This is a genomic window from Leptolyngbya sp. AN10 (assembly GCF_050565645.1).
Taxonomy (GTDB): domain Bacteria; phylum Cyanobacteriota; class Cyanobacteriia; order Leptolyngbyales; family Leptolyngbyaceae; genus Leptolyngbya.
The window spans coordinates 1-57,671 of sequence record NZ_JBNXVP010000033.1; the positions used below are offsets into that span (position 1 = coordinate 1).

Below are 57,671 nucleotides of genomic sequence, written 5' to 3' on the forward strand. Positions count from 1 at the left end.
CAACTGCATAAGATTGCTTTGGTGTAGGAACTTGAGCATCTCACAATTTGCCCCGCCCAAGCTATTCTTGTCTCACATAAGACTCTCGATAAACTAATCGTTTCAGGACTTTTCTACATCACTAAGGTGATCTTTCACAAGATAATCCTGCGCCCCTTCTGCAACTGCTTGCATTGCTAAGTTTTCATCGTTTGTTCCAGATAGCACCACGATGGGAACATTAGGTACTGCTGCGCGAAACTGCTGGATGGTTTCGAGTCCGACTGAATCTGGCAGCCTCAAATCTAGCAAAACAACATCAAATTTTTGAGGCTTGGAGAGTGCTGCTGATTCTTGATAGATCTCGATCGCGTCTTGCAAAGTTTCAGCATGGGCGACTTTCCATTGCGTTTTTCCAAGCCGAGAAAAAATATGGCGAATGACTCCTGCATCTGCAAGACTGTCTTCTACAAGAAGAACTTGAATAGGATTCATAGAGCAGAGAGATTGCTAATTTTGTACGACGAGCGTAAAAGCTCCCTCAGTGTACGGGCAGGGAAGCTGCTGCAAGCCAGAACTCAATAATCTGCTGCACAACTTGAACAAATTGATGCACTTCGACAGGTTTTGTAACATAGGTATTTGCATTGAGAGAATAGGACTGTCTGATATCTTGCGGATCAGGCGAAGTCGATAAAATGACGATCGGGATTTGTTTGAGATCAGGATGCTGTTTGACTTGCTCTAGAACTTCTTGTCCGTTCAAGCCGGGAAGATTGAGATCCAAAAGGATCAAATCAGGGCGCTTTGCATTTCGATGGTTTCCCTGCTGGTGCAAAAACTGCATAGCAGCTTCGCCAGTTTCAACCCAGTGAAGCTCTGTTTCAAAGCTACTGCGCTGAAACTCTCGCACGATCAGGTGGGCATCGCTGAGTGCATCTTCAACTAACAAAATAGTGATCGGACGGAGCGTTTGAACTATCATCTAGATGGACATGACGCGCGATCGCGAAGTCGTTCTTTTCTACCTTAGCGGAAGCGATCGTAAAATAAAATGTTGTGCCGCTACCAAATTCCGATTCTGCCCAGATTTCTCCTCCATGACACTCTACAATCTTTTTGCAGATCGCTAAACCGATCCCCGTTCCTGGAAAATCGCGACGGGTATGTAACCGTCTAAACACTTCAAAAATACGATCGAGATATTGTGCTTTGATCCCGATGCCGTGATCTGAGACTGAGAAAAGATAGAGCGAATCATGTTTTTGTTGAACACTGATATGAATCTTCGGGCGTTGCTCCTGAAACTTCAAAGCGTTGCTGATCAGGTTTTGAAAAAGTTGAATTAGTTGAGTCCGGTCTGCAATGAGAGACGGGAGAGGATCGTGAGTAATTTGAGCATTGCTCTGATCGATCGCGATTTTCAAGTTGTAGAGAACTTGCTGCAAAACTGCCTCGCAATCGACTGCTTGAAATTTACGGCTTTGTGTTGTCACTCTTGAGTAAACCAGCAAATCTTTAATGAGTTGCTGCATCTGTCGTGAACCATCTAACACAAATGACAAATAGGTTTGAGCCTCATCGTTAAGGTGTTCTCGATACTCATCCTCAAGAAGTTGACTGTAGCTAGTAATTGCTCGTAGAGGTTCTTGGAGATCATGAGAAGCAATGTAGGCAAATTGTTCGAGTTCTTGATTCGATCGCTCAAGCTCGATATTCAAAAGCTGTAGTTCAGTTGTTCGTTCTTTGACTTTGATTTCTAAATTTTCTTTGGCGCGTCGGAGTTCAATTTCGGCTTGTCGTCGTTGGGCTTCTAGCTGCTCCGCCTGAGTCATATCAATGCAGGTTCCAACCCATTCGCGCACACTGCCATCTGGCTCTAGGACTGGGACTCCTCGTGCCATCGAATGCCGATAGATTCCTTCTTTCGTCAAGATGCGATATCGACCTTCATAAATTCCTTGAGTCTGAACGGCGGTTGTCCATGCTTCGAGTGCTTTTGCTCGATCGTCTGGATGCAGTGCATTCACCCAACCATGATTCGCCATTTCTTCTGGTGTTTGACCTGTCAGAGCTTGCCATCCAAGATAAGACTCTGAAGTTAAACCCTCTTCTGTGGCAGTCCAAACGAATTGCGCCGTTGCATCAACTAGAGCACGGTAGCGCTCTTCGCTACGTTTGAGTTTGATCTCTGCTTGTTTTCGTGGGGTAATGTCTTGAAAGAAGATGGAAAGCCCATCCTCTGAGGGGTAGATGCGATTTTCAAACCAGCGATCCCACGGTGAATAGTACTCTTCAAGCTGCACCATCTTTTGTTGAGCAAGAGCTTGATGGTAGGCGTGATAAAACGGTTGTCTAATGCCTTCAGGAAACTCTGCCCAGATCTGCTTTCCAAGCAAATCCTCAGATTGACAATTAAACATTTGAGCCGCTCGCTGATTGACATAGACATACCGCCAATCGCGATCTAATGTGACAAAAGCATCGGTGATGGATTCTAAAATATTTGAAAGCTTTGTTTGGTGTTGCTGTTGCTGGAGAGATAGCGTCTCTTCTGATAGCTTCTGATCGAGGTACATTTGCCGTCTTAGCAGATGACTCGTTACGATGATTAAAACAAAACTGAGACAGTAACCGATTCCTGCTAAACTCGCGATCGCACGGATCTCCCGGTCTGAAGTATCAAGCCGTTGCCGCATCAAATTCTTCTCTTCAGCCATGATTTGACTGAGCTGTGCCTGGATCGCTGCATATCGATCGAGGTTTTCTAGCGAGTCTTCAATGGCATTCGTTTTTTGCTTTTGCTCGATTGCACGTTGAAGTGAAGCGGTTTGTGCGGAGATCAAAGGCTTGAGTTCAGATAGTCTTTTCTGCTGTGAGGCGTTGTCTTGAGTAAGCTGAACTGTTTCCGAGAATGTTTCAGAAACAGACTGAATCGCAATCTGATAGCGGTCTCGATGAATTTTATTTTTGGTGAGAAGAAAGGCTTTTTGCTCTCGGTCTGCGGTCTGTAACTGTTCTGTAAACTCGTTTAATGTTTCTAGAACATCATCGGTGTGAGCGACCCTTTTCTGACTTTCATTCAGTCGTACAACGCTAGAGTAAGAGGCGATACTAGCACCGAGAAGAAAGAAGAATGCCAGACTGAAGCCGCTTATAATCCAGATTTCTGTGAATCGCTTCATCACAATAGAACGGGATAAGAGTTGTCTCCCCTTCATTATGCGGCTTGAATTGAGATGAAAAATTTTTGATACAGAATTGTTACTTTGATCAACGAATTTAACTTTTTGCTCACGCTCTGTTTTGTTTGAGAGACATCAAAGCCGATCGATAGAGCGATCGCAGATCTTGCCCATCGTTGGGATATTGCGCGACACCTAAACTTGTTGAAATTGCTTTGATCCCCTCTCGATCGAGGGTTGTCAGAATGTGATTGAGCCGAGTAACTGCGGTTTGGCGAGTTGTTCCATAAATTCCAACCACAAACTGACCTTCACCCAAATCCGCAACCACATCTTCAATATTTAACTGATGCTGTAGCTGCTCACCTATCTGTTGAATCACTGCTCGGAGCGAATAGTCTCGCGATTTGAGATTCACTTCGAGTAGTGCGATGCAGAGCGGATGCTGAAATCGATGAGCGAGATGAATGAGTTTTTCCAGCACCAGATCTGCCTGCGATTGTGTCAGTTGTGACGAGGGAGACGCTGGAGATTGAGATGGCATTGTCGAGCAGTACTCCAAATTAAGTCGATATCCTAAACCATAAACAGTCTGAATCAAATCTTCAGCATTGACTTCTCGTAATTTGCGTCTCAGTCCTTTAATGTGAGCTTTAACTGTGTCTTCGTTTGGAACGTCGTCTTCACATGACCAGACGCGCTCAATAATTTCGCTACGCTTATAAACTCGTTGCCCATTACGCAGCATCAATTCCAAAATGGCATATTCTTTCGGTGAAACTTGAAGAATGCGATCGCCGTATTTCACCTCGCACTGATTCGGATCAAGCTGCAATTTTCCCCAGGTAAGAATCGGTGCGCTCTTTGCTCCTCCACGCCGCAGCAAGGCTCGAATCCGGGCAGTAAGTTCATGAGTCCCAATCGGCTTGATTAAATAGTCATCTGCACCTGAATCAAGACCTAGAATCTGGTCAACACTCGCCTTTAATGCTGTTAGCATTAAAATTGGGGTTTGATTGCCACTTGCCCGCATTTGACGGCAGAGCGTTACGCCATCAAGTTTGGGCAGCATCACATCCATGAGAACGAGATCATAAGTAGAGGAGCGAACGTAATCCCATCCTTGCAATCCGTCAACCGCTAAATCGATCGTATATCGATGCTGCTTAAGGGCATCGATAAGTTGCTCGGCAAGTGATGGGTTGTCTTCAATTAACAGAATTTTCATATCATTTGTTATACATTCTGGACGCTTCGCTGTAACATCTTTTTTGCTCAATCTCGATCGCGCTAGGGGTGCTTCTCCTGTGTCCTCCCAGAATCTTCCTCCGCATACTCTCACTTCTGAACAAGTCGCTGAATTACTCGCCAGAAATGCCCAGTTAGAGAAGGAATTGCACCATTGTCAAGCAAAGCTGAGTGAGTATAGAAACTTGTTTAGCCAGGTTGATCAAAACTTTCAAAGCGTGTTCTGGTTGGCAGAACAAAAAACGCGAGAAATTGTGTTTGTCAGTTCAGCCTTTGAATCAATTTGGCAAAGACCCCGAACGCAACACATGAAAGATATGTCAATTCTCTGGCGAAGTACAATTGTGCCAGAAGACTGGGAACACATAGAAACATTGCTGGCTACTGCGCCCACTTGTGCTTTTGAGATGACTTATCGAATTCAGCGACCAGATGGATCAATTCGATGGATTCGAGATCATGGATTCCCCATCTACGATGAACAGGGAGAGGCTTATCGAATTGCTGGAATTGGGGAAGATATTACCGATCGCAAACAGGCAGAGTTAGAGCTACGATCGCTCAATCAGGAGTTAGAACGACGAGTCTTGGAGCGGACTCAAGAATTAGAGCAGACTCACTTTGCTCTAGAGCAAAGTGAGTCTGAGTTTCGGACATTGGTTGAACATTCGCCAGATATTATTACGCGACGAGACCGATTACTGCGCTTTACCTACGTAAGTCCTGCGGTCGGGCAGCGAGGTTTTTCAGCTTCCAACTTTATCGGTAAAACACTAGATGAAATTGATTCAAGTTTCAAAGTATTAGAGGAAGATGAAGGTGCTGCCCATCGAGTGATTGAAATGGGTGAGCCTGAAACTTTGACATCGAAAGTGCTTTTCGGCTCTACAGCAATGCACTTTCAAACTCTTCTTGTACCTGAGTTTGACCAAACAGGAGCAGTAAATTCAGTTTTGTCAGTTACACGAGATATTTCAAGTCTTAAGCAAGCAGAAGCGGTAGTTCAGCAAAGTGAAGAACGATTTCGGCGAATATTTGAAGATAGCCCTTTAGGAATGGGAATCGCAACCGAGTCAGGGCATTTTCTTATGATGAATAAGCGATTGTGCCAAATTGTTGGATATTCTGAATCTGAACTATTAACAAAAACGTTCTGGGACATCACACATCCAGAAGATCACTACAAAGAATTTGAAGTTCTGCAACAAGCAATCCAAGCAGGTGAAAAAATTCTGAGCCTGGAAAAGCGATTTATTCAGAAAGATAACAACATCATTTGGGTGCGAATCACTATTTCTCTAGTTCAAGATAAAGCAGGTAAAACGCTGCATCAAATTGGAATGGTTGAAGATATTAGCGATCGTAAAAAAGCTGAAGCAGAATTACGAGCATCTCTACAAGACAAGGAAGTTTTGCTAAAAGAGATTCATCATCGTGTTAAGAACAATATGCAAATGGTATCAAGTCTATTGAGCCTGCAAGCAAGTTATATTGAAGATCCAGCTATTTTGTTGCCGTTTACTGAAAGCCAAAATCGGGTCAATGCAATGGCTCTAATTCATGAACGACTTTATCGATCGAATAGTTTAGCAAAAGTCAGCTTTTCAGAATATATTCATAAGCTCACATCGGACCTCTTTCGCTCTTATGATTCTAGCGATCGCTCGATTTCAATAGAGTTTAACCTTGCTGAAATCGAATTAGATATTGATGTTGCAATTCCGTGTGGGTTGATCGTAAATGAACTGGTTTCAAATGCTTTAAAGCACGCCTTTCCGAATAATATGACAGGTATAATTTGGGTTGATTTTGTTTGTGATGATTCAATGATTTGCGCTTTAACTATCGCTGATAATGGAGTTGGAATTCCTGAAGAGATATCAATCTATGACTCTGATTCGCTGGGCTTACAACTCGTTTCTGCTTTCACAAAGAAGCTGCATGGTAAACTGCAATTTGAGCGCTCTAAGGGCAGTCGAATTAAGGTGAGTTTTTCACTTCCTTTATCCAGATAAAGCGAAGCCTCAAAGCGGATTTCAGTATTGATACAGAGAAATTTCTATAAAAGTGACAAAACTCTACGTATAGAAATGGGTCAAAATCTCGGAGGATGGGCGCTTAATACATTTTGTATGTTAATAGATATAGACAAGTAGGAAGTTGAACCTTCGATGTATCTATCCGATTCTGAAAAGGAGTTCATTGAGCTTAAGTCTCGCTTTATTTCAATGACTTCACATCAGTTGAGAACGCCTCTTGCTGTGATTGCTTCTTCGGCTGGCATTCTGAGCAATTTTGGAGCGCAGTTAGACGAGCAAAAACGGCAAAAACATTTGCAATGTATTCAAACTTATGTGAAACACGCAACACAGCTTTTAGATGACATTCTCTTTCTCAATAAAGCAGAAATAGGACATCTAGCATTTGAGCCTGTTCCACTGCCGCTAGTTGAATTTTGCCAAGAATTAATTGATGAAGTGCAACTTAGTGCTTCAGAGCATACAATTCGTAGCTCTATTCCAACTCAAGATACGATCGAGTTTCTCACTTGTGGCAATCAGCCTCATCTCGACAAGAAACTGCTTCGACAAATCATTGTCAATTTGCTTTCTAATGCAGTCAAGTACTCACCTGAATGCAATCTAATCAATTTCAATCTAACAATTTGGCGAAGCATGATTGTATTTACAATTGAAGATCAAGGGATCGGAATTTCACTCAGCGATCAGGCGCACCTGTTTCAGCCATTTCATCGAGGCGAGAACGTTGGAGCGATCGCTGGAACAGGTCTAGGACTCTCGATCGTCAAAAAATGTGTAGAACTCCACCAGGGCGAAATCTCTGTTAAAAGTGCGCTCGATGTAGGAACACTGTTTACTGTGATGATCCCACTGATACTATCTGCACCATGAACACTATCTTAGTGATCGAAGATGAAGCTCAAATTCGAGAAAATATTGCTGAAATCTTAGCATTTACAGGATTTGAGGTAATTACTGCTGAGAACGGGGCAACCGGGCTAGAACTTGCAAAATCTAGACACCCAGACCTAATTATCTGCGATATTATGATGCCAACTTTGGATGGGTATCAAGTTTTAGATGCACTGCGTCAAAACGCTCGGACTGCAACCATTCCCTTGATCTTTCTAACTGCTAAGGTTGATCGAGGCGACCAGCGACACGGAATGAATTTAGGTGCAGATGATTACTTAACTAAGCCATTTGAGCCTGAAGAGTTGTTGTTAGCGATCGAAAGCCGTTTGAATCGTCGAACAGCCCTAAATCAGTACATTGCTAGAGAACAGCAGAAAGTCCGAAAATTAAGATACAGCCTGCAACACAATCAGCAGAAATTACAAGTCAGCCAGAAGCAAGAAGAAATCAAAGCAGATTTACTCCAAAGGCTTATTCAAGATTTGCGTGAGCCTGTTTCAAATCTCAATTTAGCAACTCAGATGCTGGAGAATGCAACCTCTCAAGAAGCACGCGATCGCTATCTCAAGATTTTGAAAACAGAATGCGATCGCCAAACTCAACTCCTACACGAATTTGAACAGCTACAAGCCTTGCTCACACCTGAAACGACCAAGTTACTACAACATTATCGAATTATTGACCCGTGAAAAAGATCCTAATCATTGAAGATGAACCCCAGGTGCGCGAGAACATTCAAGAGATTTTAATGCTGTCGAACTTTGATGCGATCACAGCTTGTAATGGAATGCTCGGTGTAGAACTTGCTCAATGTCACGCACCAGATCTGATTCTTTGCGATATCATGATGCCTGAGCTAGATGGATATGGAGTCTTGAAAGAGCTTCGTCATCATCATCCGACGGCTACAATCCCGCTGATTTTCTTAACTGCAAAAAGCGATCGCTCAAGTCTTCGCCAAGGAATGGAATTCGGAGCAAATGATTACCTCACAAAGCCATTTGAACCCGATGAACTGCTTAGAGCAATCATGGCTCAACTTGATAAGCAAAGCCTGATTGCTCAAAATACTCAGGCAAAACTTGAAGAACTCTCTCAAAGCATCACTCTATCTCTTCCTCATGAACTGCACACTCCTCTAAACGGCATTCTAGGAATGGCTGAGATTCTGATTCATGATCCTGGAGTTTCGGCAGAAGAAACACTCGAAATTGCTCAAACAATTCGAGGTTCAGCCCTTCGTCTTTACCGCCTGACTCAAAATTTTCTGCTCCATGCTGAATTAGAGATTCTGAAGCGCGATACAGCCCGAATCCAGCATTTGCGCTGCCGTTCAAATCTTGCAGCTAAGTCAGTCATCTTGTCTGTCATTCGGAAAAAAGCTCAAGAAGTCGATCGAGTTCGAGATTTAGGCATTGAACTACGAGAGGTGAATCTAGCGATCTCAGAAGTCCACCTAAAGAAGATAGTGGATGAACTGATTGATAATGCCTTCAAATTCTCCTCGACTGGGACACCTGTTTGGGTATTAGGCAGCGCTGATCACAGGTTTTTTCATCTTCAGGTCATCGATATTGGTCGAGGGATGACCTCTGAACAAATTGAAAACCTCACTGCTTATATCCAGTTTGAACGTAGAACCTATGAGCAGCAAGGAGCAGGACTTGGGCTGACGATCGCAAAGCAATTGACCGAACTCTATGGCGGACAACTAACGATCGAAAGTACATCTGGACAGCGTACTTGCGTTCATTTGACTTTGCCAAAAGCAAATCAAATGAATATTCTCGCTGAACAATCTTCCCTGAATTTTCACAGTTCTTAAATATAACAGAAGCAAATGCTTGCCCAACACTTCGCTATTTTCTGTTACCCAATTGCTCTAATATGCTAGCCCAAAAAGAGTACAGGTCTAACTATACCATTTTGATTGTTGATGATAGTAGCAGCGATCGCGCTCTATGTCGAAATTTGCTCAAACAGGATTATCGATATAGCTACGAAGTTATTGAAGCAGGTGCGAATACACAGCCGCTAACGCTTCTGCAACAAGCTTTACCCGATCTGATTCTGCTTAGTGCTTCTTCCTCGCATCTCGAAAACATTCTGGAAATCTTGAGTTACTTGAAACTACAAGAAAAAGGAATGCGAATTCCTGTCATCTTGCTCACAGACCAAGAGAATCATGGTTTGAGCAATGAGGCAATTCGACGGGGCGCAGATGATTGTTTAGGGAAGTCAACTCTGAATTCGGGTATTTTAACTCGGACTGTTCAAAATGTGATTGAGCGATCTCGTATAATTCAGCAGCTAGAGCAAACCCAAAACGAGCAGAAATTAGTCTGGGAGATTGCATCTCGAATTCGCTGCTCACTGAACTTAGAAGAAGTGCTTCAAGCGGTTGTTAGTGAGGTTCGTCAGCTCCTCAAAGCCGATCGAGTTGTCGTTTTTCGGTTCTCCCCGGATATGAGCGGAAAAATTGTAGCAGAGTCTATCTTGCCGGAGTGGAGTTCGACGCTGGACGCAGAGATTGTAGATACCTGTCTTCAAGAGAATGCAGGTGAACTATATTGCCAAGGATGGAAAAGCGAGATCGCTAACATCTATGAGGCAGGTTTAACAGAATGCTATATTCAATTACTTGAGCAATTCCAAGTTCAAGCAAATCTTGTTGTTCCTATCCTTTTATTTGAAGGAATAGAGAGCAATTCAGATTCATCGGATGCTCAACTCTGGGGGCTGTTAATTACTCATCAATGTTCTGCACCTCGTCAATGGCAATCTTCTGAATTAAATTTACTAGATCAACTTGCAGGGCAAATTTCGATCGCCATTCAACAAGCGACTGCACTAGAACGCGCTCAAACTGAAATCCTGGAGCGGCGAAAAGCAGAAGAAGAAATTCAGCGATCGCGAAACTTTCTGCAAACAATGATCGATTATTTGCCTGTTGCAGTTTTAGTAAAGGCGACCGAAAACAAATTTGGAACCTTTGAGCTTTGGAATCGAGCGAGTGAGCGATTGTTTGGATTTACAGCAAAAGATGTGCTAGGAAAAACCGATTACGATCTTTTCTCAACTCAGCAAGCGGATTACTTTAGAGAAAAAGATCAGGAAGTGATCGCTCAAGGTCGCGCCTTGGAGTCTCCCAAAGAGTCAGTTTATTGCCAAAATTTAGGACAGCGACTTCTTCATACGATTACTGTTCCCGTTCAAAATGAGAGCAATGAGCCAGAATATTTGCTGTGTATTGCTGAAGATATTACCGATCGTCAAAAAGCCCAGATCGATCTCGAAAAACGAGAACAATTGTTAACCGCATTGGTTGAAATTCAGCAAAAGCTACTTGATCTAGAACGAGATGAAAGTGCCTATGTGAAAGTACTAGAGCTATTAGGAGTGGCATCTGGTGCAACTTGTATTTCAATCTATGAAAAATACCAAGAGCGCCGATTTACAACAATCCGTCAGCGAGTAAAGTGGTGTGCTGAGGACAATCAAATTGAGGTGGCATCAGCCGAAGCCTGTGAAATTTCTGATCGACCCCTTCCGTCTCGCTGGATTACTCTTTTAGAAGCTGGAGAACTTGTCTCTGGGTATCGGAATCGCTTCTTGGAATTTGAACAAGTCTTTCTCGTCGCTCAAAATATCTTTTCGATTCTTCTGATTCCCTTGATTGTTGAGGGTGAATTTTTTGGATTTGTGCGGTTTGATCAGCACCGAGAAGGTGCTGTTTGGGAAGCGTTAGAAATTGACTTTATGCGAGCGGCTGTTTTCGCAATTTCGCTCACTTTAGAACAGAGCCGAGCCGCGATCGCGCTTGCGAAAAGTCAAAGTCAATTTGCGGCATTAGCGGCAGCGGCTCCTGTGGGCATTTTTCGCACAGATGTAAAAGGTCATTGTATCTACGTCAACGATCGCTTCTGTGAAATTTCTGGAGTAACAGTTGAAGACGCACTTGGAATTGGATGGAGCCGAGCCTTACATCCTCAAGATCGACATCCTATTTTGTCGATTTGGGGGCAAGCGATCAATCAGCAAAAAGCTTTCTCTGCTGAATACCGCTTTCAAAGAGCGGATGGCTCGATTGTCTGGGTCGGTGGACAAGCTGTAACAGAACATGATAAGCAAGGAAAAGTCATTGGTTATATTGGAACGATCGGAGATATTACCAACTGCAAGGAAGCTGAAGCCTCACTTCAGCAATTGAATGTAGACCTAGAACAGCGCGTTGAAGAACGAACTCTAGAACTGACGCAGGCAAACCAGCGGCTGACGCAAGAGATCATCGAACACCAAAAAACGGAGTCTGCTCTTAGCCTCAGAGTCGAGCGATTAAATAAGCTTTATAGCTTGGTAATTGCTCTAAACAAAGCGACTACGATTGACGAGATCTATACGATCGCGCTCAACGGAATGCGCCAAGTTCTCAAGACAAATCGTATTGCGGTGCTAGTTCCAGATGAGCATGGGATACCACGATATCAAAGCTCGATTGGAATCAGTGATGCGTATCGTAGTGTGGTTGAGAATTATTTAACAGCCTCTCAACAACCAATCAACGCGAAAACAGTCATTATTTCTGATGCTGAAGGAGAGGAGGGAGATGAATTGCTCGACTCGATGCGTCAGGCAGAGGGAATTAAAGCAAGTGCTTCTTTTCCATTGCGCTACAAAGGCGAACATCTTGGCAAAATTGTGGTTTACTACGATACGCCTCATCAATTTACGGCAGAAGAAATCAAGCTTGCGAAGACAATTATTACCTATATCGCAACTGCAATCACTCGGAAACGTGGTGAAGAAGCGATACAGCAAACAAACGATCGCCTAGCGATTATGAATGCTGAACTTGCTAGAGCAACCCGCCTTAAAGATGAGTTTTTGGCAAATATGAGCCACGAGCTACGAACTCCGCTGAATGCGATTTTGGGGATGTCAGACGGGTTACTAGATGAAATGTATGGTTCGCTCAACGATCGACAAAAGCGATCGCTCTCAATCATCGAACGAAGTGGTCGGCATCTTTTGGAGTTAATCAATGATATTCTCGATTTAGCAAAGATTGAATCTGGCAAGCTTGAGCTTCAATTCTCTTCAGTCGCGCTTCATGATCTGTGTGAGTCCAGTCTGACATTTGTTCGACAGATGGCAATCACGAAAGGAATTCAACTGATTACCAAGATCTCAGAAGATGCTGGGAAGATTCAAGTTGACGATCGTAGAATCCGCCAAGCTCTAATTAATTTGTTGAGCAATGCAGTTAAATTTACAGAAGAAAACGGGAAAGTTACATTAGAAGCTCAGATTGATCTGGCAACTCAGAGTGTCTACTTCACCGTGATTGATACTGGAATCGGTATCGCACCAGAAAACATTGAGAAACTCTTTCAGGCATTTGTACAGATTGATAGTAATCTCGATCGTCAATACTCTGGAACTGGATTAGGTTTAGCTTTGGTGCGTCAGATTATTGAACTGCACAATGGCGAAATTACAGTCGAAAGTCAGGTTGGGTTAGGAAGTCAATTCAAAATCCGCTTGCCTTACACTGAGCCACAGCCTGAAAAGATTCCCATGCGAGATATTTCTTCAAAACCTTCTACAAGCACTAGCTCTGTCTCGTCATCTGAGCCATCGCTTATTCTACTGGCTGAAGATAATGAAGCAAATACGATCGTTTTTTCAGACTATCTGACCGATCACGGCTATCAGCTAGTGATTGCCAAAGATGGGTTTCAAGCGGTCCAACTTGCAAAAACTCATCAGCCTCATCTCATTTTGATGGACATTCAGATGCCGGGAATGGACGGTTTGACAGCAATTCGTCAGATTCGAGCAGATCAAATTCTCTCAACAATTCCGATTATTGCTCTAACAGCATTAGCAATGCCAGGAGATCGAGAGCGCTGTCTTGCAACTGGAGCAAGCCATTATATCGCTAAACCTGTCAGGCTCAAAGAACTTGCAGAAGTCGTTCAGCAATTTGTTAGAAATTAAAACTGCACCGTGATTCAAACATCTGCCTCTATTCTTGTCATTGATGATGAAATCAATAACTTTGAAGTCATCGAAATTCTACTTCATAAATCTCCTTACCAATTGCTATATGCAGCAAGTGGTTTTGAGGCACTGGCTAAATTAGAAACGCATCGTCCTGATTTGATCTTGCTCGACGTGATGATGCCGAATTTAGATGGAATTGAAGTTTGTCGTCGAATCAAAGCACAGGTTGCACTTCGACATATTCCAGTCATCATGGTGACTGCCCTAAATTCAAAAGAAAACTTAGTTCGATGTTTAGAAGCAGGGGCAGATGACTTTATTGGAAAACCTGTTAATGGTCTAGAATTTCGAGCAAGGCTTCGATCAATGCTGCGAATCAAAAAGCAGTATGATGACTTAAAAGAGTCGCTTAGACTGCGTGAAGACCTGTCAAATATGCTGGTTCACGATTTGCGAAACCCTTTAACAAATATTGTCTTAGCCTGTCGAATTTTACAACTTTACGGACTCACTGAGAAACAGCAGCAAAAACTAGAGCAAATTGAATATTCAGGACGACGCTTAGAAGCAATGATTGATAGCCTGCTTATCCTGGCAAAGCTTGACTCAGGTAAACTGATGTTGAACCTAGAGCAAATTAATATTTGTGGAATTGCACAGGACGCGATCGCTGATTTTCAAGAGATTGCTGAACAACAGCAAATTAATTTAGCTTCGGATTTTTCAGATACAGACGGCAAAATTTTAGCAGATGCGTCAATCATGCGCCGCGTCCTTGATAACTTGCTTTCTAATGCGCTGAAGTTCTCTTTACCTAATATGCAGGTGTTACTTAAAATTGATTCTCCCGTCGGTTGTCAGGTGCGGATTCAAATCCACGATCAGGGAAGAGGTGTAAGCGATGAAGTACGACGACGCTTGTTTGAAAAGTTTGAAACTGGCGAATCATTTCGAGCGATTCCCCAAACAGGTCTTGGTTTAGCTTTTTGTAAAATTGCGATCGAAGCTCATCAAGGCAAAATTTCAGTAGAAGCAAACGAACCGAATGGAACTATTTTTACGATCGAGCTATGAATCAAAGACGCATAGCTCTTTCTAAATTTAACTAAATTGAATCTTGAGTAGAACGCAATCATCATCAAACTGTCGAATATGATTGATTGCCTGAATGTTCTCAATGATCTGAGCAAGTTCAAGGGATTGTGGCGCTTGGCTGTGTTGAAATAGCACCGCGATAAAATGCTCTAAGTTCCAATTTCTCAGAGTTTGGCGAACTTCATAAAGCCCATCGCTGAATAAATACAGCGTACTAGGAGTCTGAATTTTGCAGCTATTACTAACGTACTGAATTTTCTCGAACATGCCGATTGGTGTTCCAACAGACTTAAGCCGTCTTGCATCTCCTGCGGCTCTGACAGCATCCGAGAACAGAATTCCTGGTGGATGACCTGCACTGGCATAAGATAACATTTTTTGATCAACGTGATAGACCCCATACCAAATCGTAAAGTATTGGTCGTTATGTTCAGCCATTCCGAAGGCAAAATTTAGATTTTCTAGAACTTGATGAGGCTCTTGAGACTGAGATTCAATTTGAGAGCGAAGCCAGTTCTTGATTGACACTGAGAGCAAAGCTGCTTTTAGCCCATGTCCTGATACGTCTAGGACATAAAACACTAATCGATTTTCATCTAGCCAGTAGTAGTCAAAACAATCGCCTCCTAAACCTCGGCAAGGCAAAAAATAGGGATCGATCGCAATTGCACCTGACATTGGAGAAGGAAGTAAAGACTGAACGTAGGCGGCTGCCTCTGCAAGTTCAGCTTCCAAGAGCTTTTGTTGGCTTAAAATTGCTGCTGCAAGTTGCCGTGATTGCTCAAGAGACTGATAAAGCCGCAATCCTGCCCGAATTCGAGCAACAAGCTCATCACTCTGAATGGGCTTCGTGAGAAACTCATCCGCTCCACAATTCAACCCCGTTACGATATGCTCAACTGAATTCTGGGAAGTCAGCAAAATAAAGAACGTGGTTGACAGTTTGGGAGACTGTTTAATCTGGTGGCAGACTTCAATTCCATCCATTCCCGGCATTTGCCAATCACAAACGATTAGAGCAGGGTGCTCCTGATGAGCTAATTTAAGTCCTTCTTCCCCTGTTTCTGCTTCTAGTACCTCATAAGATTGAGCTTGCAAGATTTGTCGCACAATCATGCGCGTGACTGAATCATCATCGATAATCAAAATCTTTGACATTGCTGTGTTTTTGTTGGAATTATTAAGACTATTGAAGCTTCGATATCTCAAGCTTCAAAGCGGCTTGTACCCGTAAATACTCAGATTGGATATTTTCAATCTGAGTTGCTGCGATCGCGAATTCTTTAGCGACAGCACTCTGTTCTAGTTCGCGGCAGAATCTAGATAAATCTGTTGCACCTAATGCTGAGCTACTTGATTGCAGTGTGTGAGCCACCCGTCTTAGATCTGAATCATCTTGACTCGCCAAGGCAGAGTGCATGGTTTGAATCAGTCTAGGAGTTTCTAGAAAATAACAATTAATTAGCTCTGGTAGGAACTTTGATAAGCTTGTGCCTGCAATCTGGTGAATTGCCTGAATTGAATTAGGATCTAAACGAGCAGGAGTGACATCAGAAATCGGCTGACAGCGACGAAGTGCTTGCACTAACAAGTCAATCTGAATTGGCTTAGAAAGGTGGTCATCCATGCCTGCTTCCATACAGCTTTGTCGATCGCTCTGCATTGCGTTGGCTGTCATGGCGATAATTCGGGGACGCTGATGGGGTTCCCATTCTTGACAGATTTGCCGAGTAGCAGAAAGTCCATCCATCTCTGGCATCTGTATGTCCATTAAAATGACATCATAGGACTGGCGACGCAGTGCGGACAGAACTTCGACTCCATTAGCAGCAACCTCAGCTTGATAGCCCATTCGCTTCAAAATCAAAAGTGCCATCTTCTGATTCACTAGATGATCCTCAGCCAGTAGAATTCTGAGTGGAAACTGTTCTGCAATCTTGGGGCTGATGGAAGATGAGATAAAGTGGTCTGCTCGATTTATCGATCGCGTCCACGATTGCGTTAGAGCATTGTAAAGTTGGGATTGCTTGATTGGCTTATTCAATGCTGAAACAAATTTAATGGAGCTAAGTTGATCGATGATTTCAGGATTATCAAACGGAGTTAGAACAAGTATCGGTAAATCTTGATAATCTTCACGGATCTTGTTGACTAATTCTAATCCGCTCATCTCTGAAATCTGCATATCTAGAATGACCAAATCGAATTTGCGATCATTTAACAATTCCAATGCTTGAGAAGCTGAATGTGCTGCCTCCGGAATCATTCCCCATGCCCGCGCTTGCAAGGTGAGAATATCACGATGCGATTCGTGATTGTGAAGAATCAGAAGTTGCTTTCCGGCAAATTGTTCTTCGACACTATTTTGGGGTGTAAAAACGGCTTGAGTGACGATCGAGAAGTAAAATGTCGAGCCTCGATTGAGTTCACTCTCTACCCAGAGCCGCCCGCCCATCAGTTGACACAATCGTTGGCTGATGATCAAGCCGAGTCCAGTTCCACCATATTTACGGCTAATCGATGGATCAGCTTGGCTAAAAGCTTGAAAGATCCGATCCAATGAATCAGAAGGAATTCCAATCCCTGTGTCTTTGACAGCGAACAATAGAGAATAGGGTGATGCAGTTTGAGTATCTGACGACAAAGGACGAACTGGAGTAATTTTGACTGTTATACCTCCGGTATCTGTAAATTTCACAGCATTGCTCAAGAGGTTTGTTAGAATCTGCCGTAGCCGTTTGACATCTCCGATCAGCGTTTCTGCAATGCTTGAGTCGATGAAATATCCCAGCTCAAGTTTCTTCTCTGTGGCTTTGGATGCAACTAAATCTAGACACTCTTCAACACAGTGTTGAAGGTTAAACGGATTTAATTCTAGCTCCAGCTTGCCTGACTCGATTTTGGAGAAATCTAAGATATCGTCAATGATGGAAAGCAGTGTATTACTGCTTGTACGAATAATCGTAGTGAATTCGCGCTGCTGCAAGTTGAGAGCCGTTTCGAGCAATAAACCAGTCATTCCAACTACGGCGTTGAGCGGAGTTCGGATTTCGTGACTCACTGTTGCGAGAAAACTGCTTTTCTCACGATTGGCATACTCAGCAGCTTGCCGAGCTTCCAGTAATGCTTGATTTTGCTGGAGTAACTCCTTACTCTTCTGCTCTAGTTGATCAATTAAAATTTTCTCAACGCGATCGACGGGGATCAGTTTTTTGAGTAATTCAATCTGTTGCAAGAGTGAAAGCGTCATACGGCAAACCTTAAAACGAAAGAAAAACGAAGCCTCGATCGCTGCTTAATCAACACGAGCGTGAAATCGGATAAATCCGTAAGAATTGGTCGGAGTTCCAGGTCCAGTTGCTTTGGGTAACATTGCTGGGCTTTTTGTAACATCTACAACAACGGCTCCATCTGTGTTTGTACCAATACAACTTGTAGGAGTACTGTTTCCAGCGGGAATGAAACGTCCTCGATCGTTTAGATCAATCTGATTCGTTAGATAAGCCGTTGGAGTATTAGATCCGATCGATAAAGCAATTCCAGAATCTCCAGGTAATCCACCATCTGTAGGCGTGAAGCCATTGTATCGATCGGTAACGAAAGTACTGTTTGCAGGAACAAGATCGCACAGACTTACATTCGTTGCATCTCGCCCACCTGTAGACAAAAAGTAAATTGTATACTCTATGATGTCTCCCGGTCGAACGGTTCCGCCTTGAGTTCTTCCCCTCAAAAAGGTGCTGATTCCAGAGGTTGCATCTAAGGGAAGTGCCCAATTTGGAGCATTATCATTCGTAGAACTCGGATCGTCTACCGTGTCATTGAAGCTCACATTGTTGATGGCAGTAATTCGCTTAACGAGCAGAATCTCAGGTGGTGTAGAAGCAGGTGCAGATCGAATGACGATATTGGCGGCGTTACTACTTCCAGATAGAACTGTTCCTGGCAAGTTCTGCGCCTCAAATGAAGCATTTGCTTGGTTAGATATTGTTGTTCCGGGAGCAGCATTAATATTAATTGTTACTCTAAATCTAACGGTGTTCGTTTCATTGATTGAGAGTGTTCCGCCACTTGTAGCGGTTGCCCCTGTTCCAATGCGATACGTTACTTTTTGCGTTGCTGAATCAAAGAAAGCTTCATCATCCGCAATCGCGTCTGTTTTACTCACACCATTGATTTCTATACTGCCTGGAACAAATGCGGTATTTGCTGGGATAGCGTCTTCTAATATGCTCTTTACAGCTAAATCTCCGTTCCCATCAGCATCTTGTTTATTTGCTACAGAGATAGTGTACTCTAGCGTATCGCCAGGGTCTACATCTCCACCATTCAAATCCGCAACCGTCTTGTTGACCTCCAGTATCGGTGCAAAGATCTGAATTGAACTGGTAACGACTCCAGGCATATACGTTTCTCCACCCGTATTGAGCGTTAGAGTTGCGGTTGTCGCGTTGTTATTAAGAACGCTACTGACGTTGAAAATGTCAGAATCATAACCAAGTTGATTGGGATAGTCTGGGAATTTCGTCGTTATTCTAGTTCCGAGATAAGTGATTGAACTATTGAAAACATCATTTGCTGGGTTTAAGGGATTACTGAGATCTGACCCATTCAGCCTAAAGCGATCTCCTGTGTAAGAGCTTCCTGTAATTCCTACACCATTGTCGCCATCGTATGCAATTGCACCAAGTTTTGCATAGATTGTCCCAAAAGGAGGAGTTTTGAAGCCGCTGATTGGAATGTTGATAGTTGGATTAGAGCCGCTGACGACGTTAAATCCATCAAATACAGTTAAGTTTCGCACAGGTTCGCCGGGGCTGCGGTAGACAACCACGATCGTCCATCCTGCCCAGCGATTCGTTGAGCCTGATGTTGATTGAACGTTGGCAACTGTATAAGTTCCGTTACCGTTTGCTTTGACAGTACTTGTGATGTCTGCAAACCCTTGATAAGCATTCTGATAGCCAATGTTGCCATAAACATCACTAGCATTTGCTGTAATTGTCAGGTATCCGCTGCTGGTCGGAGTTTTTAGTCTAACCTGATTGCGAGCGGCATTACTTGAATCACCTCCCCAGTATAATCCAGCAAAGAGAACTGTGGCTCCAGAAGGTAGGTTCAGATCAGAACTACTAGAATTAAATGTTGTTGCATCACTATCAATATCTACATAAGTCATCGTGAATCCGTTGTTTTGCCCACCTGTAAATGTTCCATTTCGAGCAGCATCGCAGCTCGTATTGCTGCTAGGACAAGTCATAAGCGTGTTGGCAACATATACAATGTCGCCTGTGTCATTCGTTTGATATCGAATTGAAAAAGGAACCACTGCGGCACTGCTAGGTAAGCTCAATAAGGTCGTACAAATCAGGCTTATCAAGAATAGTCCAAAAGCTTGGTAAGCTTTACGGCATACCTTATCGCGGAAGTTAGAGTGAAAAAGATTCATGAATTTAACTAGGGGTTAGAAAACAGTCGAGGTCAGCTTACTTAGTTGGATTGCTAATAACAGTGGTTTGAGATTGCTGGGATGAGTGAGAAGAGGTCGTTTCTGAAGAACTTGCAGAGGGTACTTTCTGTAATCCAAATCCGTCAAACAACTCATTGACTTTGAGTGTTAAGCCAAAATATAGCCCTCCATTTGATCGAGAGCCGTTCAAATCTCGATCGCTAACTCGTCCAAAGCTATAACCCGCAGAAAGACGAAGATTAGGATTAAGATAGTAGCCAGCCTCGATCAGAAATGCCGTTTCACGATAGTCTGAAATAGGTTGGCTAATCCAACGAGCTTCTCCAGTCAAGTCCCAACTATCATTCAATCTGTAAGTTGCTCGGAGTTGTGCAAGAGAAATCGTACTGGTTCCAACTAAATCTGAAGCCAAGAACGATCGACTATTTCGGATCGCATACTTTCCGTAAAACTCCCATCGCCAATTCGGTGCATAGATACCTTCAAGGGCGAAAAGGTGATCCTGTGAACCAGTCCCGCTTCCGAGCAGCAACGTATCGGGAATTGTGGCTGGATTTTTTCGAGCTTCATAGCGAAGAAGGGCATTGAACTTATCATTGTTCGGATCGCGATATGCAAGACCAATACGGAGCGTTTTCGTGTCGTCAAGCCCAGCGATCGACTGATTGGCGATGTTAGATTGCTGATAACGGGCGAGTGCAGTCAATGAGGGCGAGAGTTTTCCTGCTGCTGCGGCTGAAATGACCGTGTTCTGACCCGATGAAGAGGCGCGATGTTCGTAGCGGGCGCTGGCTTGAAAAGTGGGGCTGTCTGAATATTCGATTCCGATGCTATAGCTGTCTCCGCCTTGTAGTCCTATCCCAGAAGCACTTTGACCTGGCGCGTAGGGTTGGGCGAATTGTAAGCCCGTGCTTGTTTGGGTAAAAGCATCTCCGAAGAGGTGTTCATAAGACGCACTGAGACGCAATCCAGGAGTGATTCGCCATAAATGGTTCAGTCCGATTGCTCCTTGCGTTGTCACCTCATTTGCGCCTCCCAGGATTGAATATCGCCCGGTTAGAGTTGTATCCCGTCCAAGCTTGTAGGCTCCGGTAACATCTACTGTGGTAATCGATTGACCGGAGAGTTGTCCGCGAGTAAAGAACTGTTGAGCTAGGCGAACATCTAAACCTGGATATAAGTTCCAACTCAATCCTAAAAGCGATCGATCTGAGTAAACAGCATCGGATTGGGCTGATAGCGTTGTTTCGTTCAAGGCAAGAAAAGTTAGATTCTTTGCAATCGGTAAAGTGAACCGAGAACGAAGTTGATCGGAACTGCCATTCGACTGATCCACGATTCGATCGATACGATCGCGATGAATCCAATCAATTTCAAGATTCGCTTCTCCGAATCGTTGCTGAATTCCAGCTAGAATTGTTGTAAGGCTATTATCGACTCTACGCCCTGGAACAGCTTCAGAACGAGGCGTTAATAGCTCTTCTAACGTGCTGAATGATTGAGGAGCTATTCCGTTATTGTCTTCGTGATCGTACTGCACTCGAAGGTTTGTGGAGGGTGAAACTTTTCCAATTAGCTGCGCTCCATAACGAGTTTGACCTGGAACGAAACTGATCGTTGCGCTGTTCGCAAATCCTGAATCAGCCGATTGATAGTAAGCTCGTCCTTGAATGCCGGGTTTAATTTCTCCTTGAGCTTCAAATCGGTAAGCGGAGCCAGTGATCGCGCCCATGAACTCAGAATCGTAATTTGAGCGGGCGTACTCTGCGATGAAAGTAGATTTGTTGCCCAGAGCAATAAGTGCATCGGCTCCGTAAAGCTCAAATTGTCGATCGCCCAAATTTTCCTGAAAGTAGCTTGCTCCGATCCAGCTTTCTCGATTAAGTTCACGAGAGAGATGATAGCGTACTCGCCCTGCATAAATACTGTTGTTTGAGCCTTTACTATCGTACTGATAGGTTGCAACAATTCGGCGAACTAGAATCTGTCCGCTAGTGTCGATATCTGTTTGAAGTAAAGGCTTGCGAAAGAGAATTGAACCTCGATCATAATCGATTTCGTAGTCTGTACCTCGATTTAGGCTGACTCGCTCGATGACTGCCCCAGGGCGATTCAGTTCTTCTAGCTCAATAAAAATGTTTTCGCTTCCCGGAATTAGCAATCGGCGGGAAAGAAAGTAGCTTCCACTGGTTCCATCAGGCGCGATCGTATCTCGCTGAAATCCTTCAACGTTGTCTCCATAAAGTCCTGTGATTTGTAAATTACCAATGTTGTAGTTTGCTTTGAAGCCGTGAAGTTGGCGAGTTGTGGCTGTGAATTGCTGCGATCGAGTTGCAAACTCTTCGGTGTTGTAGTCTCCCCACATGAAGTAATCTGCACCTGCATTACGGACTGAAGCGGTTTTCTCAAATCTTAGAAACACGCTATCGATCGAGGGTGCGAGAACATCAACTTTAGAGCTATCTCCGTAGACTGGGTAGGTCTGTTCACAAAATTGAGCTTCACGAAACAAAGGATTACTATCACAGTTTTGGTTTAAAGCGCGATCGCTATTAAACGCTCCAGTGAATAACCACTCGCCGATTCTTCCAGTGGAGAATACCGCCCCACGAATACTAAGCTGTGTAGAATAATCACCGTCTGGCGGCAAGAAATCGCGCAAGCTGCGGTAAAAATCTGTGCCTCGCTCACCCAAACGGATATCAATAACACCTGTTGTAAGAGAAGGTCTTAATGCAGTGGTGAATTCAAGTTGAGTATAAGCTTCTAAATTTGCGGTCGTTGCCTGAATTTTAATAGTCTTCGCGTTGAGCGTCGATCGTAATTTTCCAGTGAAAGCTCCCTGCTTTGCTTGCACCTGAAACCCAGGTTGATCCAGATCTGCATCTGTTCCAATCCAGTCACCATCACTACTGATCAAAGTAACTAGAGCATCACGATTCGATCGATTCCCTTGAGCATCAAGCAGTGTTCCTTGTAAAGTTGCAACTGAGCGCCCATCTGCCGGGATTCGACTTTCAATCGTTTCGATTTTCAGTTGTGCGATCGCGCCTCGAACCTTGACTTGAACTGAAGCAGCATTACTGGAACTCTCGATCGCATCAATTTGGTTATTGCCTTCTTTGAGTGAAACTCCGTACCAGTACTGCGTAACAAGCTGCTTTTCAGAATCAATTTCAGTTCGTCCAATTAAAGTTGAATCAATCTCGATCCCGTTTACGCGCAGCTTTACCGTTTTGCCTACCGGAAATTGAATCTTGATTGTTGCGGCAGGAAGATCTAATGTTGTATCTGTGGTTGGGCTTAGGATCTTAATTGAAGTCTGTTGTGAAGCGGTTGGAGAAGAGCTAGGCTGAACCTCCAAAGATTGCTTTGGTGTCTTGTTTGACCATTCAGGTTGAACCCCCTCTGGGCTTGGCATTGGGAGCGAGATAGGCTCCGAATTTTCAAGAATTGGAATGCGAATAGATGGATCGAGATCCAAGATGCTTGGCGTGAGTTGAGAACTTGCAGTCGTTGCTCCAGTAAGCACTTCCGTCAAGCCTAAGCCTAATGCTGTGAGGAGTATTTTGTAAGATGTCATAATTAACGAAGTTGACGAGAAGCAGGAGTGACTGCAAAGTTCATCCGAACTAAACCACCTGGTTCAAGATGAACTAACCGAGATTGACTATTACGCTCTTTAAATTTCCGATTTGGAGCAAGTGTGTAACCGGGAAGACTGCTTAAATCTAGAGCAGCCGTGCGATAACCAGAAAGTACGTTCGCGACAGAAAACAATCCATTTGGATCAGTGATGATACGAGATCCATCATCCATTAACACGATCGCATTCGGAATTCCAGGTTCATTCGCTTGCTGCTCACCATCAAAGTTTTTGTCTTCAAAAACCCGTCCGATGATTGTTCCGCAATCCGACAAGATACCGGGCTGAATCCGAAGTCGATGAGTTGCAGGACCATCTTTCACAGCCTGCCCGTTATCAGTTCGCTGTCCATTGACGATCGCTGAATTTTGCCCACTTCCCCGAATTGCGTCTGGCGTTAGACGAACCGCGTAGGCAATGTTTAAGACTTGATCTCTTTGAATTAACGAATTTGATTGGAATGTAATCAGAGAACTATTTTCAGTTGCCTCTACCTGAACAGCTTGCCCTTGAAGTTCAGCCCGCACTGAATTCCTAAGAAATTCCATTCCTAAAGGTAGCTGATCCCGAATGATAATGTTATTCACAGGAGCGATCGCTAAGTTCCTAATTGACAAGCGATAAATTACAGTATCTCCTGGTTCTGCTGCTGCCCGATCTCCCGTTTTCACGATTTGAACTTCTTGTGCTTGGCAGATGTTCGCTGCAAAATTCAGCACTGCTAAATCCAGACCAATTCGCTCTGCATCCTGAATTGTAATACTCTGAGTGAGCGATGTTCGCCCATCAGTTGAACGAATTGGTTTTCCATCTAACGATGTCGCAGTGTAGCTAATCTCATTACCAATTCTGCCATTGATCACTAGCTTTAGACGGCGCTGACTGTATGCTGTGCGCGGCGGTGGATTGATGACGAGAAGATAGCTTCTGCCTGCATCAAGTTGCCCTTTGGAAGGATCAAGCAAAAAGCTATAGTAACCGCGATTGCTATTCGTCAGAAAAAACGGATTACTATTCGCAATGTTAGGCGAAATTCCTCTACTAATCCCATTTCCTGGAATATCAGGAAGTTCTGTAGGGGTTAAATTTACAAGGCGTTTCATCTCTGAACCTGTTGGATCAGTGGGATCAGGCTCGTATAAGCCAACTGAAAAGCCTTGGTAGTCTGGCAGTGTTTCGCCTGCACATCCGGTTACACGACCGAGAGGATCAACTAAACGATCGAGAACATAAGCGGTTAGGGGCGTTTGACCATAGATTAATCGATCGTCACCTGATCCTTGATAGGTATAGATAGCTTGATTCACAATCTCAGGTCTGGGCTTTGATTGAGCCATCGCACTTAAATTGCAGCAACTAAGCAGCAATAGCGAAATCGTTAGCCCTGGCAATCGAGTCAAGCTCTGAACCAGACGTAAGTAAGAGAGTAGCATTGTTCAGAACTCTGTCTCAACGGTGCAAGAATGAGAAGAAAGCAAATTCTCACACTTTTTTAGGATGAGAATTTGCTGTAGGAGAAGGCAAATCGATAAATTACCGCACTTTAACTTCGTAAGTTGCGCGAATTGGGCTTCCAGGCGCGATCGCTCGATTGAATTTCCATCGAACATGAGTGTAAGCTTCAGCAGGAGCAGGTTGCAGTTCGACTTTGCCGTCTGGTTGCTTAACTTTTACCATCGGCTTTTCATCGAACTGTTTTCCTTGATCGATGCTGTAGGTGATCTTCACATCGTTACTTTCTGCAACCGCAGCCGATCTCAGAACATAGACCGTTTTCTGAGGAATGGGCTGTGTGAACACCAGATTTCTGATTTCCCGATCGCTTTCATTGACTCCGCTAAGTTGATAGCGAATCGTATCTCCAGGTTGAACGGTAATCGCATCTTTGAGCGGTTCCCAAGTTGCGACTGCTCCTTTAATGACTTGGCGTTCTGCGGTAAGCTGAACTTGCAGTTTAGGCTGCTTGATTTTGCTGGTGATCGCAGATTGAGCTTGCTGAAAAGCTGCGATTACAGGAGGTTGAACTGAAATGGCAATGAACGCGATCGCGCTGATGCCAACAATTGAGAATCGCTTCATCATCTCTAAATGTCTTGAGGTTAGTTAATCCGTCGGCGGAAAAAGAAAGTTCCAGTGCCCTGTGGCGGAATGGGAGCCGTGATCGAGTTGATGTACTTGGTAATATCTGCCGTTGCAGTTGTTCCAGTTTGATCTGGAGCAGATGTATTAGCAGGATTACCACTAAAGAAGCCGATTGTTCCTGCGGATGCACTTGCAGAGCCAATCACATTGCTGGTGTCGATCGCACCGTTACCATCTTGATCAATTGCCCAGTTATTGGGAAGCGCGGTTCCATCTTCTACGATCGTAGTATTGACTGCATTCAGAATCAGATTGCCCGCACCAACTGGGGCTGTCGAAATGTTGGTATAGGTAATTCTGTATTCCAGAATGTTCCCTTGCGCGATGTTCACACCTGCGATCGTGCCTGTTCCGAATGGAACGAGTTGATTACCTTGAGCATCTAGCACTCTGACTTCTTTCACCAATTTCAAGAATCCGGTGTAGATTCTATCGATCGTATCGTTGAAAGATTCTCCAGTGTTGAAGGTTCCGCTATTGTCACTGTCAATGAATGCGCGAATCGGAACTGGGTAGCCTTTTCCAGTGTCCGTTGACAGCGGCGTGTTTGCAGGTAAATCGATCGTGGCAGTATAGTTCACTGTCACCCCAGGTGTAAGGCTTGGAATCTGAATTGCACTTCCCGAAGAGAAAACAAAGTTTGCTCCGTTGTAGGTGTAAACGGCAGTATTTCCGTTAAAGGAAAGTGTAACCGTTGTGCCTGTGGGTAAGTCTCCCGGAATTGCGGGTGCAGTCGGAACCAGTAGAATGTCACTGATTGCCGCAGTACTCGGATTACTAAGCGTGTTAGTAAACGTTAGAGGTGTAGGATCAATCGTTGAGCCTGGAACCTGATTTGCAGCAACTGGAACAGAACGATTAGAGAAATCATCGTTGTTGTTAGTTGGACCGACTGCGGCAGGTTGTCCATTTGCGCCATTTAACACAGTGTTCGGAGGTGCGATCGTAAAGACGTTGACTTCACCGCCCGGACCAGTTCCAGTATTGTCGTTAGTTCCATCAAGTCCATCAAGGGTGGGATTGGCGACCCCAGTTGTGGGCGTATTTAAACCTGGAGTGCCATTATCGTTGACGTTACTGGGATTTGAGTCACCAGATTCGTCATAGACTAAGCTAGGAGTTCCTCCTTCAGTTTGACCAAACAGTTGAGCAAGGTTTGCGATCGTGGTTGTTCCGGTAATTCCATCAGTGATAACTTGGAACGAAAAACCTGTCACGGTTGTTCCTGCATTTACTGTTCCTGTTCGGATAAAACCAACTCGTGTTACCGCAGTCAAAGGAGGAGCAGTTGTTGACCAGTTTGCGCTCGTTGCCGGAACACTAACTGAATCAGTCGTATAAACGATCGTCCATCCTGATGGTGCAATTGGAGTTGCAGCTAAGTGAGTACCCGCTGGAATGGCATCCGACATCAAAATGCGAGAAACTGCGCTTCCGTTGACTTGAATTGTTGTGCCAATCAAATTTGCAGGCGTAAGTCCAGTACTTCCGGTAGGAGCAATAGAATCTACTCTCAGGCTCAAGTTGTAAGTGAGCTTGTCATCACTTAGAGTAGAGGGAGTGCCGTTACTGTCATAGCCTCCATTCGTTTTCAGAATTGCAGCAAAAGCTTGAGGCTGAGAGCCAACTAAAACACTTTGAAAAGCGCTTGCTTCACGTTCACCGTTAGCGGGGGTTCCAGTTGATTCTCCTGCTGTTCCATTCGGATTATCCACGGTGTAGAGATCATTGCCGCTTGGAGCCGTTGGATAAGGCTGATTTTGCGTTGCCGTGCTACCATCATTTGCCCCAGTGTTTCCTAAGACAACAGAAAGCGATGCACCAGATGGAGCGAGACTATCAACGGTGACAGGAACTCGAACCCGAACCGAGCCACCTGCTGGAATTGAGGAGGTGGTTAGTCCTGCGGCTGAAATGGGAGTATAAGTCTGTCCCCCATCTGTACTGATCTGCAAAGTGCCAACAGCTCCAGGTCCAGTTAGGCTTGCAACACCAGGAATCGCAAATCGGGTTGGATCGTTCCCGACGTTTGTAATTAGAAAGTCATAGTTCAGGACATCATTTGGTAAAACAGTACCACCATTGATATCTGTTGTTGCAAGGGATGTAACTGTTAAGCCTGAAATTTCTGCAACGGTGACTGTCACCGTGTTTGAAGTTGAGTTGATCGTAACACCGGGATTGCTTGGATCTTCGTAGTTGATGTTAGCAGTATTGCTAATTGATGTTCCTGCGGCAGTTCCATTGGCTAATACGGGGGCAATGAGCTGAAAATTTCCACTCAACGCGATCGCGGCAACCCAGAAGCTTCTCAAAAGAGAGCTTTTAAGTCGTTTTGGTCTATTCACTCGCGAAACATCCTCCTGTTTCGATGCGTATGCGGTTAATTTCTTGGATTGAGGGAGATGCAATAATGCTTGAGATGAGAGCTTTGATTCAGACTAAAAATCTTCTTCGCAACACAAACAGTCTCTTGAGTTCAGAGCGCAATCAGCAGCGATTTAAGAATCATCTAAATCTCAATCGGTGCGTTTGGAGTTATGTGGCATCTCCAAACGCAAGGTTTTCTTTTCCATTTCCTAGTCTCGTCAAATTAGATTTGATTTGTCGTTTTTCCTCCACAGCATCTACCTTGCATTTACCTTAATTTTGTTACGCCGAAAAAACATGAGTCTTTTCTCTAAACTTTTTTGTTGAGAAATTCATACGTTTCACGAGTGATTCTGAATTAGAAGTTGTGTATTTCTTTTGAGTTTAAGTAGTATAAATCTGCGTACTCTTTAAGCACTAAAAACCTGATAACGTCGCGTTTTTCTAGGAAGATCTAAGATGCTTTTAGCGCTTATTCTATTAAAAATATGTATATATACTGAGATGCTTTATGTATATGCTTAGTAGCACTACTGAGTTATTAGTAGATTCAGCTTGTTGGTCTTTCGGATTATCGAATCTTTTTTCTTAACGAAAGTTCTAAGTAACACTACAGATTGACGCACAAAAAAGCAGAAAACATAGCACAATACTAACCAGAACAAAATCGCGATCGCGATTTTATTCCTTATGGACTATGAGCGAACTCAATCAAATGGACAAAATTCTAATCATCGACAACGAAGCCACGACCCGTGATGTCATTCTGGAAGTTCTGACGTTAGGTAACTTTGACGCAATCACGGCTGCTTCGGGTCAGCAAGGCATTCGATCTGCCCAGAAATATCTGCCGAGTCTGATTCTGTGCGACATTATGATGCCAGATTTAGATGGATATGAAGTCTTAGATGCCTTGCGTCAAGAGCCTAGTACTGCAACGATTCCATTTATTTTTCTTACGGCTCGATCTCTGCGCTCTGATCAGCGTCAAGGGATGGAACTAGGCGCAGATGATTACTTAACGAAACCATTTACGGGAGCTGAGTTGCTGAGTGCAGTGACAACCCAACTCGATAAACGCGCCAGAATTCAGCACCGGACGGTAGAACAATCCTCAGAAATCTCGAATCTTCAGCAGCAAGTGAGAGAACTATATATGCTTTCAGAACACAAAGAGAAATTACTTGACAATCTATCACAAGGACTCCGCGCTCCCCTGACTAATATTCAGATGGCGCTGAAGATGCTAGAAGGCGGTTCCAATGAGCAGCAGGAAAGATATCTAGAGGTTTTGAAAAAAGAATGCTCTCGTGAGATTGCGTTAGTGAATCAAGTGACTGAAATGAGAGATGTGCTGACACCTGAAAGCTTGCGCTTATTGAAAAAACTGGACTTGCTGAAGTGAAGAACTCTGTATAAATACTGGGTCTAGGTTCAAAGCGTCGATCGCGCTTCGCGTCGAGGTGAAAATCTTTTTTGCAAAATGAACTCAACATCTGTATACTTGTTTGCCATAGCTACCTCGCTGTGGCGGCGAAATGGCTCTATCCTTACCTAAGTCTTCAATTGATGGCTTCGTTGAATCATCGATCGCTCAATAGATGCGTATTGGCGTTTCGGTCTTTCTGCAATCCGAATCAAGTCGCTCAGTTAGATTTCGATTGAAAAACAAGACAATTTTTAGTGCAGTCATCTCTAGCTGTTCAACATTCTGCTGGCTTGGAGCAATGAAGGCTTAAACTCATGACTACGGGAAATATTCTGATTGTTGAAGATGAGAGCATCATCGCATTAGACATCAAACGGATCTTGACCAAAGCAGGATATAACATCACTGGAATTGCAGTTCGCTCGGATGAAGCTATCCAGCAAGTCTCGCAAGTTCAGCCTGATTTAGTGTTGATGGATGTGACGCTTGAAGGCGATATCGACGGGATTGAGACTGCAATTCAACTCAATGAGGCGTACCAGATTCCAATTATCTACCTAACGGCTCATGCAGATGAAAAAACCTTGGAACGTGCGAAAGCAACGTCCACTTTTGGTTATGTTCTCAAACCTTTCAATCGGCAAGAGCTGACCACGATGATCGAAATTGCGATCTCTAAGCATAAAGCTGAGGTTGCAGTTCGTCAGGCTCTTAAAGAACAACAAGAACTCAACGAACTGAAGTCGAGATTTATCTCGATCGTGTCTCATGAGTTTCGGAATCCGCTCAATATTGTTCTCGTTTCCGCAGAACTGGCAGAACAGTATGGAGAACTACTGAAACTCGATAAACAGAAACTTTGCCTTCAGCGCGTTCGTGATTCTGTTAGACAGATGAATGAACTGCTCACTGATGTTCTCGTATTAAGTGAAGCTGAAACTGCAAATCTCCAATGTCAACCTGAAGCAACGAACTTGATAGAGTTTTGCGCGACTCTGCTTCAAATTGCAAGAGTTCAAGCAGATGATCGCTATTCAATTCATTTCTGGCTTGAGGAGCTTGGAGGTGAACGGTTCTCGATCGAAGAATTAGCATCTCTAGAGGTCGAAGCTTTCCTCGATAAGAAATTGCTGCGTCCCATACTGACTAACTTGATCTCGAATGCAATTAAATATTCGCCTCGCGGTGGACAAATTCAGTTTCTTTGTACCTACAGTGCTGAAGAGATTGCCTTTCGAGTTCAAGACCAGGGAATTGGTATTCCACTCGACGACCAATCCAAATTGTTCAAATCATTTTACAGAGCGAGTAATGTAGAAAGGATTCCGGGCAGTGGATTGGGACTCTCGATCGTAAAAGAGTACGTCGAACTTCACGGCGGACAAATTGAGCTAGAGAGCTATGTCGGACAGGGAACAGCTATTACAGTGACAATTCCTCTTCTCAAGTAATCACCAAAGTCAGAGTCTTCTGACATCACTCATCCCCCTACTGTTAGACAGCGTATGAAATCTGATCAAACAGCATTACTTCTGATTGGCTATCAAAATGATTACTTCTCTCCGCAAGGTGCTTTACATTGTGTAATTGAAGAATCAGCAAGGCTCAACAATGTTTTGTGCAATACAGCAACACTGCTAAACGCGATCGCATCCAGTCCAGTTCTGAGCGTTGCGACCCCAATTTTCTTCACATCAACCTATGAAGAACTAACGGAGCCAGTCGGAATTCTAAAAACGATTCGAGATGTTAAAGCGTTTCAGTCTGGAACATTTGGCGCAGAAATGAGCCAAGAACTTCAGCCATTTGCTGAAAACATTCTCGAAATTCCTGGTAAGCAAGGCTTTAATGCTTTTGATAAGACTAATCTTGATTACCTATTCAAGAAACGAGGCATCACGAACATCGTTTTAGCAGGAGCCGTGACTTCAATTTGTATTGATTCCACAGGGCGTTATGCTCATGAGCGCGGCTACCGTGTCACGGTGCTTTCAGATTGCACTTCTGCCCGTACCTCATTTGAGCAAAATTTCTACTGTGAAAACATTTTTCCGCTGTATGCAGAGGTAATGAGTTGTACAGAGCTAGTCCACTGCTTGACTTGAAATTATCGTTAAGTTTTGCGAGTTTCAATTTTAATGCTGTCACAAAACGGTATCTTTGTTTTTGATTCTTTCGTAGTCTTATTAGACGCTCAATAAGTTACTGCGAAAAATTTGAGACTTCCTGAAGCAAGTTCGACCGAAGTTAGATAGCTCCAATTGACATGTCAAATCCGTTCAGTCGCTCGCTGCTCCGATCTAGACGATGACCATGAACTCTCAAGATACAGCCCTCTTGCTCATTGGCTTCCAGAATGATTATTTTGCCTCCACTGGAACCCTACGCGACATGATAGAAGACCCGGATCAAACTGCTGAAGTTATCGCGAACATTGTTAACCTTCTTCAGCTTGAAGCACTATCTGTTTTGATGATTGCTGCTCCTATTTTCTTTACGGAAGACTATGAGGAGCTAGTTGAGCCGATCGGAATTCTCAAAAAAATCAAAGAAGTGAGAGCTTTTCAACAAAGAAGCTCTGGCTCAGCGATGATTGATCAGTTACAACCCTTTCGTGATCGAATTTTAGAAGTTCCTGGAAGACGAGGGTTTAACGCTTTTATCGATACTCAACTGCATCAAGTCTGCCAGCGTCAAGGCATTAAAAATCTTGTGCTAACAGGTGCGATCGCATCGATTTGTGTTGATTCAACCGGACGCTATGCTCAAGAACAAGGCTACCGTGTCACGATTTTGTCAGACTGCATAGCTGCCCGTACCTCATTTGAGCATCAATTTTACTGTGACAACATTTTCACTACCTATGCAGACGTGATTACCTCTCACGAATTGCTCAAAAAGCTAACCTAGCAGCGAGAAGCGATTCGCTAAAAGATTTCAACTCAACCATCGAGTAATTCAGCTTGAATTCGGACATCAAAGCTGAAATCTAGCCATGCGATAGATTGCACTCTTTCACTTGCCGAAAACATTCCGTCGCACGTTGACATTTCACCTCAATCTTATTTTTTTAGGAGCAGAACGATGACCCGGTATCACATGGGAATTAATCTTGGACATGAGCGCTCAGTTGCGATCGTCAAAGATGGAGAAATTGTTGTCGCGATCGAGCAAGAACGCCTCGATCGCCAGAAGTACAGTCTGGGCTATTTACAGCAGTCTCCGGGCGATCCTACTCATATACAGCTTCCTGCTGAAGCGATTCGTTATTGTCTAGAAACTTGCGGGATCGAGATGTCTGATTTGGCAACAATTACAGGCAATATGCCGGGACGCGATTATGCTCCGGAGATTTTGCGTCGAGCTTTACCTGCTGAAATCGCAGGGAAAGTTCAAACGATTCCGAGTCACCACCTTGCTCATGCTTATTCTGCTTATTTCCCTTCAGGCTTTGATCAAGCTTTAGTTCTTGTCGTTGATGCCACTGGAACGACTACACCTGATCACCGAACTGAATCGTACACACTCTATAAAGGTCGAAAGCACTCGCTTTCGACGCTTCACAGTGAAACTGTTGTTGCCCATCTTGCTGGACTATCGACATTGGGATTTCTCTATGAATACATCACTCGCAAAGCTGGCTTCACCAGTGTTGTGAGTGAATCTCTGACTCATGCAGAAGCAGGAAAGCTGATGGGGCTTGCTCCATTTGGTCAGGCACAGCCCAATCTTCAGCGATGGGTACATACGATCGAAGATTCTTTCAGTCTAAAAATTTCTGCTTACGATATCTTTCTGGAAGTTGCAGCGCTGGAAAAATACTACGACGACGGTAAAGGCAAAGCTTATCTTCGTCCTTATTTGGTTGATCTCGCTTACAAAGTCCAGCAGGAACTAGAACAAGCACTTCTACACATCGTTGGATTAGCAGTCAAACAAACTGGTCTGCGAAAACTTTGTATTGCTGGAGGAGTCGGACTCAATTCGGTTGCAAACTATCAATTGTTGCAGAAACTTGAACTAGAAGACATTTTCATCTTTCCAGCCGCTGGTGATAGTGGAATTGCAGCCGGATGCGGATTGTGGGCTTACTCTACGATCGAATGTGGTCAAACACGAGTTCCCCTTAAGAAAGCAACTTTGGGACGAACTTACAGAAATGACGAAGTGATGCAGGCGTTAAGACACTTTAGTGCTGCCATCGAAATTGAGCAGTTGTCTTCAGAAGAGATGGTGAATCGGAGTGCAAAAGCATTAGCATCTGGGAGTATTATTGCTCGGTTTGAAGGAGGATCAGAATACGGACCTCGCGCATTAGGACATCGATCGATTTTGGCTGATCCATCCTTCCGCCGCATGAAAGATATTGTGAATGCGCGAGTCAAGTTCCGTGAAGCATTTCGTCCCTTTGCACCTGTCATTCCTTTAGAAGCAGTTTCAGAGGTATTTGAGCAACCTGTTGCTGCACCTTTTATGCTGTTGATTTCTGACATCAAGCCAGAGTTCCATGATCAAATTCCCGCCGTAACTCATGTTGATGGAACGGGTAGAGTACAGACAGTCACTGAGATTGAGAATCCTTTTCTCTACCGTCTGTGCCATCAGCTTGTTGCAGAGCGGGAGAGCGTTCCAGTGCTACTAAACACAAGTTTTAATGTAGCAGGGCAACCAATCGTCGAAACGCCATTCGATGCGATCTCAACTTTCTTAAAAACAGACATCGACCTTCTAGCTATTAAGAACTTCTGGATTACGAAGCGCAACGTACCCGTTCTTAGCTACAAAGCTCATCTTGACCAAGTTGGAGACAGTCCGTTACCTTGCGGCTTACCCCATCCGATTCCAGAGATGTATGAGATGATGGCATCGCTCGATCGCGCTTTGTTCTTCGGCGATGTAAGTAATTGCCCTTGGTCGATCGAAGAATTGCAAAAGCTTTCTACTCAAGGAGGACGATTCAAGGAGACAAGCCTTCTTTTTCCTAAAGCTCCATTTTCCGAAACACCGCATACAAAGCTTTCAGAAACGATCGTATTAATTCTCGATCCATTAGGACAATCTACGATCGCAGATCTCACTCGTCAAAACTCCCCACGCACCTACAGTTTTGAAGAGGTTAAGCTTTTACTCACGGTCTTGAAGTCATCAACCGAATCGCTAGACCAAATCCGGATCGAATCGCAGCTTACAACTCGTGAATTTAGCGATCGTGTTAGTTGGGCAGAACAGCAACTTGAATACTACGGACTGAAGCCTCAGCATTGTTATTTTCAGTCTTTACCGCAAGATCAAGACTTAGAGATAGATTGCACTCAAACGCTTGCTCCTTTCGCGGATGAGACATTCACTCTGTGGCAAATTCTAGGCACATTGCGCGATCGCTTAAAACAGCTTGATTACACTGCAAAAACAATTTGTCAGCTTCTCAACGTGCCTTCACAGCAGCACATTGAACCGACTCATCTACACTACTATGATCGCTACTGTTTACCTCACAATCAGCTTGGAGACGTGATTCGTTTGTTTCTGCTCCGTGGGGCAATTTCTGAATTCTGCCTCAAGCAGATTTTTGGAGCAGAGCTATTTTCAACGCTTTGCGATCTTGGAGTTCTGATTCAACGGGATACGGCTTGGGCATCACGGATTGATCTATTCGACGTTGATGGTTTATATATTGCAACCGACCATCGATATCTGATCTTACCTGAAGATCAGATTGATGAAGATCCAGTCATGTATGTTGGATTAGATAGTATGGGCTTAGTTCATACTGCGCCGCGTGAGTGTGTCGATCGCGTTCTGGATCTATGCTGTGGGGGCGGAGTTCAAGGTTTAGTTGCGAGTCGATATGCAAAATCAGTCACGAGTGTTGATATTAATCCACGCGCGATCCGCTACGCCCGATTTAATGCTCAAGTCAATCACATTCGCAACATTGAATTTCGGTTAGGAAGTCTTTATCAACCTGTTAAAGGTCACTTCGATACGATTCTAGCAAATCCTCCCTTTGTGCCCAGTCCCAGTCGTGAGATGTGGTTTCGAGACGGTGGTGATACAGGCGAAGATATCCTATCCGAGATCATTGAAAAGAGCGCAGACTATCTTGTCCAGCAAGGTCGATTGTTCATTGTCACTGATCTGGTGAATTTACCAGCCTATGAAAGCAAGCTCAAACAATGGTGGCGCGGGGGCGCTGCTCATCAATTAGTGTTAAGCACTGCCGATCGTAATGACATTCTGTTCTCAGTTCCACACTGTCACGCGGCATTCAATCAATCCTACGCGGAGTATAAGTCTGAGCTTGACCAATGGCTGTATAACTTTCATCATGCTAGATTGACTGCTGTAAACTTCGGCTACATTCTAATTCAGAGAGCGCTACCTCAAAGCATTGGGTCTTACTATACCCGAACGATTCATAATCCAACTCGCCCAATCTATCAGAATGTTCGGCAGTACTTCCAACAACGCGATCGACTCAATCTGAGTTACACGCTTCAAGACCATCTAACCTTGTCAAGCGATCTGCACTTCCGCTTTGAAACCGATCTCTGTACAGGTGTAACTCAAATTGAATTGTTCTCTCCGGATAACCCCTACTACACGACTTACCCGATCAATGAAATGCTGTACTCGTTGTTAAATGACATCCGGCAGTTTCAGCCAAAATGGTCAGCTTATGCAACTCCTAGCAATCAAGCTTGCCTGAACGATTTGATCTGTAAGGGAATTCTCCATCTCACACCTACGATCGCGAAACCGGATCAAACCCCTTCGTTCTCACCTTCTCTACGCCCACGGACAACGGGCGTATTGGAGCCGCAACCAAAGTTACCGAGTCAGCAGGCTCATGATCAGCCTCTTCAACAAGCTGATTCACCAGCGGATTTGTGGAAGATTCGGGAACTAGAAACGAAAACGACACCAACCTGTTTATCTTCCTACTTAGGGTAGAAGCTAGATCGGGCGAGTAGGAAGCGGATTGCTCTTCTACTCGCCCAATCTAACTATTATTGCTTATCCTTATCAGGTTCCAGCAATTTTGTCGAGTCAGGTTCGTACATAAGCTAAATGGCGGTTGTCTTTCTAGTCATTCGTTAAAGTTTCGAGTAAAGTGAGATCTGACTAATTCTGCAATCGTGGACTGAAGTGAAAGCGCTATGGTCTTACACCGTACTGTTTTAGTGGTAGATGGAAATGATATCGATCGGTATCAAAAATGCTTGCTGGCAGATCCAGCAATTGTCGATCGTGTTCTTACTGCTGATTCAATTGATGACGGGTTAGCCATTTGTTCTGTTGAGCAACCCGATGGCATTCTACTGGATCTCAAGCCTTCAAGTCCCAATGATCTCGATTTTCTGACTCGTCTTAAACAGCAGCTTGGGGAAGCTTGTCCTCCCGTTGTTGTAATTAGCACTTACAATGACGCTACAACCGCAACTCGCGCTTTCAAATTAGGTGCAGAGGATTATTTGGTCAAAGATCAGGTAACAACTGAAGAAATTAGAATCGCGCTCCGAAGTTCGATCGAAAATGCACAGCTTAGACAGCAATTAAAGCAAAGTGAAGCTCGTTATCGGGCTGTAGTGGAAGATCAAACTGAGCTAATCTGCCGATTTTTACCCGACTGTACGCTTACTTTCGTCAATCAAGCTTACTGTCGCTATTTTGGTATGAGCGCAGAAGCACTGATTGGGAAGAATTTTTTAGAACTAATTGGAGAACCCGATCGAGCAGTTGTTCAGGCACAAATTGCACGAATTAGCCAGATGACCTCTGAGAATCCAGTCATTGTGCAGGAACATACGGTCATCAGACCGGATGGTACAGTTGGATGGCAGCAGTGGACGGATCGCGCCATCTTTGACGAGAATCATCAGCTAGTCGAATTACAGTCTGTCGGACGAGACATCACAGAGCAGAAACGCGCAGAAGCCCTGCTCCGTGAAAGTAACACCAAACTGCAAGCGGTTCTAGATAACTCTCCTGCTGTGATTTATGTCAAAGATCTCCAGTTTCGCCATATTCTAATCAATCGCCAGTTTGAAGCAGTGTTCGGATTACCCCGTGAACAATTGCTAAACAAAACAAATGCAGAACTGTTGTCGCCTGAAGAAGCGATCGCAATTACCGCGAATGATCAAGCATTACTTGAATCAGGCGGATCAATCGAAGTTGAGGAATCTGTTTTAATAGAGGGAGAATGGCACACGTTCCTCTCTGTAAAAACAGTTCTGAAAGACTCAGAGGGTGTCGTTTATGGAATTTGTGGAGTCTCAACGGACATTAGCGATCGTAAACGCCTAGAACAAGAGCGAGAAATACTGTTAATCGAAGCACGTCAAGCGCGGGAAGCAGCAGAAGAAGCGAATCAATCAAAGGATAATTTTCTCGCGATCGTTTCTCATGAACTTCGCGCACCGCTGAATTCAGTCTTAGGCTGGGCAAGATTGCTACAAACTCGATCGCTGGATGAGGATGCAGTAACTCAAGCGCTACAAGTGATTGAACGGAATGCACAGTCTCAATCTCGTTTAATTGAAGATTTGCTGGATATTTCTCGAATGGTTCGTGGCAATTTGACCCTCGATCATAATCCGGTGAATTTGGCGATGGTGATTACAACGTCGATCGACGTTGTGCGTCTCTCTGCTGAAGCAAAAGAAATTCAACTCAATTCAGTCATTCACCACGACTCTATTTTCATTTCAGGCGACTCGAATCGTTTACAGCAGATTGTTTGGAACTTGCTCACGAATGCAATCAAGTTCACACCGAAGGGGGGGCGCGTTGATATTTTTCTAGATCAGATCGGTTCCGAAGCGCGAATTCAAGTCAGAGACAACGGGCAGGGCATTGAACCGGAGTTCTTGCCGTATATGTTTGAGCAATTCCAGCAAGGTCGCTTGACTACTTCAAAATCACGGCAAGGATTGGGATTAGGACTCGCAATCGTGCATCATTTAGTCGAATTGCACCAGGGAACGATCTCGGCTGAGAGTTTAGGAATCAACCAAGGTGCAACTTTTACAGTACGATTCCCACTGCTCGATCAGCCGTCAGTGACTTTGCTATCTGAAGCATCAGCGATCCGCGTTCTTCTGGTTGACGATCAAGAGGATAGTCTCTCTTTTCTGAGCCTTGCTTTGGAGCAGGAAGGGATGATTGTGATGACTGCAACTTCTGCTCAGGCAGCATTTGATCTTTTGAATGAGTTTCAGCCTAATGTGCTGATTAGCGATATCTCAATGCCGGATGAAGATGGGTATCGATTTTTGCAACGGGTTCGAGCAGTAGAGGCATTTCAGGGGCTAATTGCGATCGCGCTAACGGTTTCTGTCACCGAGGAGGATCAACGGCAAGCTTTTGCCGCAGGGTATCAACTCCACTTACCGAAGCCAGTTGATATTGAGCAATTAGTGGACGCAGTTTTTGCACTTGTGAAAGCTGAATGAGCATTGAAGACGTTGGGCGATTGCGAGGTAAGTCGTGTTGGGAGAAATCGGGAGATTCGGTCTTCCCCGTTGAACACTTTGAGAAAGAATGTTCTCGATCGCAAACAGGTATGAGATGGGGCAATCTAAAACTGAAGTTCACCCTCAACTCCTTGAGAAATAAATTCTCAAGTTAACCCTAGATTTTAGTGATTTCACTGCTGCTAGGTGTTTTTCGGGAGGTGACTTCGGTTGATTGCGTACATCCCCTTATGACTGCTTCATTCTCTCAGTTTCAATCGGTTCAGGACTACGTTCAGCACCTAGAAAAATCGCTTGCTGAACTTCAGACAGCTCAAGCAACTTGTTTGCAGAACGAGCGGGTTCTAGAAGCGCAGGTTCAGGCATTGATTCAGTTATCTCAAAGCGATGCCCTAAATAAAGGCGATCTTCCGTGTGCCTTGCAAGAACTTACAGAAGTAACATCGCAGGTTCTGCAAGTTGCGCGGACTAGCATTTGGCGCTTCGACTCAAACCGGACAAAAATTCAGTGTCTCGATCTGTTCGAGCAGAACCAAAAACGACACTCGCAAGGCATCGAATTACAGGTTGCGGACTATCCTCACTATTTTGCAGCGATTGAATCCGAGCCGCTGATTGTTGCTTGTGATGCACAAACTCATCCTTACACCTGTGAATTTAAGAATGATTATCTAATTCCCTTGAATATTCAGTCCATGCTCGATTCTGGATTTCAACTCGATCGACAAGTTGGTGGTGTAATCTGCTGTGAACAGATTGGGGTACAAAGAGAATGGAGCCAAGCTGATCAAAATTTTATTCGATCTGTTGCCCATTTGATTTCATTAATTGTTGAGTCGCATCGCCGTCAGCAGCAAGCAATCGACTTACAGCAAGCCCTTTCGGAATTGCAGCAAGCTCAGTTACAGATTATTCAGCATGAGAAAATGTCAGCGCTCGGCAATCTTATGGCAGGAGTCGCTCATGAAATTAATAATCCTGTGAGTTGCTTAAGTGCAAATATTACTCCCGCTACACAGTATGTTCAGGATTTAATGTACGTCATCAATTTGTACCAAACCAAATATCCTAATCCGGATTTTGACTTGAGCGAAGCACTAGCAGAAATCGATTTGGATTTCATTCGCGCAGATTTTCCTAAATTAATCAATTCAATCAGCGAAGCAACAAATCGGATTGAGTCGATTAGCCGAAGTCTACGGATATCCTCGCGCACGGATCACGATTGTAAACAATGCTTCAATGTACATGAAGGACTAAATAGTACGTTGTTAATTCTGGAGCATCGGTTGCAAGCTAATCCGCAACGCCCTGCGATCGTGGTCATTAAGCAATATGGTGATATCCCTTCCGTAATGTGCTTTCCGGGACAACTCAATCAGGTGTTTATGAACCTACTTGCTAATGCGATCGATGCACTGGAAGAAGCAAATCAAGTGCGAGGAGTTAAGGCGCTCCAAACGAATCCTAATCGCATCACGATCACAACTGATCGATGGGATGCTGGAATCCGAATTCGGTTTAAAGACAATGGAATTGGGATGTCAGAATCGATTCAGAGACGAATCTTTGACCATTTGTTTACCACTAAGAAAGTGGGCAAAGGGACTGGTCTAGGACTTGCGATCGCACAACAAATCATCATGGAAAAACATCAGGGCAAATTGAGCGTGAAGTCTTCACCTCAGCAAGGTACAGAATTCACCCTAGAACTGCCGTTGTGAAGAGACAGTTATCACCTAAAAACTCAGGACAATCCTTAGTGTATTCCGCAATGCTATAAGCAGAGTAACTATTGTCCCATTGCTTGTATTGCAGAAATCGCAAACTCTACGATCGCCCAATCAGTCTTTCAAGCTGAAGGAGTAAACGATGGAAGCAAAATATTGGCAATCTGTAAGATGTGTTGATGCACATCCTGAGTTGCAGCATTGCCATCAAGAATGGTTAGACGCTCTTGCTCTCGATAGTACTGAATTAAGGGCGCTAACAGTCTTTTAGATTGTTGAAGCTGTTGTTCAGGCAGACTTTGTACCCCAGGAAAAGTAATATCTTGATCTGAAAGGACTGGTTGCGGCGCATCTAGATAAATCACATGAGGCTGAGAACGACCTAAATGCTCTAGAACTCCATCGAAATACTCTGCTTCTCCAAAGTTTGTTGGATACTCTGTTAAAATCCAGCCTTGATGAGTATCAACCTGTTGAAGACGAGATTTAACCAAGAATAAAGGGGAAGCATAGAACGGTAGTGATCTTTTGCGAAAACGCCTTTTTGAGGCGGAGCGATCGAGAACAAATTGTTCTAATAATTGGTTCATCGAAAGACATGGCATCGCAAGTTTTTGCCCAAGGAGCGATGCTTGTGTGGTTACGCTTGCTTGCTCAACGCCTAAGATAATAAATGATATCTCAGGGATCTCATGAATGTTTGATGCGGGTTCATGATTGAAGCAGTTGTCTAGCAGCATGATTGAATCATCTATTTGTTTCCCATACGATACAAACAAATCGTGTAGATCCGGTGAAGATTTGCGCTTTAGGCAATACAAAGTTTTTTCTGAAGCAATTAGAACAAGCAATAAAATGCTCTGAATCTTGATGTAGCCTGGTTCAGTTAGGTCCTCACGTATTGCGATCGCGTTGATCGCGTTCGCAATCAAATTCATCAACATCTGATTGAATTGTTCTAACTAGCATTCAACCAGCGGCAACTGAGCATACTGTAAGCTTGGCTAATCGATTTGATTCAGTGTGTCATTTCTTGATCTAAATCTCGATGACTCAATTCGCAGCCCAAAAAGGTTTGGGTTGAACCATCTTCAAACTTCACCCTGTATTGAATCGCTACAACTTGTCCGAGTTGTCCAGTTCGAGTCTGAACGACGCAACCTTCTGGAAAAGGAACGACGGTTTCAGAAACAGTATCTTTCTGCTGCTCAGATGGTGTTTCAGAACTAGATGCCAAATTCTGTTGCTGTTTCCGCTTGGCTCTGTATTCCGCCTGTTTTTTGCGTTTGTATTCTCGTCGAGTTTCTGCATTTTCGGATTCAAACTTCTGAGATGCCCGCTTTCGTGCTGCTGAACCTTTTTCGGTTTCAGCATAATTTTTTTGCGATCGACGTTGTGCCGCCTTGCCTTTTTCGGTGGCACGGTAGCGATCGATCGCTTTTTCTGTAGCTTCCTTTGGCATCTCGGAATCGTCCATGCAAACGCCCATATCTCTATTGTCAATGTACTGCGTAATTAGAGAAATCGTTAAAAGACCAGTGAACTGTGCCAGTTTCTTTGATCAAACTGTTGACAATATAGATATAAATATAGACAATATAGATATAAGAAATCGGACACCGGAAGCCAAAAAGTACGGGGAACCTGCTGATACCGCAGAACTGGTGATGAATGCCTCAAGGCTATAACCCAGCCGTTACGAAATTCAATTGTTCAAAATTCTGTAAACCACAAGAGAGCGCCCGGACTCGCAATCACAAGCGCTCTCTTGACCCACAAGGAGTACATGAAATTATGGCATTCATTGATGATTGTTTGGCAGATGAGCGCGACCAACGCGAAGCAAAAACTCGCGATGCGCTCTACGATCGCTATCTTCAAGGCGCGAATGATGCTGCCTTTGCTCAGTTGCCACAGTATCAAGACGGAGTGTATTTAGAGGGCTATCTGACAAAACTGAAGCAGTTGCCCAAAGACGAGGACGGACGCATCAAGCACTACTCCCCAAGTCAACACTTTGCCTTTGGGTATGTTGATACGCCAAATCCAGCGTATTACAACGACGATTTCTAAATCTGGGTTCAGTCAATCAGGGTTGAGGTAAGTCCCTTAACCCTTTCTTTTTGGAGAGTTTGACAATGACATTCGATAACAATGGGCGATTGCTAAAGACAAGTCCGACACTGGAACGACCTGGACAAGAGCTTGCTCAAGAAGCTGCTGATGAGTTTGATGCCCCTGAGTTTGAAGGCGAACATGAGACGTTGCCTTATATGCAAATGCTCAACCACCAAAGCTCTGAGCAATCTGGCTTCTTCCTCACACAAGAGAATGCTGAAGCTGTAAGTTTTGCTGACCCTGCCGGAGAGTGGTTATCGCACACGACTTCATTTGCAAGTGGAACAATAGTTGAAGGATACCGAAGCTTAACTGCTCGGTTCTTGATTCTGCGGAAATCACCTTTGCTGATGTTCGATCGCGAAGAAGAGAATTTTATCAGCGTGTTCAATTCGCAATGCTATAACCGGGATACGATGCTGCTCAAAACTCGCTACCTTGTTTATCTGGTGAATAAGCAGAAACAACCGCTACATCAAACGCCATTGATGTTCACGACAAAAGCAACTTTCTGTGGCTCATTCGGTGATTCTTACCGTAACTTCCGCCGTGAGATGAACCAAGCTTACACGCAAGCGACTGGAGCAAAAAAAGCACGAGGCGAAAGATTTTTTGCACTGTCGGTTTTTGCGGTACAAGTGCAGCCAGAACTTAAAGGGAAAAAACTCAAGTCTTGGGTTTGCTCGATCGCACAGTATGGACAGCCGACCGTGCAGAACTGGAAAAACTTTTTTGTAGGGTATAACACCGAACTGAAAGACAAATTGCTAAGTGAGTTTGAGCAATGGGAAGGCTTTGGTCAGATCCAGGATCAATCGGTAGAGCGATCGCCTGAGTCGCAAGCGGCTGAAACAGTACCTTCATCGGAGTATGACATCGACGAAGACTTTCCATATATGCAGGAGTTCTAGCCTGTTCATCATTTGACGAAGTTTGTTCATCCTCTCAAGTCACAACTTGGGAGGAATTTTTTGGAGATTGAATCATGAGTAATACTTCGGATCATTCTTATACGATTCCGGTTCTTAATTCACAGGCTGCATTGCCGCAGTTTGCTTTTTTCCAAGTTGTGAAAGTGAAGTTAACCGGAGAAGTTGCCACGATCGTTGGTATGAAATACGACTCTAGCAGTGAGCAGTCTGAAAGCCAGAATCAGGAATGGCTCTATCTGTTGAAAGGTTTAACCAAGTTGGGTGCTGTTTGGTGTAAGTTTGATCAGCTTCGTAGTCTCGATCGTCGTTAGTTCTTTTCTTAAAGTAGTTCTTTGAATCAAGCATTCAGGGAATTACTTTCATTATCTATCATGACTCCTAAATTACATTTGCTCAATTGGGGTATGGGTGTTGAAAGCACAGCGATTTTAGTACGCTGGATTCTAGAGCCTGACACTCGCCCTTTTTCATCTTTTGAAGACCTCATTGTGCTGACTGCACAAACCGGAGATGAGGTGTTTGAAACAAAATGGCTTTGTGAAACTTATCTACTTCCTCTGCTCCGACAGCATCACATTCGATTAGTGCAGGTTGCGAAAACTACAGCAAGTAAGCTCGATGGTTATGTGATCTTGAGTGATACGGTTGAGCCTGTCGAGCTGCACACCGAAGGCAATTTCAAGCTTAGTTGGGATTTGATACAATCTGGTACACTTCCACGACTAGGACGACCTCATATCTGCGCTCAGTGGAAGGGCGAAGTTCTCGATGCCTGGATCATTGATCACGTTAGCGAAGCCTTTGATCCGTACTTGGGATATAACGCTGATGAACTTAAACGTGCAGGAAAAGCGGATGGCTATACTTGTCAAGGTCATCAGTTCATTTATCCGCTGATCGAATGGGGCTGGACGCGAGACGATTGCATTGAATATCTATACCGTGTGTTCGGAGTGTTATGGCGTAAAAGTGCCTGTGCATACTGCCCGTTTCAGCAAAAGAATGCAGCGATCGAGCGTTATCATCGCGACCCCGAAGCAGGCGGCTTTGCTCTACTAATGGAATTGAATGCGCTTGCCTTTAATCCGCGAATGCACTTGTTTTCATCGGGTACGGCGTATGACCTCATTGTTGAAAGTGGTAATCAATCTGCGGGAGCTTCGCTGTTGCCGAAGGCATTCGCTGAACTAGAATGCTTGCTCAATCAAACTGAATGGGCGGTTTACCATGTCCAGCGGATTTACAAGCAATTAATCGGGAAGAATGGTAAGCCCTACGTGAATGCCGATCGTAAAGTTGCGATCGTTGCCCAGGGGCAGAAGTCAGAAATGGAAAGCAACTTACAAGCGTTGGCGCAAGAGCAAAACGCAGTAATCGAAGAGTTGTACGGCAAACGCTTTTATGTTCATCGCCGTATCGAGGGGTGCTATCCCGCTATCGAAGAGTTTTATGTTGTCGCTCCCAAGTTGGCAAAAGATAAATGCCGAAATCTCAAAGCTTTTAGTCAACAATGGACAGCATTAATGAACCCAGATAAATCTGTTCAGCTAAGTTTGTTTTAGGTGCAGAGAAATAATGAATCAGAACTCGTCTCAAAGCTCGATCGTTCCTGCGAACGATCGGGAATTTAGTGCCAATGAGCTTGATGAGGTCAATCGACTGCTGAATTACATCAAGCAAACTGCGATCGACTCAGAAAACACTCCGATTCATGATACTGAAATTCTGATCGTTGCGAATTTAGTGATAAAACGAATTGTGTGGAAGCAGGAAAATCTTCAGCAGGTCATTCAAGAAGCATTGGACGACTTGCGGTTCGGTGCGTAATTCGGGATTAGAGCATCGACGTAGCCAAAGAAGTTGAAGTTCAAGGTGTTTTTGTGGGATTGATTCGAGGACTTTTGGAGAGCTAACTTTGCGGATGTTACTTTTATTGAGGCAGGTGTCAAAGCACAAGACGAATCAGAGCCAACCAATGCCCCTAATCACAAGACGGCTCATCAGAACTTGAAGCAATTGTTAAGGCAGGGATCTAGCACTAAAGCTCGGAATCGAATAGATCTTCACTGTCGTACCACTGCTCTTTTGCAGGTTGATTGGACGGTTCATTTGTGGAGGTCAGTTCGGTCCCAGCATTACTTGAGTTCGCGATCGAGGTTTCTGCAATACCCGTAGCAGTTGCTTGCTCTATATTACTCACCTCCACAACGCGATTAGCAGCAAGAAGAGACAGCAATTGTTGGGAGGGATGGGCTGCCATCGCTCCTACTGATCCCTCCGGTGTTGGGTTTTGGTCGATACCGAAAGTCGATTGAAGATACGCAATTTGCTGCCGCAGTTGGTGAATTGCATCTTGAGCAATCCGTTTCATCTGAGCATCAGAGAGCGATAGTTCCCCTTGTTCGCGACGAAGCTGATACGCGATCGGCATCCAATACCCTCGCAGTGCCCACAACAGCATCTCCTTGTGCGAGTACGATTGATGGCGCTCGTTTTTAATGCAATCCAGCAGAATCCCATCGGGACTTTCTGCCGCAACTTGAATTCTGACTCGGTAATCAAACTTTTTGGTGGACATTCAGCAATCCTCATCGTGCAACCGTCATTCCTTCTGTCAGTCTACTGACTTTGCCTCCCAACAGCTTGAATACCCCAAACGCATCCGAAACCCGGCAAGCGAGAACCGGATCGATCGGAGTTGTTAGCGATCGATGAATTTGATCTTGTAGATTCATCGCCCACGACACTTCCAAATCGTATTGTGCGAAAAAGTCTTCTAGCTCATCCTTAAAATACAGTGCTGTGCCTCCAGAAACGATCGCTTCATCGAACTCATAGAGGTCTTGACCCAGAGTTGATTTCATCCAATCTAATAGATCGCGCAGGTATCGATTTCGAGATTGCGCGATCGCGTCCTGAAGCTGTTCGACTTTGCGCTCGATTTCTGCCTCAGTTACGACCATCCGAGCAATGCGATCGAGTAGTTTTGGGTTCTGTTGCGCTTGAAAAATGTATTCGGTCAATCGTCCAGCATCTTTTGCATCGAGATTCAGAGAGGCACGAGCTACGATCGCATCAATTAACTGCTCAAATCCTAATCGAATGCCATGCCCACTTTGAGGTGTACCTTGTTTGAACGGCAGTAGTGACGCATCCCGCTGACCGATCATCGTGACAAGAATATTTTTGTGATTAAACGACTGAGGCGCATCGTTACGACGACTTTGAGCGAGTCCGGCTCCTTCGGGCTTCACTTCTAGCACCAGCGGCGAAACAAAGTAGCGCCGACCTCGAAAATTAAAGCCAGCGAGATTGTGACTGAGAAGATCATGAAAGGCTTTGCGGTCTTGATATTCCTTATACGGCAGGAGAGCCGAAAGCGCGATCGTAAATTGCTCTGGTAAATTTGCCGTTTCTGCGATCGCGCCGATGATTGCGAGAGCTTTGTAAGCAGCAAATTCGTACTTACTCAATCCGGTCGGCACTTTGCCGCGCATTTGCTGTGCTTTCATACCGAGAGCGTAAATCTTGCCGTTGAATAGCTCGATGAAGGCATCATTTTCCGGTCTACCGCCTGAAAGTCCGGTGTCAATCAAATCATCGGAAGCAATTTCTAGAAACTCTGGTCCCATTAATAAAAGCTCAGTGTTGCCTTGTGACCAACGCTTCCAAAACACTTTGCTTTGCGAGGTTCCGGTATCGATCGTCAAAATGATATCTGGCTGTGAGTCAGTCATTGTATTTTCCTTGGGTTAAATCTGCTGCGGTAGATGGCTGATTTAGCTTTCTTTGTTCTTAGATATCTAGACCGAATCGTAGGTAGTCACCGATAGTTTTGAGTTGCGTGGTGACAGTTAGAAGGTCGATTGAAGGTAACAAACGCTGCGTAGAGTGGAGCGATCGCTATCTTTGAACTACCCTACCGCGAATCGAATCTATTTTCAAGACTAAGAAGGTATTTAGTAGGTAAATTAAGGCAAAAAGTAGGCAGATGGAGTTCAAAGATAGGTAACAATCGTAAAAATAGAGCTAAAGAACTGAGTAAGATTGGAAGTCATAACTATTGAACTGGATGAACTCAACAAAACTTCGATTTTGGGTCATCCGAGGTGAAGAGCAAGCAGTGTTTTTGATATCAGAAACGAAGACTTTATCAACGCAAATAAGGGGAACGCGATCGATGCCGAGACAGCGAAAATCGTCAACGGGAGAATTGAGAACGCTGGCAGTTCCGGTGTACATGACTCCAACAGAACGGCAAGACCTTGGAGAGCGAGCAGGCTCACTTAGCCTCAGTGAATATCTATTGATGACGGGATTAGGGCAGCACGTTTCACAACGGCGGCAACGGCTCCCAGTTCCCGAACTCAATCGATTGACCTACTTGGAATTGCAGAAAATTGGTCAAAATCTAAATCAAATTGCCAAAGCTTGTCGTGTTGCTGTTTCTGGTGAGCGAGACTGCAATGTGAACCGCAACGAAATTGAAGCGATCGTTGCTATCATTCGACAGCTTCGGCTCGAAGTGATTGCTGCAACGATCAACCTAGAAATTGAAGGTGATGTTGAGTTGTGATAGGCAAAATTGTTCAAGGCAAAAGTTTTCGCGGACTTTTGAATTACCTACATGGTAAGGAAGAAGCACAATGGATTGGCGGCAATATGGCGGGTGAAACTCCACGCGAATTAGCCGCAGAATTTCGAGTGGCGAGAACATTAAATCGTCGCTTGAAGAAAGCGGTTTGCCACGTCTCGCTGTCTTTACCTAAGCATGAGCGGTTAGACAACGATCAATGGTTAGCGATCGCGGCAGATTATGTTTCGGGAATGGGCTACGAGAACTGTCAATATGTGGTGTATCGCCATCATGATCAAGACCATGACCATGTTCATCTTGCAGTTTGTCGCATTCGGATGACGGATGGCAGAACAGTAAGCGATTCTTGGGAAAAGCGTCGAGCCGAAGCACTGATTCGATCGCTAGAGCAACAATATCAGCTTGAAAGCGTTCAGCCCAGTTGGGAGAAACTTGAAGCGGCTCCGACAACTGGAGAAATGCGGCGATTTGAGCGAACCGGAGAGCTTCCGGTACGAGTTCGGCTGCAAGTTCAAATTGATCAAGCGGCTGAGAAAAGTTTGTCGATCGCGCAATTCATTCATCAGTTAAAGGCTCAAGGCGTTGAAGTTCGACTTCGCATCGAAAATCAACGCATCACAGGAATCAGCTATTGCTTAAATGATGTTGCCTTCAGTGGCAGCAAACTTGGTAGAGCCTACACCTTTCCAGGACTTCAGAAGTACAAAGGATTTCATTATGACTACACCGCAGAATTTGAGAGAACTTGCCAAGCAGCAAACTCAGACGCACCAGAGCCAAGACTTGATGCAGCCGTTGTTACAGAGTTTGAGCGAATCGCTGAAAGCCTTGGAAGTCCGATCGCACAGTCTAGAAACGGAATTGATCGAAACCAAGCAATACCTGAGTTACCTGCAACAGCTTCATCAAGAACTGGTCAACTGCCAACAGCATCTAAATCAGCAGAGTCAGAATCAGCAACAAACGAACACTCACTTAACCCAATTCAATCAGCATCTCTCTCATCAGGCTCAAATCGACAGCAATCAGTTAGAGCAGCTAACCCGCATGAGTCAGGAACTAGCATTACTCAAAAACGAGACGATTGCAGTGGGACAGAATCAGGGAGTGATTCATCGATCGTTCCACGACTTCAACCAATCGTTTCTCCGATTGCAGGAGCGGCTAACCAACCTCGAAGACAAGACGGGGCAGCGATTAGCAGCACTGACACAGCAGACCGAGCAAATTCAGCAGGCAATTCCCAACAAAACAGCTTTTCCTCTGAAGTTATTTCTGAGCGGGGAAGTCGTGACGTATCGCGGGATTTTGGGGACGCTGACTTTCTCCGGAGTGCTAGTAGCAGCGATTGTTTGGATTCTGCTACAGCTTCTACCCCCAGCCAGCCAGAACCGAGTTCATCAACTGGTCAACAGCAACGAGATTCGACTCCAACGCCTCGAACAAGGGCAGGAACAGATTTTGAACAAACTTGGCATTCAGCCACAGAAAAAATAAATGTCAACGAAGATCAGCGACGGTGGCAACGGTATAGCCTGGGTGTTCAAGCCAGCAATACGGTGAAGCTCAATCAAGTAGTGGCAAGACGAGCCTTTGAAGATGGGCAATCTCCGCAGGCGATCGCTCGAATGTTAGCTTACAGTCCGTTCGTGCAAGAGATGGTTGGGAAAGACAAGAGTTCAGAGAAGATTCAAGCTTACATTCGTCAAACAGTTCATGAAACTTGCCAAAGGGAACAGCAGCATCAACGGAAACAGCAGAAACAACGATCTCTCAACCTGGGGATTTGATTGCTTGTGGAGGTCTGAGATAGTTCTAGCTGGTCGTTCATATTGTTAAAAAGGTTTTGTCGCATCACAGACGGCTAGATGTTTTGGTCAACAATTCGGGGATGAGTGTGACGATTCCACACTCGTCTTTGAAGAAAGCCTCGCCGGAGGTCTGGCGAAATCTCTACGAGGTCATTGCACCTTGGACACTGATTGCAGAGGCTGAAAATGCACTACGCCAATCATCCAGTCGTGAATGTCCTAGCTGCATTCTGAACATTAGTTCTCATGCTGGGATTCGCCCCAAAGGAGCCTCAATCCCGTATTCTACAAGTAAAGCCGCCCTAAATCATGTGACAAAGCTGCTTGCACTTTGTAAAGATTTTAGTGCAAAAAGTAAATTGCGCTGCTGTAGCTGCTTGTACGCTCAGGGAGTTGAAAGACATTTATCCTATTTCAACTTCCTGGTAGGACTTTTTTGGCTGTGCTGTTTGTGCGGTTAGCATTTCTGATGTTTGCAAATTTTGACGGGTGGCTGAATGAGTACGGGTTTGCTGCTTGTGAGTTTGAAAATCTTGCTGCATTGCAGTTATCGCTTTATCAGATAAGGGTTCGCCATCGACAAATGCTCTCGCAACTTCGGTAATGCGCTTGAGATAGTTTGAGGCTCGTCCCAACTCCCCAGCGACTCGATGCCACTTCCAGAGCGATCGCAGTGTTTGTTTGTCGCCTCGATCGTACTCTTTAGTTTTTGCCTGATCGGAATGGTGTTCAATCAAAAGTCGATCATTCCAGTCTTTACCCTGCGCTGGTGTCATCCGCGAGATGCCGGGGAGTATTTCTGCAATACGCCACGCCATTTTCTCACCGGGTTTGTCTGCGTCAAATGCGGCAATAACTTGTCCACCTCGATCGAGGATTGCCTGAAGATCTGTTGTTGGAACTGCGCCAGAGCCGTCGGTGGATAGATAGATTGATACAGAAGTTGAGTCCGGCGATTTCTCTTTTTCTAACACAGCTAAAGAAATGGCATCAATGGGTGATTCGGTCAAAATAACTCGATTGACCTCACCATTTGCCGACCTCAACCAGAACCAGCCGTTCTCACGAGAAGAACCAGGCGCTAATCCATGAAAGGCGTGTTCTGAATCGCGTGTACCACGCAGACTTGCACCTGTGACTTCATAGCGTGACCATGCTTGGTCATTGTGTCGATCGTTATATCGCAGAAAAACGGCGTTGCGATGGTCGTCTGCGTAAATTAATCCCGTGTCATGAAAGCGATCAATCCAGGCTGCGGGCAGTCCCCGCGTTTCGACAAGGTACTGTCGCACCGTTGCCCAATGCTCATCGTTGTGCGGCGGTAATTCGAGTGGACGAGGTTCTTTTGGTACTAAGGACGTTTGAGATCGAGCGGAAGCAGGTATCGTTTGTCCTGAAAGCCATTGAACTGCCTCTTTGAACTCGACTTCGCGGACGTGCATGACTAAATCGATCGCACCTCCACCACCTTTATCGGCTAACCAGTCCATGAATTTCCCATCGTTAATGCTGATGATGTGTCCTGCATCTTTCCACTTATTTTTGTCGTATCGGTCTTTTTGAAGACCCAAGCTGGTTGCTACGGCTTCTAGGTCGAGATTTCTTACCTCGTTTGTGAGGGCTGAAATGTCGGTTGAGTTCGATTGAGTAGTATCTAAGTGAGATTGAACTGAGGAATCGGAAGGTGTAGCTTGATCTCTGGCAGCCTGAGTCTCTGACTTGAGTTTTGTCGAAGTCAATGTTTCAGAATTTTGTGAAGCTTTTTCAACATCGCTCTCCCAGGTCGGATCATATCCTTGAACGTCTACCTGATAGTCTCTCTGAGCATCAGAATAATCTCCCAAATCAAAAAGAGTAGTTGGTTCTTCGCTAGTTTTAGATTCTCGCTCTAGATCAGGTATCTGGCTTGTCTCGTTCGACTGTTCGTTCAGAGATGTCTCAGCATGATTCAGTACTGCTTCTGATTGCTGTATTCCTTGATCGACAACAACGCTGTGCCCTTGTGATTCCAAATAAGTTGTGAACCGCTCAATTGCTCCTGACCATGCTGGAATCGCGATCGACGGAATTCGCCCTACGGTTCCGCCTGCGTCTCGGCTTGTCAGTGTTAGATCTAATGCGTTTGCGATCGTCGTTGCGTCATCAAAATAAGCGGTGTAAAAATCGCCAGAAACACAACGCTGAAAGACTAAAGCATCAGGGTGTTGATCTTTAACGCTCAAGTACTCGATCGCAAATGGTGCAAGGTTGGCGTGGTCAGTTTTCTGTACATCACTGGTTGATTCTAAGCTTTGTGAATTTTCTGGTTTTGAATTGGTTTCTGGTGATTGCTGGTAATTATCAATTACGGATTGAATTGCTAAATCTACATTTCTGCGACCGACAACGGGTTCTAGAATTTCAGCTAACCGCTCTCGTAAAATCGCCTCAGAAGTGTAAACATAACAAGCTCTTGCGATCGCATCGACTTCCTCTGGCTCTAGTCGAACCGTGTTGCCATCACCAAATTTAAGCAGCGAGACATCTTGCGTTGGTTCAACTGTGTTATTTGAATCTTCTGGTAATACTTCAACTGCCTCTATCGGTTGAACTGTTTGCATTTGACGGGCTGCTTCTGCAAATCCTTGGTCAGAGATGTTGCGGGAAAACAATTGAGCAAAGCTACGATCGCAGGATCTCAGTTCTCCGCCCCTAAATGGATTTTGTACTGCCACTTCCCGCAGGCTTAAGCGTCCCGTCTGAGCTAAGTCAAAGATCATTTCAGAATCAATGAAGAGATCGCCATAGCTATCTTCTAGCCAATGAATGAAATGTAGGGCTGCGTCATGGCGCTCGATCGTTAATGGAATGTAGGGAGTGTTTTCAATTTGTAGATAAAACTCTGGATCTGCCATCACTGCCTCACTCAGCCCAGCTTGCTCCAGAAATCTTGCAATGTTTTTCTCCGCTCGTCCAGATTGATATTTTGTGGCAGCGACTCGAACCGATGAGGCATTCTCATGTTCGGGCATCGGTTGCGGTTGGCGCGAGAAGTCATCGAGATCTGGCTCAACCAGAATTAGCGGAATTGCTGGATTAGTTGGAGAGTTTGCTGTCTGCTGTTCTAATTTCTCCGGTGAGGCGATCAGATCTCGCCCAGTTTGGTCATGGGCAGGTTGTACAACCGTTAGCTCTGGCAATTCGATGTTCAGTAAATCTCGCGCTTGATCTTTGTAATCGAATGCCGCTAATGTCCATTGCTTCTGCTGAAGAATGACTGAGAGAACTTGGTCAATGCGCTCCTCTGGCACAATCAATTCCATTCGTTCGTGGACTGAGTAAAACTCACTGCCTGCGGCTGCAATAATATCTGAGTCAAGCGAGTACTGGTCTCCGGCTCCGGACTTCAGCGTTTGCAAAACAAATCCAGTTGCACTGCTATTTCCTAATCGCATTGATGCTTGAGTGCGAACTGTAAATAGTTCATCTAACGTTTTGACTGATGCTTGATACTGGGTTGCATCGGTAAGAAACGCTTTTACCTGAGCAGGTTCTCTGAATGCAACAGGTTCTGATCGGAGTGCTTCTTGAATGTCAAATCCCGCAGGCATAATTAGCCCTTGAACCACATCGCTGCGATCGTTGGTGTAGTTCAAAAATCTTCCGTTCGGATACTTCTCGTATGCCCGAATCGGATTACCTGTGAAAATTTGCATCTCGGTGCGCTGATTCTGCTGTTGGCGCAAATCGAAGGCTTCGTAGATATCTTCCCCGTTCCAGTTCGTCGCTTGCTTCATCACTTGCGTCATTGCATCATGCTTGCCGCGATTAAATTTTGAAAGCGGTATGGTTAATTGTTGACAGCGATGATCCACTAGAACTTGAACTTTCCAATTTGTGGGTGCGATCGGGCTTCCTTTTTGTCCTTTCTGACTGATGCGCGAAACAACGCCATAGAAGACATTACCTTCAGGTGATACCACTCTCACAGGTGTTCCTGGTGGTGTTTGTCTCAAAACTTTTGTGAGATGCTTCATCTGATCGTTGAGCTTATCAGTGAAGCGATCTTTTGCCCCTGGAGTGCTTTTCGTTAGCAGCATTTCTCGACGGTACGATCGCGTTTCTTCTCTCAGCTTGGTTAACAATTCTTGCGATCGCTGATTAGCAATTTGAGCAACGGCTTCAAAATCATGGTCAGCGACATTCTCAACCGAGGATAAATCAAGACTCTGCCGGACTGCATCAATTACCTGAAGTTGACTAAACGGCTTAACCGGAACCTTAGCATTAACTACTTCTAAGGCGACTGCGCCTGTAAACTCGCTTTTAACGCTACTGTCGTCGGGGATGACTTCCATTTGTGCGATCGTTTGAGCGTCTAAATCAAGTTGATCCGCTTTCAAAACGCTTTCACCCATTGCTTCTTTTTGGGCGATGAGTTCTCTCGTTTCATTTTCAATTAGGGTGTAAAGTTCTTCCTGTTCTTGAATGGTGAGCAAGGGAAGCCGCCCAGTTACGCGCTTAATCACAGCAATGTCAGATTCATCGCTGCCAACATCTAGCGGGTAACTCAATTTTGCTTGCAGTTCATAATCTTCTTCGAGAAGCTCCCGAACGACTTCTTCACCATAGACGTTCATGAAATCTACGACGTTCGCGACAGACATCTGCGATTCACGCGATGCAGTGACGTTGGCGTTGAGTTCTGCCATCTTCTTAGCCAACAGTGCGCCTAACCGTTTCTCGGCAGGCAAATCACTCATCAACAAATCAAACCGAGGTTTGACAACCTGCCCATAACGATCGATGCGTCCGAATAATTGCATGACGAGATTGATGTCTCGTTCGGCTTGAGCAATAATCAGTCGTCTGGGTCTTTGGTCGGCAAACTTTTCAGAAGCATGAAGGTTGATTCCTGTAGCTCCAGAGCGATTGAGGATAACAACATCTAAATCCCCTCGGTTAAATCGGTTGATAATATCAACTCGTGCCTGGGGACTGGTTTCGCTACTAGAGCGGAGTCCATAGCTCATTTCTCCAGTATGGCTGTATTCAACGATATGGTTGCGTCCAGTGATCTCATCAACTCGATAGCCTTCTTGGGTTAATCGCCAGCGAATGTAATCGATCGAGCTAAGTGGAATGCTCGATAAATCGGTTTCATCGATTAAATCTTGAGCTTCTTCATAAGCAGCGACAGCATCAGGTCCGATTTCTTCATCGGTTAATCGACGACGAGTTTTTTTACCCCAACGATCAGTTTCAATCACATCTCTAGAGCGCTCCAAATATCGCTCTAGTACGTCTCCAAAGGTGATGTTAATTGATTGTCCTGGTTCGATGTTATTTTCTTCGGTGTACCATTCGATGAAGCTGCCCATTGTGTTAGCAACCCCGATTAATGGTTTTTCGCCTCGTTCAATTGTTGCGATCGCTTCTTGTACTGCGACTTCCGCTTTTTGTGCCAGTAAACTTTGATCGATCGCATTGTGCATCAACGACGTGAAGTTAGTAGATCTCGCTCCAGCGGCTCCGGTTGTGCCATCTTCACTTAAAGCTTTCGCCTCAGCTTTCAGACGTTTCTTGAGTTTAGTAATTCCTACTTGTTTGGCATCGTCAAAATCGTTAATTGCTCTCATCACAGCAGAAATGCCTTCTGCAATGTCTCGATCGACTGGAACCACTTTTGCTGTGAATGAAATTCCTTCCATCGAGCGGCTACGCCGGAGCATTTGTCCAGAGGCAACGAATTTTGTCGCAAACATCTGCTGAAGTGGAACACCACCCGCTTTCAGGATTGTTTCTAAGCTGTAAAGATTATTGACAGCATACCGAGCGTCACTACGCCGCGCATACAGATCAACAACACCCGCATTTTTAATCGCAGTTGCGGACATAAATGCGGCTCCAGCACTCTTATCAACCAGTTCTCGGACAAATTCGGCACGACTAGGATAAATGCCACCGTCATCTTGAGATTTGTCGCTTCTGCCTCCAGCTTCATGAGATTCATCAAAGATAAAAACAGCTTGAGGCGCGATCGTGCGAAAGAACTCCCGCCGAAATGGTTCTTTCTGCTGTACAGTTTGAAGCTGCGTGTATGTCGTAAAGATTGCATTGTAGTTGCCGAGTCCCTGCTGCATGATCTGTCGCATTTGCTCGGTTTGAGTGGTAGCATCACCTGTTACTAATTGCCTGCCGTCTTCTAAATCGAGAGTTAATTTGTTATCGGTTGCAAAGACGCGCATTCTGGGCTTACCGATGTCTGCTAAATCTGTCAGCATCGAGGTGTAAAGGTTCGCCTTTTGCGTCACGAACACTGGGATATAACCTTGACGGGCAGCATCGACAATATTTGCTGCACCAAAGCGCCCTTTGCCGTTTCCGGTCTTGTCGCCGTTAAGAAAAATACTGCCACGATCGCGTTGATGAAAAGCAAGCGCGATCGCGTCGATTTGCTCTGCATAAAGATACTGCCACATCTGTTCTGTAGAGTCATAGCCTAACCGTTGGCAGACAAACTCATCAATATTGCCTACAGCTTGTTCAAGATGATCAAGAGCAATTTGAGCAGCGGCTGCCATGTTGGTTGGAATCAGATTGTGTGCTGATTGTCCCTTCGATCGAGAAATGTAAGGGATATCAAAGGGTTGAGTTGCTGTGATCGGTTCAATGGAATTGCTAGAAGACTGTTCTACCATTGCTTGATGTCCATTCGTTTCAATGCTGGAAGTTGTTGCTAAAAATCTGCGTTCATGCCGTAGGTGAGAATCGCTAACCAGTTCTCTAAGGTGATTTTGTTGTGTTCGTTCAGCCACACTTTCTGCGTTTGTGGCTCGATCGTGGGTAGCGTGATCGGGAAGTCTATCGATAGTTTCTGCATCAGGGTTTCGTTGCGATCGATAAATGTCTCCGCCCAGTCGTCCATCCATTCGGGGAGTGAAACGAGTTCCCCAGTATCTAGCTCGGTTAGTCTCGGTGCTTCTTGATATGACAAAAGGTTGTGGAGTGCGATCGTCAGTCTGCGATGAGTTTGTTCCTGTGTTTCTTGAGTTTGTTCCATCCAGCTTTTGATCAGCCACACGATGCGTTCTGGTAGAAGCGCTTTGTATTGCGATCGTGTCATTTGACTCATTTCGGCTGGAAATCTGACGATGAACAATTCCGAGTCGTTCGACTGCGCTGGTTTCCAGATTTGGGGATAGCTGGTGTAATTGTTCATCAGGGATTAACTCCTTAAGTTGAGAGAATGACTTGTAAATGACTGGAACATCAGCAGCAGGCAGAATTCGTTGAGATTGTCCTCTCCCTTCAATCACAATCAGATCAATCGGAAATCCTGCGCCTTGTTTGCGATAGAGCGAACCCCAAATGGAAAGATGCTGTGTGACGTTGTATTGCTCGTAAAGCGAGGCGTAGAAGCTTCGGGATTCAAGCGTGTTGTACCGTTCAGATCTTCTTTCCTCATCGTCTCCGAGCTTGCCACCGAGAATGAGAACAGCCAAACCGTCATCCTTGA

Annotated in this window: 37 protein-coding genes (1 of these 37 running past the window's edge); 21 read left to right on the forward strand and 16 right to left on the reverse strand. The window is 44.6% G+C overall.

Annotation, left to right across the window (positions count from 1 at the left end):
• Nucleotides 1–102 precede the first annotated feature (102 nt).
• The 4 genes from ACQ4M5_RS31385 to ACQ4M5_RS31400 all read right to left on the reverse strand — a co-directional run bounded on the left by ACQ4M5_RS31385 (nucleotide 103) and on the right by ACQ4M5_RS31400 (nucleotide 4,392).
• Nucleotides 103–474 (reverse strand): response regulator, encoded by a 372-nt coding sequence (locus tag ACQ4M5_RS31385; protein ID WP_430679741.1) that lies wholly within the window; start codon nucleotides 472–474, stop codon nucleotides 103–105.
• Nucleotides 475–520: 46 nt separating this feature from the next.
• A complete protein-coding gene (locus tag ACQ4M5_RS31390; protein WP_430679742.1) occupies nucleotides 521–964 on the reverse strand; it encodes a response regulator in 444 nt (147 codons plus the stop codon).
• On the reverse strand, nucleotides 921–3,164 hold the full coding sequence (locus ACQ4M5_RS31395; RefSeq protein WP_430679743.1) for an ATP-binding protein: 2,244 nt from the start codon (nucleotides 3,162–3,164) through the stop codon (nucleotides 921–923). The genes ACQ4M5_RS31390 and ACQ4M5_RS31395 overlap by 44 nt, the downstream gene beginning before the upstream one ends.
• Before the next feature lie 109 nt (nucleotides 3,165–3,273).
• Nucleotides 3,274–4,392 (reverse strand): response regulator, encoded by a 1,119-nt coding sequence (locus tag ACQ4M5_RS31400; RefSeq protein ID WP_430679744.1) that lies wholly within the window; start codon nucleotides 4,390–4,392, stop codon nucleotides 3,274–3,276.
• A gap of 79 nt (nucleotides 4,393–4,471) precedes the next feature.
• On the opposite strand from ACQ4M5_RS31400, the gene ACQ4M5_RS31405 reads away from it, so the two are divergent.
• From ACQ4M5_RS31405 to ACQ4M5_RS31430, 6 genes are all read left to right on the forward strand, one after another.
• Complete coding sequence (locus tag ACQ4M5_RS31405; protein WP_430679745.1) at nucleotides 4,472–6,427, forward strand: PAS domain S-box protein; 1,956 nt, start codon at nucleotides 4,472–4,474, stop codon at nucleotides 6,425–6,427.
• Nucleotides 6,428–6,583: 156 nt separating this feature from the next.
• The gene (locus ACQ4M5_RS31410) at nucleotides 6,584–7,324 is read left to right on the forward strand and encodes a sensor histidine kinase (protein WP_430679746.1); all 741 of its coding nucleotides are present in this window, start codon (nucleotides 6,584–6,586) and stop codon (nucleotides 7,322–7,324) included.
• Complete coding sequence (locus ACQ4M5_RS31415; protein ID WP_430679747.1) at nucleotides 7,321–8,037, forward strand: response regulator; 717 nt, start codon at nucleotides 7,321–7,323, stop codon at nucleotides 8,035–8,037. Before ACQ4M5_RS31410 ends, ACQ4M5_RS31415 begins: the two co-directional genes overlap by 4 nt.
• Nucleotides 8,034–9,173 (forward strand): hybrid sensor histidine kinase/response regulator, encoded by a 1,140-nt coding sequence (locus tag ACQ4M5_RS31420; RefSeq protein WP_430679748.1) that lies wholly within the window; start codon nucleotides 8,034–8,036, stop codon nucleotides 9,171–9,173. The genes ACQ4M5_RS31415 and ACQ4M5_RS31420 overlap by 4 nt, the downstream gene beginning before the upstream one ends.
• A 62-nt stretch (nucleotides 9,174–9,235) precedes the next feature.
• Entirely contained in the window at nucleotides 9,236–13,348 is a 4,113-nt protein-coding gene (locus tag ACQ4M5_RS31425; protein WP_430679749.1) for a response regulator, read from the forward strand.
• Nucleotides 13,349–13,357: 9 nt separating this feature from the next.
• Complete coding sequence (locus ACQ4M5_RS31430) at nucleotides 13,358–14,428, forward strand: hybrid sensor histidine kinase/response regulator (RefSeq protein ID WP_430679750.1); 1,071 nt, start codon at nucleotides 13,358–13,360, stop codon at nucleotides 14,426–14,428.
• Between the two features lie 27 nt (nucleotides 14,429–14,455).
• Here ACQ4M5_RS31430 and ACQ4M5_RS31435 read toward each other — a convergent pair whose 3' ends face one another.
• From ACQ4M5_RS31435 to ACQ4M5_RS31465, 7 genes are all read right to left on the reverse strand, one after another.
• Complete coding sequence (locus ACQ4M5_RS31435; RefSeq protein ID WP_430679751.1) at nucleotides 14,456–15,607, reverse strand: SpoIIE family protein phosphatase; 1,152 nt, start codon at nucleotides 15,605–15,607, stop codon at nucleotides 14,456–14,458.
• Between the two features lie 28 nt (nucleotides 15,608–15,635).
• Complete coding sequence (locus ACQ4M5_RS31440; RefSeq protein ID WP_430679752.1) at nucleotides 15,636–17,699, reverse strand: response regulator; 2,064 nt, start codon at nucleotides 17,697–17,699, stop codon at nucleotides 15,636–15,638.
• Nucleotides 17,700–17,744: 45 nt separating this feature from the next.
• A complete protein-coding gene (locus ACQ4M5_RS31445) occupies nucleotides 17,745–19,898 on the reverse strand; it encodes a hypothetical protein (RefSeq protein WP_430679753.1) in 2,154 nt (717 codons plus the stop codon).
• A 37-nt stretch (nucleotides 19,899–19,935) separates the two neighbouring features.
• Nucleotides 19,936–23,502 (reverse strand): TonB-dependent receptor, encoded by a 3,567-nt coding sequence (locus ACQ4M5_RS31450; RefSeq protein ID WP_430679754.1) that lies wholly within the window; start codon nucleotides 23,500–23,502, stop codon nucleotides 19,936–19,938.
• 2 nt (nucleotides 23,503–23,504) lie between these two features.
• The gene (locus ACQ4M5_RS31455; RefSeq protein ID WP_430679755.1) at nucleotides 23,505–24,998 is read right to left on the reverse strand and encodes a hypothetical protein; all 1,494 of its coding nucleotides are present in this window, start codon (nucleotides 24,996–24,998) and stop codon (nucleotides 23,505–23,507) included.
• Between the two features lie 100 nt (nucleotides 24,999–25,098).
• On the reverse strand, nucleotides 25,099–25,647 hold the full coding sequence (locus tag ACQ4M5_RS31460) for a hypothetical protein (RefSeq protein ID WP_430679756.1): 549 nt from the start codon (nucleotides 25,645–25,647) through the stop codon (nucleotides 25,099–25,101).
• A gap of 17 nt (nucleotides 25,648–25,664) precedes the next feature.
• Nucleotides 25,665–28,055 carry a beta strand repeat-containing protein gene (locus tag ACQ4M5_RS31465; RefSeq protein WP_430679757.1) on the reverse strand — a complete coding sequence of 797 codons (2,391 nt, stop codon included), beginning with the start codon at nucleotides 28,053–28,055 and terminating at the stop codon, nucleotides 25,665–25,667.
• Nucleotides 28,056–28,774: 719 nt separating this feature from the next.
• Between ACQ4M5_RS31465 and ACQ4M5_RS31470 the strand changes: the two genes are divergently transcribed.
• The 7 genes from ACQ4M5_RS31470 (at nucleotide 28,775) to ACQ4M5_RS31500 (ending at nucleotide 40,709) form a co-directional block, all read left to right on the forward strand.
• Nucleotides 28,775–29,482, forward strand: coding sequence for a response regulator (locus tag ACQ4M5_RS31470; RefSeq protein ID WP_430679758.1), 708 nt, complete (start codon nucleotides 28,775–28,777; stop codon nucleotides 29,480–29,482).
• A gap of 338 nt (nucleotides 29,483–29,820) precedes the next feature.
• Nucleotides 29,821–30,957 (forward strand): hybrid sensor histidine kinase/response regulator, encoded by a 1,137-nt coding sequence (locus tag ACQ4M5_RS31475; protein ID WP_430679759.1) that lies wholly within the window; start codon nucleotides 29,821–29,823, stop codon nucleotides 30,955–30,957.
• 54 nt (nucleotides 30,958–31,011) lie between these two features.
• Entirely contained in the window at nucleotides 31,012–31,611 is a 600-nt protein-coding gene (locus tag ACQ4M5_RS31480; RefSeq protein ID WP_430679760.1) for a cysteine hydrolase family protein, read from the forward strand.
• 202 nt (nucleotides 31,612–31,813) lie between these two features.
• A complete protein-coding gene (locus ACQ4M5_RS31485) occupies nucleotides 31,814–32,416 on the forward strand; it encodes a cysteine hydrolase family protein (protein WP_430679761.1) in 603 nt (200 codons plus the stop codon).
• A gap of 174 nt (nucleotides 32,417–32,590) precedes the next feature.
• A complete protein-coding gene (locus tag ACQ4M5_RS31490) occupies nucleotides 32,591–36,460 on the forward strand; it encodes a carbamoyltransferase C-terminal domain-containing protein (RefSeq protein ID WP_430679762.1) in 3,870 nt (1,289 codons plus the stop codon).
• Nucleotides 36,461–36,666: 206 nt separating this feature from the next.
• Nucleotides 36,667–38,964: a hybrid sensor histidine kinase/response regulator gene (locus ACQ4M5_RS31495; RefSeq protein ID WP_430679763.1), complete on the forward strand. Its 2,298-nt coding sequence runs from the start codon at nucleotides 36,667–36,669 to the stop codon at nucleotides 38,962–38,964.
• 251 nt (nucleotides 38,965–39,215) lie between these two features.
• Complete coding sequence (locus ACQ4M5_RS31500) at nucleotides 39,216–40,709, forward strand: GAF domain-containing sensor histidine kinase (protein ID WP_430679764.1); 1,494 nt, start codon at nucleotides 39,216–39,218, stop codon at nucleotides 40,707–40,709.
• Nucleotides 40,710–40,837: 128 nt separating this feature from the next.
• Here the strand turns inward: ACQ4M5_RS31500 and ACQ4M5_RS31505 are convergent, their stop codons facing one another.
• Both ACQ4M5_RS31505 and ACQ4M5_RS31510 read right to left on the reverse strand, forming a co-directional pair.
• The gene (locus ACQ4M5_RS31505) at nucleotides 40,838–41,653 is read right to left on the reverse strand and encodes a nucleoside monophosphate kinase (RefSeq protein ID WP_430679765.1); all 816 of its coding nucleotides are present in this window, start codon (nucleotides 41,651–41,653) and stop codon (nucleotides 40,838–40,840) included.
• Nucleotides 41,654–41,733: 80 nt separating this feature from the next.
• Nucleotides 41,734–42,177 carry a hypothetical protein gene (locus ACQ4M5_RS31510; protein ID WP_430679766.1) on the reverse strand — a complete coding sequence of 148 codons (444 nt, stop codon included), beginning with the start codon at nucleotides 42,175–42,177 and terminating at the stop codon, nucleotides 41,734–41,736.
• A gap of 332 nt (nucleotides 42,178–42,509) precedes the next feature.
• On the opposite strand from ACQ4M5_RS31510, the gene ACQ4M5_RS31515 reads away from it, so the two are divergent.
• The 5 genes from ACQ4M5_RS31515 (at nucleotide 42,510) to ACQ4M5_RS31535 (ending at nucleotide 45,592) form a co-directional block, all read left to right on the forward strand.
• Complete coding sequence (locus ACQ4M5_RS31515) at nucleotides 42,510–42,788, forward strand: hypothetical protein (protein ID WP_430679767.1); 279 nt, start codon at nucleotides 42,510–42,512, stop codon at nucleotides 42,786–42,788.
• A gap of 65 nt (nucleotides 42,789–42,853) precedes the next feature.
• A complete protein-coding gene (locus ACQ4M5_RS31520) occupies nucleotides 42,854–43,744 on the forward strand; it encodes a DUF5895 domain-containing protein (RefSeq protein ID WP_430679768.1) in 891 nt (296 codons plus the stop codon).
• A 74-nt stretch (nucleotides 43,745–43,818) separates the two neighbouring features.
• Nucleotides 43,819–44,076, forward strand: coding sequence for a hypothetical protein (locus ACQ4M5_RS31525; RefSeq protein ID WP_430679769.1), 258 nt, complete (start codon nucleotides 43,819–43,821; stop codon nucleotides 44,074–44,076).
• Between the two features lie 60 nt (nucleotides 44,077–44,136).
• Nucleotides 44,137–45,327 (forward strand): hypothetical protein, encoded by a 1,191-nt coding sequence (locus tag ACQ4M5_RS31530; RefSeq protein ID WP_430679770.1) that lies wholly within the window; start codon nucleotides 44,137–44,139, stop codon nucleotides 45,325–45,327.
• A 13-nt stretch (nucleotides 45,328–45,340) separates the two neighbouring features.
• Nucleotides 45,341–45,592, forward strand: coding sequence for a hypothetical protein (locus ACQ4M5_RS31535; RefSeq protein WP_430679771.1), 252 nt, complete (start codon nucleotides 45,341–45,343; stop codon nucleotides 45,590–45,592).
• A gap of 211 nt (nucleotides 45,593–45,803) precedes the next feature.
• On the opposite strand, the gene ACQ4M5_RS31540 is transcribed toward ACQ4M5_RS31535, so the two are convergent.
• Both ACQ4M5_RS31540 and ACQ4M5_RS31545 read right to left on the reverse strand, forming a co-directional pair.
• Entirely contained in the window at nucleotides 45,804–46,343 is a 540-nt protein-coding gene (locus ACQ4M5_RS31540) for a hypothetical protein (protein ID WP_430679772.1), read from the reverse strand.
• Nucleotides 46,344–46,353: 10 nt separating this feature from the next.
• Nucleotides 46,354–47,502: a hypothetical protein gene (locus tag ACQ4M5_RS31545; RefSeq protein WP_430679773.1), complete on the reverse strand. Its 1,149-nt coding sequence runs from the start codon at nucleotides 47,500–47,502 to the stop codon at nucleotides 46,354–46,356.
• Between the two features lie 335 nt (nucleotides 47,503–47,837).
• Here ACQ4M5_RS31545 and ACQ4M5_RS31550 point away from each other — a divergent pair, with 335 nt between their 5' ends.
• From ACQ4M5_RS31550 to ACQ4M5_RS31560, 3 genes are read left to right on the forward strand one after another with little or no spacing between them, the layout of a single operon-like run.
• The gene (locus ACQ4M5_RS31550; protein ID WP_430679774.1) at nucleotides 47,838–48,341 is read left to right on the forward strand and encodes a plasmid mobilization protein; all 504 of its coding nucleotides are present in this window, start codon (nucleotides 47,838–47,840) and stop codon (nucleotides 48,339–48,341) included.
• Nucleotides 48,338–50,152, forward strand: a complete 1,815-nt coding sequence (locus ACQ4M5_RS31555) for a relaxase/mobilization nuclease domain-containing protein (protein ID WP_430679775.1) — start codon at nucleotides 48,338–48,340, stop codon at nucleotides 50,150–50,152. Before ACQ4M5_RS31550 ends, ACQ4M5_RS31555 begins: the two co-directional genes overlap by 4 nt.
• 41 nt (nucleotides 50,153–50,193) lie before the next feature.
• Nucleotides 50,194–50,634 carry an SDR family NAD(P)-dependent oxidoreductase gene (locus ACQ4M5_RS31560; RefSeq protein WP_430679797.1) on the forward strand — a complete coding sequence of 147 codons (441 nt, stop codon included), beginning with the start codon at nucleotides 50,194–50,196 and terminating at the stop codon, nucleotides 50,632–50,634.
• Here ACQ4M5_RS31560 and ACQ4M5_RS31565 read toward each other — a convergent pair.
• A protein-coding gene (locus tag ACQ4M5_RS31565) for a strawberry notch C-terminal domain-containing protein (RefSeq protein ID WP_430679776.1) crosses the window boundary here: on the reverse strand, nucleotides 50,578–57,671 show its 3' portion. It continues 658 nt past the right edge of the window; only the last 7,094 of its 7,752 coding nucleotides appear in the window; its start codon lies off the right edge, out of view; it ends in the stop codon at nucleotides 50,578–50,580. The two genes, ACQ4M5_RS31560 and ACQ4M5_RS31565, sit on opposite strands and share 57 nt — an antisense overlap.

Excerpts from the sequence above, each read along its gene's own strand:
- ACQ4M5_RS31385 (WP_430679741.1), bottom strand. The coding sequence starts at position 474 with ATGAATCCTATTCAAGTTCTTCTTGTAGAAGACAGTCTTGCAGATGCA.
- ACQ4M5_RS31390 (WP_430679742.1), bottom strand. The coding sequence starts at position 964 with ATGATAGTTCAAACGCTCCGTCCGATCACTATTTTGTTAGTTGAAGAT.
- ACQ4M5_RS31395 (WP_430679743.1), bottom strand. The coding sequence starts at position 3,164 with ATGAAGCGATTCACAGAAATCTGGATTATAAGCGGCTTCAGTCTGGCA.
- ACQ4M5_RS31400 (WP_430679744.1), bottom strand. The coding sequence starts at position 4,392 with ATGAAAATTCTGTTAATTGAAGACAACCCATCACTTGCCGAGCAACTT.
- ACQ4M5_RS31410 (WP_430679746.1), top strand. The coding sequence starts at position 6,584 with ATGTATCTATCCGATTCTGAAAAGGAGTTCATTGAGCTTAAGTCTCGC.
- ACQ4M5_RS31415 (WP_430679747.1), top strand. The coding sequence starts at position 7,321 with ATGAACACTATCTTAGTGATCGAAGATGAAGCTCAAATTCGAGAAAAT.
- ACQ4M5_RS31425 (WP_430679749.1), top strand. The coding sequence starts at position 9,236 with ATGCTAGCCCAAAAAGAGTACAGGTCTAACTATACCATTTTGATTGTT.
- ACQ4M5_RS31435 (WP_430679751.1), bottom strand. The coding sequence starts at position 15,607 with ATGTCAAAGATTTTGATTATCGATGATGATTCAGTCACGCGCATGATT.
- ACQ4M5_RS31440 (WP_430679752.1), bottom strand. The coding sequence starts at position 17,699 with ATGACGCTTTCACTCTTGCAACAGATTGAATTACTCAAAAAACTGATC.
- ACQ4M5_RS31445 (WP_430679753.1), bottom strand. The coding sequence starts at position 19,898 with ATGAATCTTTTTCACTCTAACTTCCGCGATAAGGTATGCCGTAAAGCT.
- ACQ4M5_RS31450 (WP_430679754.1), bottom strand. The coding sequence starts at position 23,502 with ATGACATCTTACAAAATACTCCTCACAGCATTAGGCTTAGGCTTGACG.
- ACQ4M5_RS31455 (WP_430679755.1), bottom strand. The coding sequence starts at position 24,998 with ATGCTACTCTCTTACTTACGTCTGGTTCAGAGCTTGACTCGATTGCCA.
- ACQ4M5_RS31460 (WP_430679756.1), bottom strand. The coding sequence starts at position 25,647 with ATGATGAAGCGATTCTCAATTGTTGGCATCAGCGCGATCGCGTTCATT.
- ACQ4M5_RS31470 (WP_430679758.1), top strand. The coding sequence starts at position 28,775 with ATGAGCGAACTCAATCAAATGGACAAAATTCTAATCATCGACAACGAA.
- ACQ4M5_RS31475 (WP_430679759.1), top strand. The coding sequence starts at position 29,821 with ATGACTACGGGAAATATTCTGATTGTTGAAGATGAGAGCATCATCGCA.
- ACQ4M5_RS31480 (WP_430679760.1), top strand. The coding sequence starts at position 31,012 with ATGAAATCTGATCAAACAGCATTACTTCTGATTGGCTATCAAAATGAT.
- ACQ4M5_RS31485 (WP_430679761.1), top strand. The coding sequence starts at position 31,814 with ATGACCATGAACTCTCAAGATACAGCCCTCTTGCTCATTGGCTTCCAG.
- ACQ4M5_RS31490 (WP_430679762.1), top strand. The coding sequence starts at position 32,591 with ATGACCCGGTATCACATGGGAATTAATCTTGGACATGAGCGCTCAGTT.
- ACQ4M5_RS31495 (WP_430679763.1), top strand. The coding sequence starts at position 36,667 with ATGGTCTTACACCGTACTGTTTTAGTGGTAGATGGAAATGATATCGAT.
- ACQ4M5_RS31500 (WP_430679764.1), top strand. The coding sequence starts at position 39,216 with ATGACTGCTTCATTCTCTCAGTTTCAATCGGTTCAGGACTACGTTCAG.
- ACQ4M5_RS31505 (WP_430679765.1), bottom strand. The coding sequence starts at position 41,653 with ATGAATTTGATTGCGAACGCGATCAACGCGATCGCAATACGTGAGGAC.
- ACQ4M5_RS31510 (WP_430679766.1), bottom strand. The coding sequence starts at position 42,177 with ATGCCAAAGGAAGCTACAGAAAAAGCGATCGATCGCTACCGTGCCACC.
- ACQ4M5_RS31515 (WP_430679767.1), top strand. The coding sequence starts at position 42,510 with ATGGCATTCATTGATGATTGTTTGGCAGATGAGCGCGACCAACGCGAA.
- ACQ4M5_RS31520 (WP_430679768.1), top strand. The coding sequence starts at position 42,854 with ATGACATTCGATAACAATGGGCGATTGCTAAAGACAAGTCCGACACTG.
- ACQ4M5_RS31525 (WP_430679769.1), top strand. The coding sequence starts at position 43,819 with ATGAGTAATACTTCGGATCATTCTTATACGATTCCGGTTCTTAATTCA.
- ACQ4M5_RS31530 (WP_430679770.1), top strand. The coding sequence starts at position 44,137 with ATGACTCCTAAATTACATTTGCTCAATTGGGGTATGGGTGTTGAAAGC.
- ACQ4M5_RS31535 (WP_430679771.1), top strand. The coding sequence starts at position 45,341 with ATGAATCAGAACTCGTCTCAAAGCTCGATCGTTCCTGCGAACGATCGG.
- ACQ4M5_RS31540 (WP_430679772.1), bottom strand. The coding sequence starts at position 46,343 with ATGTCCACCAAAAAGTTTGATTACCGAGTCAGAATTCAAGTTGCGGCA.
- ACQ4M5_RS31545 (WP_430679773.1), bottom strand. The coding sequence starts at position 47,502 with ATGACTGACTCACAGCCAGATATCATTTTGACGATCGATACCGGAACC.
- ACQ4M5_RS31550 (WP_430679774.1), top strand. The coding sequence starts at position 47,838 with ATGAACTCAACAAAACTTCGATTTTGGGTCATCCGAGGTGAAGAGCAA.